61 protein-coding genes, 1 tRNA gene and 2 pseudogenes (1 of these 64 cut by a window edge) are annotated in these 53309 nt (G+C 62.8%); 33 read left to right on the top strand and 31 right to left on the bottom strand.

Annotated elements, in window-relative coordinates; genetic code table 11:
• Positions 1 to 74: 74 nt before the first annotated feature.
• The 6 genes from ACYG9Y_RS24340 (at position 75) to pheT (ending at position 5745) form a co-directional block, all read left to right on the top strand.
• The gene (locus ACYG9Y_RS24340; protein ID WP_023681388.1) at positions 75 to 713 is read left to right on the top strand and encodes a methyltransferase family protein; all 639 of its coding nucleotides are present in this window, start codon (positions 75 to 77) and stop codon (positions 711 to 713) included.
• Positions 714 to 897: 184 nt separating this feature from the next.
• Positions 898 to 1101: a 50S ribosomal protein L35 gene (rpmI, locus tag ACYG9Y_RS24345; RefSeq protein ID WP_006201248.1), complete on the top strand. Its 204-nt coding sequence runs from the start codon at positions 898 to 900 to the stop codon at positions 1099 to 1101.
• Between the two features lie 39 nt (positions 1102 to 1140).
• Positions 1141 to 1542 carry a 50S ribosomal protein L20 gene (rplT, locus tag ACYG9Y_RS24350; RefSeq protein WP_023672281.1) on the top strand — a complete coding sequence of 134 codons (402 nt, stop codon included), beginning with the start codon at positions 1141 to 1143 and terminating at the stop codon, positions 1540 to 1542.
• Positions 1543 to 1838: 296 nt separating this feature from the next.
• Entirely contained in the window at positions 1839 to 2891 is a 1053-nt protein-coding gene (gene pheS / locus ACYG9Y_RS24355; RefSeq protein ID WP_032891898.1) for a phenylalanine--tRNA ligase subunit alpha, read from the top strand.
• Entirely contained in the window at positions 2888 to 3334 is a 447-nt protein-coding gene (locus ACYG9Y_RS24360; protein ID WP_023681387.1) for a GFA family protein, read from the top strand. Before pheS ends, ACYG9Y_RS24360 begins: the two co-directional genes overlap by 4 nt.
• Positions 3335 to 3336: 2 nt before the next feature.
• Entirely contained in the window at positions 3337 to 5745 is a 2409-nt protein-coding gene (gene pheT, locus ACYG9Y_RS24365; RefSeq protein ID WP_023739763.1) for a phenylalanine--tRNA ligase subunit beta, read from the top strand.
• Between the two features lie 105 nt (positions 5746 to 5850).
• Here the strand turns inward: pheT and ACYG9Y_RS24370 are convergent, their stop codons facing one another.
• Complete coding sequence (locus ACYG9Y_RS24370) at positions 5851 to 6228, bottom strand: helix-turn-helix domain-containing protein (protein ID WP_023710419.1); 378 nt, start codon at positions 6226 to 6228, stop codon at positions 5851 to 5853.
• Between the two features lie 153 nt (positions 6229 to 6381).
• Here ACYG9Y_RS24370 and ACYG9Y_RS24375 point away from each other — a divergent pair, with 153 nt between their 5' ends.
• Both ACYG9Y_RS24375 and ACYG9Y_RS24380 read left to right on the top strand, forming a co-directional pair.
• On the top strand, positions 6382 to 6984 hold the full coding sequence (locus ACYG9Y_RS24375; RefSeq protein WP_023739764.1) for a nucleotidyltransferase family protein: 603 nt from the start codon (positions 6382 to 6384) through the stop codon (positions 6982 to 6984).
• Positions 6985 to 7311: 327 nt separating this feature from the next.
• Entirely contained in the window at positions 7312 to 7500 is a 189-nt protein-coding gene (locus tag ACYG9Y_RS24380; protein ID WP_031199013.1) for a hypothetical protein, read from the top strand.
• Positions 7501 to 7561: 61 nt separating this feature from the next.
• On the opposite strand, the gene ACYG9Y_RS24385 is transcribed toward ACYG9Y_RS24380, so the two are convergent.
• Positions 7562 to 8557: an aldo/keto reductase gene (locus ACYG9Y_RS24385; protein WP_023739765.1), complete on the bottom strand. Its 996-nt coding sequence runs from the start codon at positions 8555 to 8557 to the stop codon at positions 7562 to 7564.
• Positions 8558 to 8653: 96 nt separating this feature from the next.
• On the opposite strand from ACYG9Y_RS24385, the gene ACYG9Y_RS24390 reads away from it, so the two are divergent.
• The 4 genes from ACYG9Y_RS24390 (at position 8654) to ACYG9Y_RS24405 (ending at position 11983) form a co-directional block, all read left to right on the top strand.
• Complete coding sequence (locus ACYG9Y_RS24390; protein ID WP_023687444.1) at positions 8654 to 9544, top strand: LysR family transcriptional regulator; 891 nt, start codon at positions 8654 to 8656, stop codon at positions 9542 to 9544.
• A gap of 151 nt (positions 9545 to 9695) precedes the next feature.
• Positions 9696 to 10274: a cytochrome b gene (locus tag ACYG9Y_RS24395; RefSeq protein WP_023687445.1), complete on the top strand. Its 579-nt coding sequence runs from the start codon at positions 9696 to 9698 to the stop codon at positions 10272 to 10274.
• A gap of 68 nt (positions 10275 to 10342) precedes the next feature.
• Positions 10343 to 10918: a YceI family protein gene (locus ACYG9Y_RS24400; protein ID WP_023681381.1), complete on the top strand. Its 576-nt coding sequence runs from the start codon at positions 10343 to 10345 to the stop codon at positions 10916 to 10918.
• A gap of 78 nt (positions 10919 to 10996) precedes the next feature.
• Positions 10997 to 11983: a Gfo/Idh/MocA family protein gene (locus ACYG9Y_RS24405; protein ID WP_023714484.1), complete on the top strand. Its 987-nt coding sequence runs from the start codon at positions 10997 to 10999 to the stop codon at positions 11981 to 11983.
• Positions 11984 to 12068: 85 nt separating this feature from the next.
• Here the strand turns inward: ACYG9Y_RS24405 and ACYG9Y_RS24410 are convergent, their stop codons facing one another.
• Both ACYG9Y_RS24410 and ACYG9Y_RS24415 read right to left on the bottom strand, forming a co-directional pair.
• Positions 12069 to 12926, bottom strand: a complete 858-nt coding sequence (locus ACYG9Y_RS24410) for an alpha/beta hydrolase (protein WP_245260482.1) — start codon at positions 12924 to 12926, stop codon at positions 12069 to 12071.
• Positions 12927 to 12973: 47 nt separating this feature from the next.
• Positions 12974 to 13339: a VOC family protein gene (locus tag ACYG9Y_RS24415; RefSeq protein WP_023672270.1), complete on the bottom strand. Its 366-nt coding sequence runs from the start codon at positions 13337 to 13339 to the stop codon at positions 12974 to 12976.
• A 147-nt stretch (positions 13340 to 13486) separates the two neighbouring features.
• On the opposite strand from ACYG9Y_RS24415, the gene ACYG9Y_RS24420 reads away from it, so the two are divergent.
• Positions 13487 to 13795, top strand: a complete 309-nt coding sequence (locus ACYG9Y_RS24420; RefSeq protein WP_023739767.1) for a hypothetical protein — start codon at positions 13487 to 13489, stop codon at positions 13793 to 13795.
• A gap of 32 nt (positions 13796 to 13827) precedes the next feature.
• A complete protein-coding gene (locus ACYG9Y_RS24425; protein WP_023739768.1) occupies positions 13828 to 14718 on the top strand; it encodes a sigma-70 family RNA polymerase sigma factor in 891 nt (296 codons plus the stop codon).
• Positions 14719 to 14748: 30 nt separating this feature from the next.
• Here the strand turns inward: ACYG9Y_RS24425 and ACYG9Y_RS24430 are convergent, their stop codons facing one another.
• Complete coding sequence (locus ACYG9Y_RS24430; protein WP_031198350.1) at positions 14749 to 15477, bottom strand: GntR family transcriptional regulator; 729 nt, start codon at positions 15475 to 15477, stop codon at positions 14749 to 14751.
• A gap of 146 nt (positions 15478 to 15623) precedes the next feature.
• Here ACYG9Y_RS24430 and ACYG9Y_RS24435 point away from each other — a divergent pair, with 146 nt between their 5' ends.
• Positions 15624 to 16166, top strand: coding sequence for an autotransporter (locus ACYG9Y_RS24435; protein WP_023739769.1), 543 nt, complete (start codon positions 15624 to 15626; stop codon positions 16164 to 16166).
• A gap of 99 nt (positions 16167 to 16265) precedes the next feature.
• On the opposite strand, the pseudogene ACYG9Y_RS24440 reads toward ACYG9Y_RS24435, so the two are convergent.
• The 3 genes and pseudogenes from ACYG9Y_RS24440 to ACYG9Y_RS24450 all read right to left on the bottom strand — a co-directional run.
• Positions 16266 to 16418, bottom strand: a pseudogene (locus ACYG9Y_RS24440) (LysR family transcriptional regulator); the annotation flags it as partial.
• Positions 16419 to 16450: 32 nt separating this feature from the next.
• Positions 16451 to 16527, bottom strand: a tRNA-Arg gene (locus ACYG9Y_RS24445).
• Positions 16528 to 16722: 195 nt separating this feature from the next.
• Positions 16723 to 18255: an ATP-binding protein gene (locus ACYG9Y_RS24450; protein ID WP_023672265.1), complete on the bottom strand. Its 1533-nt coding sequence runs from the start codon at positions 18253 to 18255 to the stop codon at positions 16723 to 16725.
• Positions 18256 to 18556: 301 nt separating this feature from the next.
• Here ACYG9Y_RS24450 and rpmH point away from each other — a divergent pair, with 301 nt between their 5' ends.
• From rpmH to yihA, 6 genes are all read left to right on the top strand, one after another.
• On the top strand, positions 18557 to 18691 hold the full coding sequence (gene rpmH, locus ACYG9Y_RS24455) for a 50S ribosomal protein L34 (RefSeq protein WP_008833937.1): 135 nt from the start codon (positions 18557 to 18559) through the stop codon (positions 18689 to 18691).
• A gap of 16 nt (positions 18692 to 18707) precedes the next feature.
• Positions 18708 to 19061, top strand: a complete 354-nt coding sequence (gene rnpA / locus ACYG9Y_RS24460) for a ribonuclease P protein component (protein ID WP_023672264.1) — start codon at positions 18708 to 18710, stop codon at positions 19059 to 19061.
• Positions 19062 to 19075: 14 nt separating this feature from the next.
• Positions 19076 to 20890, top strand: a complete 1815-nt coding sequence (yidC, locus tag ACYG9Y_RS24465; RefSeq protein WP_023739770.1) for a membrane protein insertase YidC — start codon at positions 19076 to 19078, stop codon at positions 20888 to 20890.
• Positions 20891 to 21234: 344 nt separating this feature from the next.
• Positions 21235 to 21801 (top strand): fasciclin domain-containing protein, encoded by a 567-nt coding sequence (locus tag ACYG9Y_RS24470; protein WP_023739771.1) that lies wholly within the window; start codon positions 21235 to 21237, stop codon positions 21799 to 21801.
• Between the two features lie 319 nt (positions 21802 to 22120).
• On the top strand, positions 22121 to 22759 hold the full coding sequence (locus tag ACYG9Y_RS24475; RefSeq protein ID WP_023739772.1) for a CatB-related O-acetyltransferase: 639 nt from the start codon (positions 22121 to 22123) through the stop codon (positions 22757 to 22759).
• Positions 22756 to 23415, top strand: coding sequence for a ribosome biogenesis GTP-binding protein YihA/YsxC (gene yihA, locus ACYG9Y_RS24480; RefSeq protein ID WP_023739773.1), 660 nt, complete (start codon positions 22756 to 22758; stop codon positions 23413 to 23415). The genes ACYG9Y_RS24475 and yihA overlap by 4 nt, the downstream gene beginning before the upstream one ends.
• Before the next feature lie 63 nt (positions 23416 to 23478).
• On the opposite strand, the gene ACYG9Y_RS24485 is transcribed toward yihA, so the two are convergent.
• Positions 23479 to 24222, bottom strand: a complete 744-nt coding sequence (locus ACYG9Y_RS24485; RefSeq protein ID WP_023739774.1) for a TetR/AcrR family transcriptional regulator — start codon at positions 24220 to 24222, stop codon at positions 23479 to 23481.
• 146 nt (positions 24223 to 24368) lie between these two features.
• On the opposite strand from ACYG9Y_RS24485, the gene ACYG9Y_RS24490 reads away from it, so the two are divergent.
• Positions 24369 to 25550 carry an HlyD family secretion protein gene (locus ACYG9Y_RS24490; RefSeq protein ID WP_023687455.1) on the top strand — a complete coding sequence of 394 codons (1182 nt, stop codon included), beginning with the start codon at positions 24369 to 24371 and terminating at the stop codon, positions 25548 to 25550.
• A gap of 21 nt (positions 25551 to 25571) precedes the next feature.
• The gene (locus ACYG9Y_RS24495; protein WP_023739775.1) at positions 25572 to 27173 is read left to right on the top strand and encodes a DHA2 family efflux MFS transporter permease subunit; all 1602 of its coding nucleotides are present in this window, start codon (positions 25572 to 25574) and stop codon (positions 27171 to 27173) included.
• Between the two features lie 117 nt (positions 27174 to 27290).
• Here ACYG9Y_RS24495 and ACYG9Y_RS24500 read toward each other — a convergent pair whose 3' ends face one another.
• From ACYG9Y_RS24500 to ACYG9Y_RS24520, 5 genes are all read right to left on the bottom strand, one after another.
• Positions 27291 to 28838 carry an FAD-dependent monooxygenase gene (locus ACYG9Y_RS24500; RefSeq protein WP_031253432.1) on the bottom strand — a complete coding sequence of 516 codons (1548 nt, stop codon included), beginning with the start codon at positions 28836 to 28838 and terminating at the stop codon, positions 27291 to 27293.
• 152 nt (positions 28839 to 28990) lie between these two features.
• A complete protein-coding gene (gene msrB / locus ACYG9Y_RS24505) occupies positions 28991 to 29485 on the bottom strand; it encodes a peptide-methionine (R)-S-oxide reductase MsrB (protein ID WP_023739777.1) in 495 nt (164 codons plus the stop codon).
• A 210-nt stretch (positions 29486 to 29695) separates the two neighbouring features.
• The gene (locus ACYG9Y_RS24510; protein ID WP_023739778.1) at positions 29696 to 30253 is read right to left on the bottom strand and encodes a fasciclin domain-containing protein; all 558 of its coding nucleotides are present in this window, start codon (positions 30251 to 30253) and stop codon (positions 29696 to 29698) included.
• A 224-nt stretch (positions 30254 to 30477) separates the two neighbouring features.
• Entirely contained in the window at positions 30478 to 31200 is a 723-nt protein-coding gene (locus ACYG9Y_RS24515; protein ID WP_023739779.1) for an anti-sigma factor, read from the bottom strand.
• Positions 31197 to 31736, bottom strand: a complete 540-nt coding sequence (locus tag ACYG9Y_RS24520; protein ID WP_023673234.1) for a sigma-70 family RNA polymerase sigma factor — start codon at positions 31734 to 31736, stop codon at positions 31197 to 31199. Before ACYG9Y_RS24520 ends, ACYG9Y_RS24515 begins: the two co-directional genes overlap by 4 nt.
• Before the next feature lie 410 nt (positions 31737 to 32146).
• Between ACYG9Y_RS24520 and ACYG9Y_RS24525 the strand changes: the two genes are divergently transcribed.
• Both ACYG9Y_RS24525 and argB read left to right on the top strand, forming a co-directional pair.
• A complete protein-coding gene (locus tag ACYG9Y_RS24525; RefSeq protein WP_023732753.1) occupies positions 32147 to 32305 on the top strand; it encodes a hypothetical protein in 159 nt (52 codons plus the stop codon).
• A 100-nt stretch (positions 32306 to 32405) separates the two neighbouring features.
• The gene (argB, locus tag ACYG9Y_RS24530) at positions 32406 to 33299 is read left to right on the top strand and encodes an acetylglutamate kinase (protein WP_013528489.1); all 894 of its coding nucleotides are present in this window, start codon (positions 32406 to 32408) and stop codon (positions 33297 to 33299) included.
• 42 nt (positions 33300 to 33341) lie between these two features.
• On the opposite strand, the gene ACYG9Y_RS24535 is transcribed toward argB, so the two are convergent.
• The 3 genes and pseudogenes from ACYG9Y_RS24535 to ACYG9Y_RS24545 form a co-directional block, all read right to left on the bottom strand.
• Positions 33342 to 33740, bottom strand: coding sequence for a RidA family protein (locus ACYG9Y_RS24535; protein ID WP_023687463.1), 399 nt, complete (start codon positions 33738 to 33740; stop codon positions 33342 to 33344).
• A 169-nt stretch (positions 33741 to 33909) separates the two neighbouring features.
• Positions 33910 to 35379, bottom strand: a pseudogene (bchE, locus tag ACYG9Y_RS24540) (magnesium-protoporphyrin IX monomethyl ester anaerobic oxidative cyclase); the annotation flags it as partial.
• A gap of 111 nt (positions 35380 to 35490) precedes the next feature.
• Entirely contained in the window at positions 35491 to 35967 is a 477-nt protein-coding gene (locus tag ACYG9Y_RS24545) for an Lrp/AsnC family transcriptional regulator (protein ID WP_023732755.1), read from the bottom strand.
• A 139-nt stretch (positions 35968 to 36106) separates the two neighbouring features.
• Between ACYG9Y_RS24545 and phhA the strand changes: the two genes are divergently transcribed.
• Positions 36107 to 36943 carry a phenylalanine 4-monooxygenase gene (phhA, locus tag ACYG9Y_RS24550; protein ID WP_023739781.1) on the top strand — a complete coding sequence of 279 codons (837 nt, stop codon included), beginning with the start codon at positions 36107 to 36109 and terminating at the stop codon, positions 36941 to 36943.
• A 196-nt stretch (positions 36944 to 37139) separates the two neighbouring features.
• Here the strand turns inward: phhA and ACYG9Y_RS24555 are convergent, their stop codons facing one another.
• The 3 genes from ACYG9Y_RS24555 to ACYG9Y_RS24565 all read right to left on the bottom strand — a co-directional run bounded on the left by ACYG9Y_RS24555 (position 37140) and on the right by ACYG9Y_RS24565 (position 39685).
• A complete protein-coding gene (locus tag ACYG9Y_RS24555) occupies positions 37140 to 38579 on the bottom strand; it encodes a GMC oxidoreductase (RefSeq protein ID WP_023693003.1) in 1440 nt (479 codons plus the stop codon).
• Positions 38576 to 38746, bottom strand: coding sequence for a hypothetical protein (locus ACYG9Y_RS24560; protein WP_023673226.1), 171 nt, complete (start codon positions 38744 to 38746; stop codon positions 38576 to 38578). Before ACYG9Y_RS24560 ends, ACYG9Y_RS24555 begins: the two co-directional genes overlap by 4 nt.
• 177 nt (positions 38747 to 38923) lie before the next feature.
• Positions 38924 to 39685, bottom strand: a complete 762-nt coding sequence (locus ACYG9Y_RS24565) for a GGDEF domain-containing protein (RefSeq protein ID WP_023681345.1) — start codon at positions 39683 to 39685, stop codon at positions 38924 to 38926.
• 176 nt (positions 39686 to 39861) lie between these two features.
• On the opposite strand from ACYG9Y_RS24565, the gene ACYG9Y_RS24570 reads away from it, so the two are divergent.
• On the top strand, positions 39862 to 40581 hold the full coding sequence (locus ACYG9Y_RS24570; RefSeq protein ID WP_023687469.1) for a pyrimidine 5'-nucleotidase: 720 nt from the start codon (positions 39862 to 39864) through the stop codon (positions 40579 to 40581).
• An 80-nt stretch (positions 40582 to 40661) separates the two neighbouring features.
• Here ACYG9Y_RS24570 and ACYG9Y_RS24575 read toward each other — a convergent pair whose 3' ends face one another.
• Positions 40662 to 41507, bottom strand: coding sequence for an LOG family protein (locus ACYG9Y_RS24575; protein ID WP_023681343.1), 846 nt, complete (start codon positions 41505 to 41507; stop codon positions 40662 to 40664).
• A 148-nt stretch (positions 41508 to 41655) separates the two neighbouring features.
• Between ACYG9Y_RS24575 and dapD the strand changes: the two genes are divergently transcribed.
• From dapD to ACYG9Y_RS24590, 3 genes are read left to right on the top strand one after another with little or no spacing between them, the layout of a single operon-like run.
• A complete protein-coding gene (gene dapD, locus ACYG9Y_RS24580) occupies positions 41656 to 42510 on the top strand; it encodes a 2,3,4,5-tetrahydropyridine-2,6-dicarboxylate N-succinyltransferase (RefSeq protein WP_023739782.1) in 855 nt (284 codons plus the stop codon).
• Entirely contained in the window at positions 42507 to 42911 is a 405-nt protein-coding gene (locus ACYG9Y_RS24585; RefSeq protein ID WP_084014378.1) for a DUF805 domain-containing protein, read from the top strand. Before dapD ends, ACYG9Y_RS24585 begins: the two co-directional genes overlap by 4 nt.
• Positions 42912 to 42932: 21 nt before the next feature.
• Entirely contained in the window at positions 42933 to 43703 is a 771-nt protein-coding gene (locus ACYG9Y_RS24590) for a hypothetical protein (protein ID WP_023739784.1), read from the top strand.
• Positions 43704 to 43768: 65 nt separating this feature from the next.
• On the opposite strand, the gene ACYG9Y_RS24595 is transcribed toward ACYG9Y_RS24590, so the two are convergent.
• Positions 43769 to 44782, bottom strand: coding sequence for a 2-dehydropantoate 2-reductase (locus ACYG9Y_RS24595; RefSeq protein ID WP_023739785.1), 1014 nt, complete (start codon positions 44780 to 44782; stop codon positions 43769 to 43771).
• 115 nt (positions 44783 to 44897) lie between these two features.
• Between ACYG9Y_RS24595 and dapE the strand changes: the two genes are divergently transcribed.
• Together dapE and ACYG9Y_RS24605 are read left to right on the top strand one after the other, a co-directional pair.
• Complete coding sequence (gene dapE, locus ACYG9Y_RS24600) at positions 44898 to 46088, top strand: succinyl-diaminopimelate desuccinylase (RefSeq protein WP_023739786.1); 1191 nt, start codon at positions 44898 to 44900, stop codon at positions 46086 to 46088.
• Positions 46089 to 46090: 2 nt separating this feature from the next.
• On the top strand, positions 46091 to 46696 hold the full coding sequence (locus ACYG9Y_RS24605) for a hypothetical protein (RefSeq protein ID WP_023739787.1): 606 nt from the start codon (positions 46091 to 46093) through the stop codon (positions 46694 to 46696).
• Here the strand turns inward: ACYG9Y_RS24605 and truA are convergent.
• The 6 genes from truA to def form a co-directional block, all read right to left on the bottom strand.
• Positions 46693 to 47448 (bottom strand): tRNA pseudouridine(38-40) synthase TruA, encoded by a 756-nt coding sequence (gene truA, locus ACYG9Y_RS24610; protein WP_023739788.1) that lies wholly within the window; start codon positions 47446 to 47448, stop codon positions 46693 to 46695. The genes ACYG9Y_RS24605 and truA overlap by 4 nt on opposite strands.
• An 11-nt stretch (positions 47449 to 47459) precedes the next feature.
• Positions 47460 to 47966 carry a GNAT family N-acetyltransferase gene (locus tag ACYG9Y_RS24615; protein WP_023692998.1) on the bottom strand — a complete coding sequence of 169 codons (507 nt, stop codon included), beginning with the start codon at positions 47964 to 47966 and terminating at the stop codon, positions 47460 to 47462.
• Positions 47963 to 48913, bottom strand: a complete 951-nt coding sequence (gene fmt, locus ACYG9Y_RS24620) for a methionyl-tRNA formyltransferase (RefSeq protein WP_023725313.1) — start codon at positions 48911 to 48913, stop codon at positions 47963 to 47965. Before fmt ends, ACYG9Y_RS24615 begins: the two co-directional genes overlap by 4 nt.
• 38 nt (positions 48914 to 48951) lie before the next feature.
• Entirely contained in the window at positions 48952 to 49377 is a 426-nt protein-coding gene (locus ACYG9Y_RS24625; protein ID WP_023732763.1) for a type II toxin-antitoxin system VapC family toxin, read from the bottom strand.
• Complete coding sequence (locus ACYG9Y_RS24630; protein WP_023739789.1) at positions 49374 to 49661, bottom strand: hypothetical protein; 288 nt, start codon at positions 49659 to 49661, stop codon at positions 49374 to 49376. Before ACYG9Y_RS24630 ends, ACYG9Y_RS24625 begins: the two co-directional genes overlap by 4 nt.
• Before the next feature lie 99 nt (positions 49662 to 49760).
• On the bottom strand, positions 49761 to 50291 hold the full coding sequence (gene def, locus ACYG9Y_RS24635; protein WP_023739790.1) for a peptide deformylase: 531 nt from the start codon (positions 50289 to 50291) through the stop codon (positions 49761 to 49763).
• Between the two features lie 103 nt (positions 50292 to 50394).
• Here def and ACYG9Y_RS24640 point away from each other — a divergent pair, with 103 nt between their 5' ends.
• Entirely contained in the window at positions 50395 to 51648 is a 1254-nt protein-coding gene (locus ACYG9Y_RS24640; protein WP_023692996.1) for a DNA recombination protein RmuC, read from the top strand.
• 99 nt (positions 51649 to 51747) lie between these two features.
• Here the strand turns inward: ACYG9Y_RS24640 and ACYG9Y_RS24645 are convergent, their stop codons facing one another.
• The 3 genes from ACYG9Y_RS24645 to ACYG9Y_RS24655 form a co-directional block, all read right to left on the bottom strand.
• On the bottom strand, positions 51748 to 52554 hold the full coding sequence (locus ACYG9Y_RS24645) for a class I SAM-dependent methyltransferase (RefSeq protein WP_023739791.1): 807 nt from the start codon (positions 52552 to 52554) through the stop codon (positions 51748 to 51750).
• An 81-nt stretch (positions 52555 to 52635) separates the two neighbouring features.
• Positions 52636 to 53040, bottom strand: a complete 405-nt coding sequence (locus ACYG9Y_RS24650; protein WP_023673210.1) for a GFA family protein — start codon at positions 53038 to 53040, stop codon at positions 52636 to 52638.
• Positions 53041 to 53117: 77 nt separating this feature from the next.
• Positions 53118 to 53309, bottom strand: partial view of a cation diffusion facilitator family transporter gene (locus ACYG9Y_RS24655; protein ID WP_023701969.1) — the 3' portion only. It continues 762 nt past the right edge of the window; only the last 192 of its 954 coding nucleotides appear in the window; the start codon falls outside the window, past its right edge; the stop codon is at positions 53118 to 53120.

Here is a 53309-nt window from a genome sequence, read left to right on the forward strand (position 1 = left end):
ATCGGCGGGACGCCGATTCTCCTGTCCAGACGCCGCGATCGCCGGCAAAGCTTCTCGACGATCGGATTCCCGACATGGCCAATGAAATCAACCCTGCGCCCATCAAGGAGCTGGGCGGCTACCAGCACATGCGCCGGATGGTGCTTGCGGTGCTGGTGGTGGTGCTGTTTGCGGCACTGCTGTTCGGCCAGTCGACCTTCCCGCCCGATACCCCGGTGCATGAAACGATCGAGATGGTCGGCGTGCTGCTGATCTTCCTTGGCGTCGTCGGCCGCTTGTGGTCGACACTCTATATCGGGGGGCGCAAATCCTCCGAAGTGGTCACCGGCGGACCCTATTCGATCACCCGCAATCCTCTCTACGTGTTCTCGACCGTTGCCGCCGCCGGCGTCGGGGCGCAGATCGGCTCGTTCTCCGGCATCGTCCTGTTTGCGCTTTTGTGCGCCGGCGCCTTCCACATCGTCATCCTGCGCGAGGAACGGTATCTCAAGGAGGTTCTCGGCGCGCCCTACACAGCCTATCTGGCGCGGGTGCCGCGTTTCTTCCCCCAGCTGTCGCTCTACCAGGAAGGCGACACCGGCAGCTTCAAGCCGCGCCTCTTGCTGACCACCTTGCTCGACGGGTTGGTGTTTCTGGTGGCGTTGCCGGTGTTCGAGACCATCGATGGTGCCCAGCAATCGGGCATTCTGCCGGTGCTGTTTAGGCTGCCCTGATCGCGGAGAGAGCGTCGCAGCCGCTCGGGTGTTGCGCGCCAGCCCGCTTTGACGTATAGGACCGCCGTTCCAAGAAAACCGCCCGGCAGGGCATGCCGTGGCGGTTTCATTTGCTTTTCGGGCTTTTGGTCCGCCCGAAGCGAACAAGAAGCGCGATTGTGCGCCACCAATACGGAGTAGCAAAATGCCCAAGATGAAGACCAAATCGGCCGCCAAGAAGCGGTTCAAGATCACAGGTACGGGTAAAGTCCTGTCGGCTGCGGCCGGCAAGCGTCACGGCATGATCAAGCGTTCCAACAAGTTCATTCGAAATGCCCGCGGCACGATGGTTCTGGCTGAACCGGATGGCAAGAAGGTCATCAAGAATTTTCTGCCGAACGGCCTCTGAGCATTCGGTTTCAGGAACAGCGTTTAAGGAGATCATGACATGGCACGCGTAAAAAGAGGCGTCACCTCGCACGCCAAGCACAAGAAGGTCCTGAAAGCCGCGAAAGGCTTCTACGGCCGCCGCAAGAACACCATTCGCATCGCCAAGCAGGCGGTCGAAAAGTCGATGCAGTATGCGTATCGCGACCGCAAGAACCGCAAGCGCTCGTTCCGCGCGCTGTGGATCCAGCGCATCAACGCCGCGACGCACGAGCATGGCCTGACCTATGGCCGCTTCATCGACGGCCTCAACAAGTCCGGTATCGAGATCGATCGCAAGATCCTGTCCGACATGGCCATCCATGAACCGCAGGCGTTCGCCGCACTCGTGGCCAAGGCCAAGGTCGCGCTCGAATATCTGAAGAACACCACCCCGAATGCTTTTGAAAGCGCTGTCGCCTAGAGCATGATGCCAAAAAGTTGCTGACTTTTTGGACAACATCATGCTCAGGGAAATTTAGCGAGGAGCGCGATCTTTCCGAAAAGTCTGCAACTTTTCGGGATCGGCCTCCGAGCCCAGCGCTTCCCAGCATTCGCAATTCTGATTGGGGAACCCGCGCTGGCACGGCTGGCGCGGGTTTTTCTTATGGCTGAACTTTCAACTTGAAAGTGACTTTCACCTCAAAGTTGACTCCCAACACAGCGAGTTTGACCGTGAACGACATAGCTACCGGCTTGGATACTCTCGAAAACTCCCTGATGGCCGACGTCGCGTCGGCCGCCGATGAGGCTGCTATCGAAGCCGTGCGCGTCGCGGCTCTCGGCAAAAAGGGGTCGATCTCGGAATTGCTGAAGACACTGGGCGCGATGAGCGCCGAGGAGCGCCAGGTCAAGGGCCCCGCGATCAACGGCCTGAAGAACCGCGTCACCGAAGCGCTGACGACACGCAAGGCCGAGCTGAAGGATGTGGCGGTCACGGCGCGCCTTGCCGCCGAGACGGTCGACGTGACGCTGCCGGTGCGGCAATCGCCGGCCGAGCGCGGCCGCATCCATCCGATCAGCCAGGTCATCGACGAGATCGCGGCGATCTTCGGCGATCTCGGCTTTGCCATCGCAGAAGGTCCCGATGTCGAGAGCGACTATTACAATTTCACCGCGCTGAATTTCCCCGAAGGGCATCCGGCGCGCGAGATGCACGATACCTTCTTTTTCCAGCCGGACGAAAAGGGCGAGCGCAAGCTGTTGCGCACGCACACCTCGCCGGTACAGATCCGCACCATGGAGAAGCAGAAGCCGCCGATCCGCATCGTCATTCCCGGCAAGACCTACCGGCAGGATTCCGACGCTACCCACTCGCCGATGTTCCATCAGGTCGAGGGGCTGGTGATCGACAAATCGGCCAATGTCGCCAACATGAAGTGGGTGCTGGAAGAATTCTGCAAGGCTTTCTTCGAGGTGCCGCAGGTCAAGATGCGCTTCCGGCCGTCGTTCTTCCCGTTCACCGAGCCAAGCCTCGAGGTCGACATCCAATGCGACCGCTCGCGGCCCGGCGAAGTGCGCTTCGGCGAAGGCTCCGACTGGATGGAGATCCTCGGCTGCGGCATGGTCCACCCCAATGTGCTGCGCGCCGGCGGGCTCGATCCCGACGAATATCAGGGCTTTGCCTGGGGCATGGGAATCGACCGCATCGCCATGCTGAAATACGGCATGCCGGACCTGCGCGCCTTCTTCGACGCCGATGTCCGCTGGCTGTCGCATTACGGTTTCCGGCCGCTCGACATGCCGACGCTGTTCGGAGGTCTTTCCGCATGACGGCGCCGCACGCCGGTGGCTGCCGCTGCGGCGCGGTACGGTTCGAGGCCTCGGTCGAACCGCACCATGTCAGCTATTGCCATTGCGGCGATTGCCGGCGCGCCAGCGGCGCGCCGGTGTCGGCCTTTGTCGGCTTCCTTACCGAGCAGGTGGCTTTCACCGGCAAGGCACTGAAGATGTACGAGAACGGCCCGGTTACACGCTCGTTCTGCGGCATTTGCGGCTCGCCTATCGCCTATGTCGACGAGCGGCTGGAAGACCACATCTATTTCATGCTGGGCGCCATGGACATGCCGGCTTATTTCCGGCCGACGCACCATGCCTATGTGCGCGAGCAGCTGCCCTTCGTGCATATGCCCGACGACTTGCCGCGCCATTTGAAGACAAGCGTGCCCAGACCCGATGGACAAGGTCCGGGCGGGTACAGACAAAACGGAACATAGTGATGAAACTCACCCTTTCCTGGCTCAAGGATCATCTCGACACCGACGCCACGCTCGACGAGATCGTCGAGAGGCTGACCTCGATCGGCCTCGAAGTCGAGCATGTCGACGACAAGGCCGGCCTGAAGCCGTTCGTCATCGCCAAGGTGCTGACGGCGGTGCAGCATCCCGACGCCGACCGGCTGCGGGTGCTGACCGTCGACACCGGCAATGGCGCAGCCCCTGTCCAGGTGGTGTGCGGTGCGCCGAATGCCCGCGCCGGCCTGATCGGCGCCTTCGCCGCGCCCGGCGCCTATGTGCCCGGTATCGACGTGACGCTGACCGTCGGCAAGATCCGCGGCGTCGAGAGCCATGGCATGATGTGTTCCGAGCGCGAGCTGGAGCTGTCGGATGAGCACAATGGCATTATCGACCTGCCGGCCGATGCGCCTGTCGGCACCAGCTTCGCGGCTTACGCGCATCTCGACGATCCGGTGATCGAGATCAATCTGACGCCGAACCGGCCGGATGCGACCAGCATTTACGGCGTCGCCCGGGACCTGGCGGCAAGCGGGCTTGGCCGGCTCAAGACCGCGCCGGTCGAAGCGGTCCCTGGCAAAGGTGAAACGCCGGTCAAGGTGACCATCGAGGCGCCGGAGCTCTGCCCCGGTTTCGCGCTGCGCCTGGTGAAAGGCGTGAAGAACGGGCCGTCGCCGAAATGGCTGCAGCAAAGGCTGATCGCCATCGGCTTGCGCCCGATCAGCGCGCTGGTCGACATCACCAACTACGTCACCTTCGACCGTGGCCGGCCGCTGCATGTGTTCGATGCCAAGAAGGTCGCCGGCAATCTCGTCGTGCGCCGCGCACGCGACGACGAGAAGGTGCTGGCGCTTGACGGGCGCGAATACACGCTGACGCCGCAGATGTGCGTGATCGCCGACGACAATGGCGTCGAATCGATCGCCGGTGTCATGGGCGGCGAGCATTCCGGCTGCGACGAGAACACCACGGACGTGCTGATCGAATCCGCTCTTTGGGATCCGATCACCACGGCCCGCACTGGCCGTACGCTCGGCATCATCACCGATGCCCGTTACCGTTTCGAGCGTGGCGTCGACCCAGAATTCATGGTGCCCGGCGTCGAGCTGGCGACAAAGCTTGTGCTGGAGTTCTGCGGCGGCGAGCCGACGGAAACCGAGGTCGTTGGCTATGCCGGCTACAAGCCTAAGATCGTTTCCTTCCCGATCTCGGAAGTAAAGCGGCTGACCGGCACCGAAGTGCCAAAGGCGGAAAGCCTCGACATCCTTTCGCGCCTCGGCTTCGAGCCGCAGGGCTCGGACGACATCGTCGATGTGGCGGTGCCGTCCTGGCGGCCCGATGTCGATGGCAAAGCCGACCTGGTCGAGGAAGTCATGCGCATTCACGGCGTCGACAACATCGCGCCGCAGCCGCTCGGCGCTCATGAAGCGGTCAATTCCAAGATCCTGACGACGCTGCAGGTGCGCACCCGCATTGCTAAGCGCTCGCTCGCCGTGCGGGGCATGCTGGAGGTTCTCACCTGGTCGTTCATCCCGGCCAAACACGCCGAACTGTTCGGCGGCGGCCAGACGGCGCTGAAGCTCGCCAATCCGATTGCAGCCGACATGTCCGATATGCGGCCCTCGCTGTTGCCCGGCCTGATCGTCGCCGCGCAGCGCAATGCCGACAAGGGCATCGGCGATGTCGCGCTGTTCGAGGTCTCCGGTACCTATGAGGGCGACGGCCCCGACCAGCAGCGGCGCGTTGCGGCCGGTGTGCGCCGCGGCACCGCCAAGCTCGACGGCTCCGGCCGCAGTTGGGCCGGCAATTCCGGTCCGGTCGGCGTATTCGACGCCAAGGCCGACGCGATTGCAGCGCTGGAAGCCTGCGGCGCCCCGGTCGACAGGCTGCAGATCGAGCCAGGCGGTCCGGCCTGGTACCATCCCGGCCGCTCCGGCACGATCAAGCTCGGCCCGAAGACCGTGCTCGGCACGTTCGGCGAATTCCACCCCAAGACGCTGGAGGGGTTGGACGTTTCCGGACCGATCTGCGGTTTCGAGGTCTATATCGACGCCGTGCCGGAACCGAAGGCCAAGCCGACGAAAACCAAGCCGAAGCTCGAGCTGTCCGCCTTCCATGCGGTGAAGCGCGACTTTGCTTTCGTCGTCGACAAGGCGGTCGAGGCCGGTACGCTGGTGCGCGCGGCGCTCGCTGCCGACAAGAAGCTGGTCACCGGCGTTTCGGTGTTCGACGTGTTCGAGGGGGCATCTCTCGGGGCCGCCAAGAAGTCGATTGCCATCGAAGTGTCTATCCAGCCGGTTGAAAAGACGCTCACCGACGAGGATTTCGAGGCGCTGGCCAAGCGCATCGTCGACAATGTCGGCAAGCAGACGGGCGGCGTGCTGAGGACGTAAAGGGATTGCCGGCAGGGGTGGCGAATCGCCCTCCTACTGGGAGTTGATTTGCTAGGGCAAGGCCGGATTGAAACGGAAGCTCAGGTCGTAAAACCGCGCGGGCTCCTACGCGGTCACGTCCAGCCTCGACAGAATACCTTGATACGTCCTGATGTGTTCCTGGGCGTGCTCAATATCTGTTTGTGTGGTGTCGCGCCATTCGGGATGCTCGATAGTGCTTTCTCTTGTTTTCAAATGCCCTGTTTCAAGCAATTCAACTTGCCGTTCGAGGACCTCGATCCGGGCGTTGATATCCTTTCGGTATGCGATGAGCACCGCAAGCCGAACGACGTTGGTAGGTATCTCGACGGGGCGTTGATCCTCGCGCCTGCTACCGCGCTCGTAATTTTCGATGGAACCACGTGAGACGCCGAGAACTGCGGCTGCAGCTTCTTGCGATAGCCCGAGATCCTTGCGCCAAGCCTTGAACTGTTCCGGTGTCATATTGGAATCTCCATTTTCGTGGCACGGAGTATCAGTTGCGTACTGAGTACGCAAGAGTTTTCTTCATACTCAGTACGAATTCTGACTCCGCAATGAGATAAGATCTCAAGTGTCCGGATTGCGGATCGACAGCGAATCGCCCTCCAAAGGGTGATGGATCATCTGCGCTATTCCGGGTTCTCGTTCGAAGCACAACGCGAAGCGCTTCTCGCCATCGTGGCGGCGGATCCACTGGTTCGCGACGCGCTGGCGCAGGCACGCTCGCTTGACCTGCCGGATTGGCTGGTGGTTTCAGGCGCGCTCTATAATTCCGTCTGGAACCATCTGACCGGCAAGCCATCGGGCTACGGCATCAAGGATGTTGATCTTTTCTACTTCGATGACAGCGACCTGTCCTACGAGGCCGAGGACGGTGTGATTGCCCGCACCGCTACGGTCTTCGCCGGCCTGCCGCTACCGGTCGAGGTGCGCAACCAGGCGCGGGTGCATCTGTGGTATCCGCAGAAATTCGGCCGGCCCTGCCCGCGCTATACCAGCTCCAGCCACGCGCTCCGCTTTTTCGCCTCGAGGACTCACGCGGTTGGCGTTCGCTACGACGCGGATGGGCAGCTTGAACTGGTGGCGCCGTTTGGGCTCGACGATATCTTCTCGTTTCGCATCACGCCGAACCGGGTGATGGACAACCAGCAGACGCATGAGGCCAAGGGCAGGCGTGCCAAGGATACCTGGCCAGAGATATCGGTTGTACCTTGGTGATTTTTCACAAAGGTCGAAGGTGTCGATTCGCTGCAATTTTCAAGCGGTCATCGACCAAATCCACAAGATAATGTGTCCATCAGTGTGGAGGCCACAAAATATCGTTGCGCCAGATGGACTCAAATGCAGAATCGTGTTTCTTTTTGAGGGCTGGCTAAAAGAATGGGTCGACCACAGATTGCAGTCTGCGGCCGACCTTTGGTCAGACCCAGCAATTAACCCGTCGAGGGAGCTGGGCCGGTCTCGATTAAAGACGTGATCACTGAATCACGGCTGATTCGCCGCGTCAACCCTCGGCTTTGTTGTCCACAATGGAAGGACAAAGTAATGAGCGTTTATGGCCTGACCAAGGTGCCGCTTGGCACCAAGAAGCGTACCGGAGAAACCTGCCCCGAGAGCGGCGTCTGGAAGGTGGACGATCCTCGCGACTCCACCACTGGACCCTTTGCGAAGGGCAATACTTTCCCTCCGTACAAGGGAAAGGCAGTTACCTGGGTTCTCATTCAGTACGCCTAGCTGAAGACAAGGGGCTGAGCCGCATGGTTCAGCCCCTTTTGATCTGGCTATTGCTGCAAACTCACCCATTCACCAGCGCCAGCAATTCCTCGGTGTACCGCTTACCCACCACCTTGTCCGGCGACAGAGCATCGCCGATCGCCGCCACTTCGGCCGCACTCAGCTCGATCCCGGCCGCCGCCGTGTTCTGCTCGAGATGGCGGATTTTCCGCGCGCCGGGGATCGGCACGATGAAGTCGCCCTGGTGCAGCACCCAGGCCAGCGCCAGTTGCGCCGAGGTGACGCCTTTTTCCGTCGCCAGCTTTTCCAGCGTGGCGATCACCTTGGCATTGGCCGCCATGGCGTCGGCCTGGAAGCGGGGCAAGGTGCGGCGCCAGTCGTCGTCGCTCAGGGCCTCGGGCTTGGCGATGGTGCCGGTAAGCAGGCCGCGGCCGAGCGGGCTGTAGGGGACAAAGCCGATGCCGAGTTCGCGGCAGAGATCTAACACCTCGTCTTCGGGGTCGCGGCTCCACAGCGAGTATTCGCTCTGCACGGCAGCAATCGGATGCACGGCGTGCGCCCGGCGGATGGTGGCGGCACTGACCTCCGACAGGCCCAGCGCCCGTACCTTGCCGTCGCGCACCAGTTCGGCCATGGCGCCGACCGTGTCCTCGATCGGCACGTTGGGATCGACACGATGCTGGTAGTAGAGGTCGATGACATCGGCATCGAGCCGCTTCAGCGAGGCTTCCGCCACCGCTTTGACGTGCTCGGGACGGCTGTCGACGCCGACCATGCGCCCGAGGCCCGAGCCTTCCTCGGAAATCTTGAAGCCGAATTTGGTCGCGATCGTCACCTTGTCGCGCACCGGCTTCAACGCCTTGCCGAGAAGTATCTCGTTCTCAAAGGGGCCGTAAACTTCGGCCGTGTCGAAAAACGTCACGCCGATCTCGACAGCGCGGCGCAAAGTGGCGATTGCGTCGGCCTCTGCCTGACCGCCATAGGCGAAGCTCATGCCCATGCAGCCGAGGCCGACGGGGAAGACTTCGAGTTCAGTACCAAGTTTGCGGGTTTTCATGGCGCGTCTCCTTGTTGCGATGAAGGAGAGATAGTGCCTGGTCTTACGTTCGATAATTGGCTGTCATTCGCACGGGCTGTTCTATAAAATAGATCAATGAATCGAGCGCATCTTTCTCAACTGGCTGTGCTGGCGACAGTCGCCCAATGCGGCAGTTTTCGTGGCGCGGCGCGCGAACTGGCCATTGCGCCTTCAGCGGTGAGCCATGCCGTGTCCAGCCTGGAGGCGCGGCTCGGCGTGCGGCTTTTGGCGCGCAGCACCCGCAGCGTGGCACCAACGGAGGAGGGCGCGCAGCTGCTCGAACGGCTGCGGCCGGCGCTGTCCGAGATCGATCTGGCGCTGGAAACGGCGATCGAGGCGCGCGACCGGCCGGCCGGGAACCTGCGGCTGACCGTGCCGCGCACCGCGGCCCACCTGGCATTGACGCCCAGGCTCGGCGGCTTTGCCGCGGCCTATCCTGACATCGTGCTGGAAATCGTCATCGAGGATCGCTTCACCGACGTCGTCGAAGGCGGCTTCGATGCCGGCGTGCGGCTCGGTGAAAGCCTGCAGCGCGACATGATCGCGGTGCGCATCGGACCGGACCTTCGCGGCGCCGTGGTCGGCGCGCCATCCTATTTCGCGACCATGCCAAGACCCCGCCATCCGCGCGATCTTGCCGACCACCGCTGCATCCGCTTCCGTTTTTCCAGCGGCATTCTTTACCGCTGGGAATTCGAGAAGGATGGCGAAGAGATCGAGATCGCAGCGCAAGGGCCGCTGATCCTCGACGAAGACCATCTGATCGCCCAGGCGGCGGTCGACGGCGCTGGGCTCGCCTTCGTCTTCGACGATTATGTGCGCGCGCCGCTCGCCGACGGTCGCTTGATCCGCGTGCTGGAAGACTGGTGTCCGCCCTTCGACGGTTTCTTCGTCTACTACCCCAGCCGCCGCCAGATGCGCCCGGCGCTGCGGGCGTTTGTGGATTTCTTCAAGGTCGGTGCTTAGCCACCTCCCCCTTGTGGGGAGGGTCGATCCGCGTAGCGGATCGGGGTGGGAGTCTTCGTAGGGCGCTACCCCCCCACCCCGTCGCTTCGCGCCGACCCTCCCCACAAGGGGGAGGGTGGAAGAAAGCCCAGCTGCCATTCGTTCACCAGCCATGCCGGCATTCATCACCAACAACTCAACCCGCTACGGCTGGGCGGCGATCGTCCTCCACTGGCTGATCGGCATCCTGTTCATCGGCCAGTTCATGCTCGGCTTCATCATGGTGCGGTTGACCAGCCAGCGCACCGCCTTCGAGCTGATCCAGCTGCACAAATCCTTCGGCTTCCTGCTGCTCGGCCTCCTCATCCTGCGCATTGCCTGGCGGCTCGGCAACGCGGCCCCGGCCTTGCCGGCCTCGGTCGGAGGCCTGGAGCGTCGGACGGCGCCGCTGGCGCATCTGGCACTTTATGGCTTCCAGCTCGCGGTGCCGCTGTCCGGCTGGGCACTGGTTTCGGTGTCGATGCTGGAGATCCCCAGCATGCCGTTCAACCTTTTCGTGATGCCGAACCTGCCGCTCGGCGTGTCCGATGCGGCGGAAAACTTCTGGGCGGTAGCACACTGGTATCTCGCCTATGCCGGCATTGCCTTGGTTGCGCTGCATGCGCTGGCGGCGCTGCGGCATCATTTCTGGCTGCGCGACAGCGTGCTCACGCGCATGATCACGCCTTCGTCAGATCAGGACATGGAATAGCGCGCGCCGCGCATTCGTTCATTGGAGTGAGGGCGCAACACTTCGCCTGCCCCAGAAGGACAAAACCCATGTATGCGCGCATCTTCGGATTGGCGGCTGTTGCCGCTTGCCTTGCCATGCCTGTCTCCGCCGCTGTGGACCTCGGCGACGCCGCCGGCAGCTACACGGTCAACCCGGCCAGCTCCAGCATTCGCTTCTCCATCGGCAAGGTCGGTGGCGGCGGCCTCGACGGCGCCTTTGGCCGCTTCAAGGGCTCCATCCGCATCGACAACAGCGATGTCGGCCGTTCCGCGGTCAACTTCACCATCTATCCCGAAAGCGTCGGCACCGGCCAGGGCCGCATCGACGCCTTCCTGCGCTCCGATGCGGTGTTCGACGTGGCCAACAGCCCCGAAATCCAGTTCCGCTCGACCAGCGTAACCCGAACCAGCGACACCACGGCGCTGGTCAGCGGCCGGCTGACGGCGCGCGGCAAGACGTTTGCGGAAAAGTTCACTGCCGAGCTCGGCGGGCTGAAGGGCGGCGTCATTAAATTCCACGTCACCGGCAAGGTGCTGCGCTCCCGGTACGGCATGGATGTCGGCACGCCGATCTATTCGAATATCGTCAATTTCGACATGACGCTGACGGGCAAGCGAGGCTAGCAGGACCAGCGATCCGCATTGGCTTTTCCCGCAATTTCGGGCAAACCTCCTCGCCTGTAAATCGATAGGAGAAGCCTGATGTTCCGATGGGGTGTTTTGTCGACGGCCAAGATCGGCCGCGAGCAATTGTTGCCGGCAATCGTCGAGGCCGAGAATGGCGTTTTGTCCGCGATCGCCAGCCGCGACCTGTCGAAGGCCGAGGCCCTGGGCGAGCGGTTCGGCGCCAGGCATGCCTTTGGTTCGTATGAGGAGCTTCTCGCTTCGAAAGACGTCGACGGCGTCTACATCCCGCTGCCGACCTCGCAGCATGTCGAATGGACGGCCAAGGCCATCGAAGCGGGAAAACATGTGCTGGTGGAGAAGCCGCTGGCGCTCGACGCCAAGGACATCGCGCCGCTGATCAAGCTGCGCGACCAGAAGAAGGTGCTGGTCTGCGAGGCCTTCATGGTCATCTACCACCCGCAATGGATCAAGGTGCGCGATCTCATCGCCGATGGCGCCATCGGCCGGCTGCGCCATGTGCAGGGCGCCTTCTCCTATTACAATGTCGATCCCACCAACATGCGCAACCAGCTCGATCTCGGCGGCGGCGCGCTGCCTGATATCGGCGTCTATCCGACGGTGTCGACGCGGTTTTCGAGCGGCAAGGAGCCGCTGCGCGTGCAGGCGACGATCGAGCGCGACAAGAAATTCGGCACCGACATCTATTCCTCGATCCGCGCCGATTTCGGCGATTTCGAACTGTCCTTCTATCTGTCGACGCAGATGGCGGCGCGGCAGGTGATGGTGTTCCACGGCGAGAAGGGTTTCATCGAGGTGTTCTCGCCATTCAATGCCGGGCTCTACGACCATCACCGCATCGAATTGCACAACCAGAACCATACGGAGGCGCAGGTGTTCCGCTTTCCCGGCACGCAACAGTACCGGCGCGAGGTCGAGACGTTTGCCAGGGCGGCACAGGGCGGCAAGGAGCGTGTCTTCACGCTGGAGGAGTCCGTACTCAACCAGAAGGTCATTGACGCCATCTTCCGCGCCGGTGGCAAGGAAGGCTGGGAGGCCGTCTGATACAGCAATCTTAGCCGGTAATTTCATGGGAGAAGGGCGTCCGCATTGTGCATGCGGACGCTCCTTTCCTATTGGACTGACGATCTCACGCGCCTCTGAGCGTCAGGTGCAAGGTCTCGGCGAAGCGGTCGGGATAGGGCGCAAAGCCCATATGGTCGCCGGGGAAGGCGGCGCGCTTGCTGCCGAGCCTGTCGGCCAGCGCCTTGCCCATGCCGTCGATCGGCTGGCCGATGGACTCTTCGCCTATGCCGACCACGACCGGGCGGCCGCGCAGCGCCTCGATATCAGGACGGTAGAGCGACAGCGGCATGACGCCATGCGCCAGCCAGTATTCGAAATTGCCGCTGACCCTGGCAAAGGTCTCGGCCTCCTCGGGCGACGGTTCGAACGAAGGCGGTCCGTCTTGCGGCTCGTGCGGTCCGGCTTCATCCTGGCCCGGCCCTTCCGACAGGCTGTTCTCGCTGAAGAATTTCTGCATCGCCGCCTCGACGCCCTGGCTGCGATAGGTGTCGTGCAGGTCGCGCATGCCGGCCAGTGACGGCGACGGGTCGTCGAGCAGCATCATGCTGGGCGGCTCATGCGCCACCAGCGCACGAACCCGGCCGGGATGGCGGGCGGCGAGGTTGAGCCCGATCTGGGCGCCGCCGCTGGTGCCGAACACATAGGCCGGTCCGGCGCCAAGCGCCTCGATCAATCGCGCGGCATCGTCGCCATGGACATTGAGGTCCTGCTCTTGCGGCTCTCCGTCGAAGGTGCTGCGCGAATTGCCGCGCGGATCATAGGCGACCACCGTGTAGCGGTCGGCGACGTAGCCCGCGACATCGGCGAAGACGCCGGCGTCCTGCGGTCCGCCGGGGATGATCAACAGCACGGGGCCGGAACCGCGCATCTCATAATAGAGGCTCGCGCCCGGTACTTTCAGCGTCGACGATTGAGGGGTCATGTCCATTTCTCCTGTTGGTTCTGGGAATTCGGTCTGGTGCGTGTCGCTCATTTGCTGGCGACAACCATGCGGTTGCCCTCGCTGTCGCGGAATTCGGCGACCGTGCGGCCCGGCTGCCAAGGCGCTTCCTGCGGCTCGGTGATGATTTCGACGCCGCGCGCCTTCAGGCCCGCGACCGTTGCCTCGACATCGCCATCAACGAGCACCAGCACGGGCTCAGTGCCCGGCGTGTCATCGGGGCGTTTGACGAAATGCAAATTGGTGACGGCGCCGGGAAATGTCAGCTCGATCCAGCGCCAGCCGCTGTCGCCCATCAGCTGGTCCTCCGCCACCTGGCAAGCAAGATGTCCGGTGTAGAAGGCCTTGGCGCGGTCCTGGTCGAACACCGGCAATTCGGCAAACTGGATGTGCATGATGGGTCTCTCCTGCTCCTGGACGGCTGCCGCGCAGCCGTCGACGGGAAAGACGATCCGGACGATCGAAAAGATTCGCCGGGCGACGAATCTTTTCGAGGCCGCGAAACGTCTTCTCTGTGCAGAGTTGAAAAACAGGAGACGACAATGGGCTACAATCTCATCCGCTACGGCGTGAGGGACGAAAGCATCGCCGAGAACCGTATGCTGGTTGCACAGGTGTTCGAGGCGCTCGACGACACGAAACCGCAATCCGTGCGCTACCTCGTCCTGGAACTGGAGAATGGCGAGTTCATCCATCTTGTCAGCCAGGATGGCGACGGCCTGACCGGGCTCGCAGCCTTCAAGGCCTTCAGCGCCGATCATGCCGGGCGCCGCTCGACGCCGCTTGCCAGATCGCCGGCAAAGATCGTCGGCAATTATCGTATGCTGGCCGGCGAGGTCGTGCCGGCTTGAATGCAAAGACCGGCATCTTGGGAACGGACAGGATGAACACAGCAAAACTCGACCGCGTGGCCCTGGAGGCGATGCTCGGCTCCTTGCGACCGAAGCTGCACCGCTACTGCGCCCGCATGGCCGGCTCGGTGATCGATGGCGAGGACATCGTCCAGGAGACACTGATCAAGGCACTGCAGGCCATCGACGGCGACGCCGCCGTCGAGCGTCCGGAGCAATGGCTGTTCCGCATAGCCCACAATGCCGCGCAGGATCATCTGCGCCGGCGCCAGCGGGAGCAGGCGCGCATGAGCGAGACCGACATGACGACGATCGAAGACCCCTCCGCAAGCGCCGATGCGAGGCTCGCCACCGCCGCCAGCCTGCGAAGCTTCATGCAGCTGGCAACAGTGCAGCGCAGCGCCGTGATCCTTGTCGACGTGCTTGGCCTCAGCCTGCACGAAACCTGCGAAGTGTCCGGCGCGACACTGGCCGCGACCCAGGCGGCGCTGCATCGCGGGCGGTCGCAGCTGCGCCTGCTGGCCTCACAGGAGGAGCAGGCGCCTGCCCCAAAACTCGACATCAACGACGAGCGGCGCCTGCGCCGCTATGTCGACCTGTTCAACGCGCGCGACTTCGACGCCGTGCGCGCGTTGATCGCCGAGGATATCCAGCTTGAAGTCGTCAACCGCACCCGCATGCGCGGCAAAGCGCAGGTTTCCAACTATTTCGGCAATTACGACCGTGTCCAGGATTGGGCGCTGTCGCTCGGCTTCGTCGACGGCAGGCCGGCCATCCTGATCCGCAACCCGCAAGCGGGAGATGACGCCGTGCGCGGCTTCATGCTGGTCGACTGGCAGGATGGAAAGGTCAGCCATATCCGCGATTTCCGCTACGCGCCCTATTGCCTTGCCGATGCGGACATCCGCTTCATCGACGGGTAAGCATCGGCCAGAGAGCGCAGGCTTCGCGCCTCAGGCGAAGCTTTGCAAATTGGCGTCCTGCAGCTTGGAGCCGGCGAGCAAGGTCTCGAGCACCTGCTTCTTGAGCGACAGGCACTGCGAGCGGGCAAGCTTTGCGATGGCCGAGACCTCGGCCAGCTCGCAGGCAAGCACCAACTCCTTCTGCTGGCCGATGATCGCTTGCGTGAAGTCGCGCGATTTGAAGCCGAGATGGAGGACACGCTCCGACTGGTCGAGCGTTTGGTCGAGCAGGCGAACCAGCCGCAGATTGCCGGAGAGTTCGGCCAGGGCCAGGCGAAAGGCGCGGTCGGCCGCCAGAAAGGCGACATGGCTGCGCAGCGTCTCCGGCTTCAGCACCTTCTGCGCCGCCAGCCTGATGTCGTCGAGCCCGCGTTCGGTGAGGTTTGCCGCGGCCACCCGGAACACTTCCGGTTCGATTAGGCTGCGGACGTCGAAGATCTCGTTGACGTCGCGCAGGCTAAGCGGTGCGATGACATAGCCGCGGCGCGGCTCGCTCTTGATCAGCCCTTCCTGCGTCAGGCGGGCCAAAGCCGAGCGGATCGTCGCCTTTCTGATCTGGTAGCGGTCGCCGATCTGCTTTTCGGTCAGGCTTTCGCCGGGTTGCAGGACGCAGGCGACGATGTCGCTCTTCAGCTGCTCATAAGCTTCCTCGCTGCGCAATATGTCGGCGGTCGACGGCGCCTTGACGGCGGACGGTGACACTGATTTCGGAGGAGCCATATCTGCCTGCCCGTGTGGTCTGCCCGCGTGGTCTGCCCGCGTAGTCTGCTTGCCCGTTCGACCATCCGGTTGACGGGTCTGCCGGCATTCGCTAACCTGAGCATCTCAGTTGTATTGGTTGAGCTTCCCAATGGAGATGACGACAAATGTCTCTTGCCGCCAACTCGCCTCTCTACGCCGTAACCTCCGATATCGTCAACGCAGCCAAAGGTGCTCATGCCTTCGAACGGGTCAAGGCGGTGCTGCGCGAACACACCGATCGCTTCCATGCATCAGGCGTGCTCGCGCATGAGGAAGACGACGATGAGGTGCTGCTGCATGCCAGCCCTGACTTGACCATCTACCACATCACGCTGTCGCCCGGCCTGCAGTACCCGCCGCACAACCATCTGATGGATGCGCTGATCGGCATCTACAAGGGCAGCGAGACCAACTTCATCTATCCCGTCGACGGCAGCGAGATCGATGCGCCGGAACGCCACGACATCGCGGCGCCCGCGGTGGTGCATATTAACCCGGATACGGTGCATGCGGTCGCCAACACCGGCAGCGCCCGCTCGGGCGCACTGCATGTCTATCTCGGCAATCTGACGGAGACCCACCGCCACATGTGGAGCCCGGACAGCACCCACGCCGAGCCGTTCGACAATGAGCGGTATCTGGCTGGGGCGAGGCCGATTGGGCCCTGATCCGGGAAAGCGGAAGAAAAGTGAGCCTGCTGCGCGGCGGCGCGAGCGAGCGTTCCGCGTCGCCGCGCCCAGATAACAGTCGCCGCGTACCGGACCATTTCAAGAACATCGCAGCGCGTTTATAGCGCAGTCAGGCTGACGACTGGGGTAATAAATGAAGAAGCCCGGAATAGGCGGCGTCCAGTTCTCCAGTACTCGAATGAGGCGGTGCTCAGCAACATGCTCTTCATATGCGAGCCCAAGACCGGCTAGCGGATCGCAGGAAATCACAGTTTCGGCGGGAATGGCGCGCCCGAAGAGATTCGAACTCCTGACCCCCAGATTCGTAGTCTGGTGCTCTATCCAGCTGAGCTACGGGCGCGCAACAGGCCATGCTTTACATAGCCCCGCTAACCGATCCTGACGACCGGCCGCGACAAGACGTGTTCCCTAGCGACTGAATTTCCGAAAAGCAAGCCAATCCGGCAAAAGTTTTGTCGCAGCTGCTTTCGACGGTGCCGATCAAGGGGTGCTGAGATTCAGCTCAGTCCGGCTTCGGCTGAATATTAAATACAGCTCAGGCAGGGCGGCGCAGGCCGTTGCGGGCCTGGTCGAGGCGGACCGGCTGGTCGGGGATGGTGACGGCGAAGGTGGTGCGGCCGCCGATCGATTCGACCAGCTCCACCGTGCCGCCATGGGCGCGGATCAGTTCGTGCGCGATGGCCAGGCCAAGGCCGGTGCCGCCGCTGCGGGCCGAGCCGCGAAACGCCGCGAACAGGTTTTCTCGCGCCTTCGCCGGCAGGCCGGGACCGGTGTCGGTGACAATGATGCGGCTTACGCTGCCTATGCGCTCGGCCGATACGGCGAGCCGGCGCACCAGCGCGCTCTCGGCGTCGGCCGCCATCGCCTGCACCGCATTGCGGCACAGATTGGTGAGCACGCGAAACAGCTGGTCGGAATCGGCATCGACCTCGAAAGCGAGCTCGACGGCATTGACGAACTCGATGCCGTCCTCGATGTCGAGCAGGCCGTGGACGTCGTCGACCAGCTGGCGCAGCCGCAAGCGGCGGCGTGAGGGCGCCGGCTCCTGCGTGCGACCATAGTGGAGCACGCCTTCGGAATAGGAAACGGCTCGGTCGAGCGCGCGCAACAGCTTTGGCGCGAAGGCCTGCACCGTCGGGTCCTTGACCAGGCGCAAGCGGTCCGACATCAGCTGCGCCGAGGCCAGGATGTTGCGCATGTCGTGGTTGATCTTGGAGACGGCGAGGCCAAGGTCGGCAAGGTGCTTCTGCTCCGACAGCATCTTTTGCAGCCGTTCCTGCATCTGCGACAGTTCGCGCTCGGCAACGCCGATCTCGTCGGCACGGGCGGCCGGGTGGATGATGCGCCCTGGATCGTCGGGCGCCTCGGAAAAGGACAGCATCGAGCGCGTCATGGTGCGGATCGGGCCGATCATGATCAGGTCGATCGCGGCATAGACCAGCATTGCGGTGAACAGCGAGATCAGCAGCGAGACGAAGGCGACGTTGCGCGAATAGCGCAGCATGGCGTTGCGCAGGGAATAGTCGGGCATGATCAGCTCGAATTCCTTGTCGCTGTCGCCGACCGGGCCGAACACCCTGAGCATGCGCTTGCCGCCGAAGAACAGCGTATCCAGCGCCCCGGTCATGCCCTTGATCATGCCGACATTGGCGATATCGATATGCTCGTCGACCTGCGGCGGCATCTCGGCCACCACCAGCAGGCGCGACACGCCGCCGTCGCGCACCGCGATCGCCTTGGCGCCGATTGCCATCAGCACGTCGTTCTGGGCGGCGCGGGAGAGCGAATTGGGCTCGCCCTGCACCAGCACGATCGACACCGCGGCGGCGGTGCTTAGCCGCTCCTTCAGCCAGGCCAGGCGGTAGCTGGCGATCCAGGGCAGGAAAATGAGGACTTCGGCCAGGAGCACGAAGACAATGGTGAGCAAGAGCAGCTTGGTCGACAGGCCGCGCGCCAAGGGCACTGAACGATTGGGCACCGAACGGCTCGCAACCGGGCGAACGGTCGCCGGGCTGGCATCGGCTGTCGCCGGGCCGCTCCCTTCATCCGCTGATGCAACTTCGCTCATTAAGGCCTGTCTTCACAAACGCTTGATCGGTTGAGATTAGGCGATTGCGGCTTTTTTGCCAATTTCATCCTTCGTTGGACGATGGTGCCAGCAATAAAAGACCGCCTCGAACTGGGTGTTCGCGCTGCGACGAACTCATAGTTCGCGCTGGATTGACTCCCAAAACCCTTCTTTCTATAAGCCGCTCACGCTCGGGCCATTCGTCCCGGCGCGGTTTCGATCGCGCCAATGCCGGCCCGGCAAAGCTCCTGTTACACAGTGACAGAATCAAGAAGGGCCGCACCCCGCGGTATTAAAACAAATGAAGCGTACCTACCAACCGTCCAAACTCGTCCGCAAACGCCGGCACGGTTTCCGTGCTCGCATGGCCACCAAGGGTGGTCGCGGCGTCGTCGCAGCTCGCCGCAACCGCGGCCGCAAGCGGCTCAGCGCCTGAACGGAAGACGAGATCGTTGCCCGCAACCGGCAAGCCAGTGGGACCAAACCCCAAGCGGCTTCTGAAACGTGCGGAATTCCTGGCCGTCCGCCGCGGTGAAAAGCGGCGCGGGCGGCTTTTTCTCGTCGAAGTTCTCGACCGCAATGACGGCCTGCCGCCGCGCGTCGGCTTCACCGTCACCAAGAAGGTCGGCAATGCGGTTGTCCGCAACCGCGTCAGGCGGCGGCTGAAAGAAGCCGTGCGCACCCATGCCGCAAGTGACATGGCGCCCGGCAATGACTATGTCATCGTCGGGCGTGAAGACGTGCTCACCATTCCGTTCGGCCAGTTGAAGGCCGAACTCTCCCGCCGTCTCAGCGGAACACGATAGGCCAAGGGCTTTCGATGGAAAACAACCGGAACTTCTACATCACCATCGTCTTGTCGGTGCTGATCCTCGGGCTGTGGCAATATTTCTATGTGCTGCCGCGCAGCGAACAGCAGCGCGAGGCGGCCCGCATCGAAGAGCAGCGGGCGGCGGAGCAGAAGAAGGCGGCCGAGGCCGCCAACCCCGGCGGCACGCCGGCGCCCGCAGCGCCCGGCGCCATTCCAAACGCGCCCGGCACCTATGTCACGACGCCGGAAGGCCGCGCGCAGGAAGTGGCCAAGACGGCCCGCGTCAACATCGACACGCCGAGCCTGTCGGGCTCGATCAACCTGGCCGGCGCGCGTCTCGACGACCTAAAGCTCAAGCACTATACCGAGACGGTCGACAAGACATCGCCGCAGATCCAGCTGCTCAATCCGCAGGCGCTGCCCACCGGCTATTATGCCGAGATCGGCTTTGTCGGCAGCGACACGACCGGCACGGTGCCGGGCCCGGAAACGGTCTGGAGCGTCGACGGCAATGCGACTCTGACGCCGGCGACGCCAGTGACGCTGACCTTCACCAACGACAAGGGCCTGACCTTCAAGCGCACGATCTCCGTCGACGGCGACTACATGTTTACCGTTTCCGATGCGGTGCAGAATTCAGGCTCGGCCCCGGTCACGCTGTCCAATTACGGCCGCGTCATCCGTTTCGACAAGCCAGCCATTGCCAGCTCCTATGTGCTGCATGAAGGCCTGATCGGCGTCACCGGCACGGAAGGCCTGCAGGAGCACAAATACGCCGACATCGAGAAGAATAAGCTGTATACGCCGAGCAAATCGACCGATGGCTGGCTTGGCATCACCGACAAATACTGGGCGGTCACCCTGGTGCCGACCGAGAAGCAGCCCTTCCAGCCGCACTATGCCTATTACGACAATGGCCGCCCGCGCTACCAGTCGGACTTCCTCACCGACCCGATCACCATTGCCGCCGGCCAGTCGGCGACGGTGGAGACCGAGATCTTCGCCGGCGCCAAGGAAGTCAACAAGATCAACGCCTACGCCCAGGACCGGCAGATCAGGCTGTTCGACCGGCTGATCGATTGGGGGTGGTTCATCTGGATCACCAAGCCGATGTTCTACCTGATCGACACGCTGTACAAATTCTTCGGCAATTTCGGCCTGGCCATCCTTGCCACCACGGTCGTCGTCAAAACCCTCTTCTTCCCGCTCGCCAACAAATCCTATGCGTCGATGGCGAACATGAAGAAGGTGCAGCCCAAGATGCTCGAGATCCGCGAGAAATACGCGGACGACAAGATGAAGCAGCAACAGGCGATGATGGAGCTGTACAAGACCGAGAAGATCAATCCGCTCGCCGGCTGCTGGCCGGTGGCGCTGCAGATCCCGGTGTTCTTCTCGCTCTACAAGGTGCTCTACATCACCATCGAGATGCGGCACGCGCCGTTCTTCGGCTGGATCCAGGATTTGGCCGCGCCCGATCCGACCTCGGTCTTCAACCTGTTCGGCCTGCTGCCCTTCGCGCCACCGGCATTCCTGCCGCATATGGGCGCCTGGGCGGTGGTTATGGGCATCACCATGTTCCTGCAGATGCGCATGAACCCGACGCCGCCGGATCCGACGCAGGCGCAGATCTTCACCTGGATGCCGGTGATCTTCACCTTCATGATGGGCAGCTTCCCGGCCGGCCTCGTCATCTACTGGGCCTGGAACAACACGCTGTCGATCCTGCAGCAGGGCGTGATCATGAAGCGCCAGGGCGCCAAGATCGAATTGTGGGACAATCTGACGGCATTGTTCCGAAAGAAACCCTCGCCGGCTGAATAGAAGGCGCTATTCCGGCAATCAAAGCCCCGGCTCGTCCGGGGTTTTTTTGGACGAGGCGCGCATCACGTTCCCGTGAGGCGCGAAACTTGCGGCGTGCAACCGGCGTGGCTGCTGCTTGTACCGCCAAGGCCGATCAACACCGATCAGCTCTAATCCGAAGACCGCTGTTTTTGATCCGTGACCCCGTCATGTCCATCGCGGGGATGCGGCGCGTGGAATGGGCATTCGCCTTTAAGTATTTGTTATCATTATCGTTTTTTACTCTGCACCGAAACTTTCCCGCAATCGCCGCGTAACTCTTCCCGACAATCGAATCAACAATTGTCGCACCAGAAGGTTCTCCAATGGCAAAGTCCATCCTCAAGGCATTCTGCTTTTCCGCCGGCCTGGCTCTATCGGGCCTCGCAGCTACGACGGCCTATACGCTCGCCAATCCCGCCGTTGGCGGCGCTGCGATGCTGACCTCCAAGAACATCGTCGAGAACGCCCTCAACTCGCCGATCCACAAGACGCTTGTTGCCGCCGTCAAGGCCGCCGGCCTGGTCGACACGCTGGAAAGCGCGGGACCCTTCACGGTGTTTGCGCCGACCGATTCCGCCTTCAAGAAACTGCCGCCCGGCACCGTCGCCACGCTGGTGAAGCCCGAAAACAAGGACAAGCTGACCAAGATCCTGACCGCCCATGTCGTGGCCGGCAAGATCTCGGCCAAGGAGATGATGACCAAGGCCAAGGCGATGGGCGGCAAGTATGAGATGAAGACCGTTAGCGGCGACACGCTGATCGCCGAGGTCAAGGGCGGCTCGCTCTACATCGTCGACGAGTCCGGCGGCGCCGCCAAGGTGACGGTCGCCGACGTCAACCAGTCGAACGGCGTCATCCACGTCGTCAACAAGGTGCTGTTGCCGAAGTAACGGCTTTACGCAACGGGGAATGACGGCGGGCTGCGACGGGCTTTCTCGGTCTGCCTTCCCCACCTCACGAGGAGGTGCCATTCTTTTGAAGCCGTCTTCGACACCACCGGGGTCCTGCTTGTCCTTCGCAGGGCCCCGTTTTTTTGGGTTTCAGGGCGCCTTAGCCGACGGCGGCGGTCGACCTGATCGTGATCTGCCGCGGCACGAACTGAACATCGAAGCCCAGCAGGGCTCGCTCATCGGGCGATTGGTGCTATAGGGCGGATCACGCCATCTAGAATGGCGGCTTTAATTTGCGCCACTCTCGACGGATCTCGCCATGGACGGACCCAACCCAGACATCAAACACCCCATCCCGATGCACACCCGCGTCGGCTTCCTCAAGCCCCTGGTCACCGCGCCGAATATCGAGATCGGCGAGTTCACCTACTATGACGATCCTGACGGACCGGACAAATTCGCCGAGCGATGCGTGCTGCATCATTATCCCTTCATCGGCGACAAGCTGATCATCGGCAAGTTCTGCGCCATCGCCGAGGGCGCGCGCTTCATCATGAACGGCGCCAACCATGCCATGTCCGGCTTTTCCACCTATCCGTTCAACATTTTCGGCCATGGCTGGGAGCAAGGCTTCGACCCGAAGACGTGGTCGCAGGAAGTGCGCGGCGACACGGTGGTCGGCAATGATGTATGGATCGGCATGGATGCGGTGATCATGCCCGGCGTGTCGGTCGGCAATGGCGCCATCGTGGCGGCGAAATCGGTGGTGACGCATGACGTGCCGGCCTATGCGATCGTCGCCGGCAATGCGGCAAAGGTGGTGAAGATGCGTTTCGACGACAGGACGGTCAGGCGACTGCTTTCCGCGGCGTGGTGGAATTGGCCCGTGGACAAGATCGGCCGCAACCTCAACGCCATCCGGGGCGCCGATATTTCCAGGCTGGAGGCAGCAATTTGAACGCGTTGGGCAACGCCGTCATCGGAACCGACCTGTTCACCAAGGGGTGGATCTTCATCCGCGGCGTGCCGGCGATGAAGTTCCTGCCGCCGGAGGGGCCGCCGGAGATCGCCTTTGCCGGCCGCTCCAATGTCGGCAAGTCGTCGCTGATCAATGCGCTCCTCGGCCATAACGGGCTGGCGCGCACCTCCAACACGCCGGGCCGCACGCAGGAGCTCAACTATTTCGTGCCGGGCGGGTTTTCCGGCGAAGGCACCGACTTGCCGCCAATGGCGCTGGTCGACATGCCGGGCTACGGCTATGCCAGCGCGCCGAAGGAAAAGGTCGACGACTGGACCAAGCTGGTCTTCGATTATCTCAAGGGCCGCGTGACGCTGAAGCGGGTCTATGTGCTGATCGATTCCCGCCATGGCATCAAAGCCAAGGACGACGAAGTGCTGTCGCTGCTCGACAAGGCGGCGGTGTCCTACCAGATCGTGCTGACCAAGACCGACAAGATCAAGGCCGCCGGCGTGCCGCGGCTGATCGAAGAGACATTACTGAAGATCAAGAAGCGGCCGGCGGCGTTTCCGTTCGTGCTCGCCACGTCGTCGGAAAAGGGCGAGGGTCTGGACGAACTGCGCGCGGCGATCGTGCTGGCGGCCAATGGCGGTTAAAAGCAACTCCAGGAAGTGTGAAGCGGTTTTCCGTCCGGAGTTGCGAAAAAAGACCTTGGCTAACTAGGCCTTTGCCTTTGGCTTCGCCTCCACAGCGATCATCTGGTGGCTTTCTTCCTCGGCAAGCTTTTCGGTGCCGTAGGACTTCAGGAACAGGCTGACGCCCGACCGCACGATGTGGTCGATTTCATCCTGGCTCGGCGCCTTGGTGCGGTAGGCGAAGATGCACTGGCGAAACAGGCCGGCGAGGCACAGTTCGGTGAATTGATAGGCGGCAAGATCGACATCATCGATCTTGAGCAGGCCGCGTTCGATGGCTGCATTGAGGAACTTGACCACCTTGTCGTGGCCGCGTTTGGGGCCACGTTCGTAAAACCGCGCGCCCATGTCCGGTATCCTGTCGGAGGCGCCGATCACGGTGCGTTGCGCCTGGATGACCTTGGCCGAGGTGATCTTCATCGACAGCACCTTGCCGAATTTCACCAGCGTCTGGCGCAGATCGTCGGCGCGGTCGAGCATGTCGTACATGTTCTTGAAGATGGTGCCGCGCTCTTCCTCGATCAGCGCCTCGAACAGCTCTTCCTTGTTGGCGAAGTAGACATAGATCGTGCCCTTGGAGACGCCGGCCTCGCGGGTAATGTCGTTCATCGACGCCGCTTCGAAGCCCTTGTCGATGAACACGCGCCGCGCGCCCTCAATGATCTGGCTGCGCTTGACCGGATCCTGGCCCGCCGCCGGGCGGCCGCGACGCGCACTATCCAGCACATCGCACCGATCATTTTCGAGGTCGGGTAACGTGTCGGCCATTAAAGTCACACCTCGCGAAATAATTCGAACCGGGCGGTTCGATTGCTCTTGATATGGGCCTGCTTTAGCGCTATGTCAACGTTCGCATCGAACCGAACGGTTCAGTATAACACATTTTCCTTATGTAGCTACGGTAGCGAGATATCATGTCCTCGAACACGCCAACCACCGCCGAAGTCCGCCCCTTCCCCAACGCCAAGGTCTCGCCGGTTATCGAAGCGCCGGAAGCGCCCATCAAGCCTGCCGCCGAAGTTTTGGCCGAGGTGCCGGCCAAGAAGAAGCGGTCGGCTCGCTCGTTCATGCTGCCGATCATCGGCCTCGCTCTGCTCAGCGCCGGCGCCTGGTATGGCTATAATTACTGGACCGACGGCCGGTTCCTGATCTCGACCGACGATGCCTATGTCCAGGCCGACATGTCGTTCGTCTCGCCGAAGATTTCCGGCTATGTCGATCAAGTCAAGGTCTCGGAGAACCAGCAGGTCAAGGCCGGCGATCCGCTGCTGACGATCGACGACGGCGACTACAGAATAGCCGTTGCCCAGGCGGAGGCGCAGATCGCCACGCTGGCCAAGACGCTCGACCGTATCGACGCGCAGACCAAGGCGGCGCAAGCTTCGCTGCAACAGGCGCAGGCGCAGAAGGTCGCCGACCAGGCGGCAGCCGACAACGCCGCTCGCGCCCAGCAGCGCGCCGCGCAACTGGTCAAGACGCATGTCGGCACACAGGCGCAATTGGACGATGCCCAGACCGCTCTCGACCAGGCCAATGCAGCCCTCGTCGGCGCCGACGCGCAGATTGCAGCCGCACAGGCCAATATCGGCGTGTTCGAAGCGCAGCGCGCCGAATCGGCCAGCACGCTGGCTTCGCTGCGGCTGAACCGCGACAAGGCCGCGCGCGATCTGTCCTTCACCGTGCTCAAGGCGCCTTATGACGGCGTCGTCGGCAACCGCTCGGTCGAGCAGGGCGACCTCGTCAGCCCCGGCCAGAAGCTCGCCGTCGTGGTGCCGCTGGACAAGCTCTACATCGTTGCCAACTTCAAGGAGACGCAGCTGGCCAAGCTGGTGCCCGGCGAGAAGGTGCGGGTCTCGGTCGACGCCACGGACGGCCATGATTTCGAAGGCACGGTGTCGTCGCTGGCGCCGGCTTCGGGTGCGGTGTTCTCGCTGCTGCCGCCGGAAAATGCCACCGGCAACTTCACCAAGGTGGTGCAGCGCATCCCGGTTCGCATCGACGTGCCGGCCGATGTGCTGAAGGCCGGCAGGCTGCGCGCCGGCCTGAGCGTCGTCGTCGCCGTCGACAGCCGCACGGCTCCGGCCGCGGCGAACTGAGCGAACGCCGGGAGCAATGCCATGGCAACCGCAACCATAACAGCAGGAGCGGCGCCGGCGCCTGCCATGCCGGCGGTACCGACGACCATCTCGACGCGCCGCCTCATCGCCTTCCTGGCGATGGTGTTCGGCATGTTCATGGCGATCCTCGACATCCAGATCGTCTCAGCCTCGCTGGCCGAGATCCAGGCCGGCCTCAGCGCCAGTTCCGACGAAATCCCATGGGTGCAGACCGCCTATCTGATCGCCGAAGTGGTGATGATCCCGCTGTCGGGCTTCCTCAGCCGGATGCTGTCGACGCGCGTGCTGTTTGCAGGCGCCGCGGCCGGCTTCACGGCGGCCAGCGCGCTGGCCGCGACCGCCACCAACATCGACCAGATGATCGTCTACCGAGCCATCCAGGGCTTTATCGGCGGCGGCATGATCCCGAGCGTTTTCGCCGCCGCCTTCACCATCTTCCCGCCGTCGCGCCGCGCCATGGTGTCGCCGATGATCGGCCTGGTGGCGACGCTGGCGCCGACCATCGGCCCGACCGTCGGCGGCTATATCAGCCATGCCATGTCGTGGCACTGGCTGTTCCTCATCAATGTCATTCCAGGCATTCTGGTGACGGTCACGACTTGGACCCTGATCGATTTCGACAAGCCCAATCTCGGCCTGTTCAGCAAGTTCGACTGGTGGGGCCTTGCCGGCATGGCGGCGTTCCTCGGCTGCATGGAATATGTGCTCGAGGAAGGTCCGAACCATGACTGGCTGCAGGAACAGGCCGTGTTCATCTGCGCCATCATCATGGTTGTCGGTGCGGCGCTGTTCTTCTGGCGCGCCTTTACCGCCGAGGAGCCGATCGTCGATCTCAGGGCCTTCACCAACGTCAATTTCGCCTTCGGTTCGCTGTTCTCCTTCGTCATCGGCATCGGCCTGTACGGTCTGACCTATCTCTACCCAGTGTTCCTCGGACGCATCCGCGGCTACGATTCCTTGATGATCGGCGAAGCCCTGTTCGTCAGCGGCCTGGCGATGTTCGTCACCGCGCCGATTTCCGGCATCCTGTCGAGCAAGATGGATTTGCGCATCATGATGATGATCGGGCTGTTCGGTTTCGCTGCCGGCACATGGTGGATGACGCATCTGACCGCCGACTGGGATTTCTGGGAATTGCTGATCCCGCAGATCCTGCGCGGCAGCTCGATGATGCTGTGCATGGTGCCGATCAACAACATTGCGCTCGGCACCTTGCCGCCGGACCGGCTGAAGAACGCGTCGGGCCTGTTCAACCTGACCCGCAACCTCGGCGGTGCGGTCGGCCTTGCCGTCATCAACACCGTGCTGATCGATCGCAGCGCCTTCCACTACGCCAGGCTGGCCGAGCATGTGGAATGGGGCAGTGCAGCGGCGCAGGCCAAGCTGCAGAACATGACGCTCGACTTCCAGCAGACTCCCGGCCTCGACGCCACCAAGGCGGCGATCTCCAAACTGTCGGGCATGGTCCAGCAGCAGGCGTCGCTGCTGTCGTTCATGGATGTGTTCACCATGCTGACCGTGCTGTTCGCGACCATGGCGGTCTTCACCCTGGTCATCGCCAAGCCGGCGCCGCCCGCGGGCAGCGGTAGCGGAGGCCATTGAGCGCGCCGGATCCCCCGCCTGGCGCCCTCATGTGTGACCCCGGAAATCACCCCCGATTTCCGGGGTCACGCTTAAGCATCGATCGTTGTCAAGCTCCTTGGTCGAACACCCGGCGCGCTATGCTGCGGCAGGCGGCCCAAACCATTTGGTCAGCGAGTCGGTTAGCCCGGCTGCTTCAGGGCCGCCGACCCAGGCCACATAACCGTCAGGCCGGACCAGCACTGCGCGTGGGGCTTCGACTGCCCCCAGCACCGGAAGCTCCCATGCGCCATCGTAGCTGGCGTCGACCAGCTGAATCCGCTCCACCCACTGGCCGATACCAAAAGCGCCGGGCTCACCAAGATTAAGCAGCAGCGGCCGAGCGTCATGCAGCAGGGCGAAAACCGGCAGCGGACCGGCAGAGGTGACGAGGTCGAGATCCGGCATGCGACGCCCCAGCAGCGGATGCCCCTCGCCAAGATCGTAGTGGATGTCCAGGCCGGACAACATGCCGGCAAAACGCTTGCGCGGTTCTTCCATGCCGAGAAGTTCCGACACTGTATCGCGCAGCGCCTTGGTGCGCTCGTCTTCGCGACGGAGCACGACCGACGCCATGGTGTTTTTCATCACACGCGCGGCAATCGGGTGGCGCTCTGCCTGGTAGCTGTCGAGCAGGCTTTCGGGCGCAGTTTTCCTGACCACTTGGGCGAGCTTCCAGCCCAGATTGACCGCGTCCTGCACGCCGGTCTGCAGCCCCTGTCCACCGTCCGGTGGATGCACGTGCGCGGCGTCGCCTGCCAGCAGCACCCGCCCCTTGCGGTATGAGGCTGCCCGCCGGGTCATGTCGGTGAAGCGGGCCAGCGATGTTGGATTGTGGACGCCGTAATCGGTGCCGTAGACGGCAATGAGCGCCTCGCTGAGCTCATGCAATGTGGGCACGCCGCCGGCCCCGACCTCGCGTTCGGTCACCAGCACCCGCACCGTACCGTCTTCCAGTCTGCTGAGGCCGTGAATTCCGATGCCATCGCGGTGGATACCCCATTGCGGCTCTTCCGTTACCTCGATCTCGGCGATCAAATTGCTGGTTGTCGGCTCGGAACCGGGGAACTCGATGCCCGCCGCCTTGCGCACGAGGCTTCTGCCGCCGTCGCAGCCGACGAGATAATCGGCACGAAGCGACCCGCCATCGCTCAGCGCGACATCGACGCCGCCGCCATCCTGCACCAAGCCTGTCACCTCGCGGCCACGGTAGAACGTGACGCCAAGCTCCTCGACCCAGTCAGCAAGGATGCGCTCTATGTGCTTTTGCCACAGCGCCAGCCCGTAATTGTGGCGGGTGGGGAAGTCGCTGATATCAAGCGAAACGCCGGCGAAGCCTGCGACCTGTGCGGTCTGGCCTTGCGACAGGAACCGATCGGCAATGCCGCGCTGGTCGAAGATCTCGATGGTGCGCGAATGCAGGCCGCCCGAGCGCGCGCCCGCGAGGTCCTGGTTCTCGCGCCGCTCGACGATGGCGACATCGATGCCGGCCAGGGAAAGCTCGCCGGCCAGCATCAACCCGGTCGGGCCGCCGCCGGCGATCACCACGGAATGGGATATTCGCGGCCGGTCCGCATCAACACCGTCGGTCGATTTGGAGGTCGATTTGGGCTCGCCGTCGCGAGCCCGTGCTTCAGTTCGTTGCATAGGTTCTGGCCCTCTCGTTAAGGGCTGCGGAATCTACGCATAAAAAGCCGTCTGCCAATTCTTGAAGTTGACTGTTTTCGCCCCATTTCAATAGATAGGGGGCGGTCGTCACACCGGCGCCAATCTCCACCCCGCTAAAAGACGCCGAACGGTCAGGCAGTGGCCGGCTTGAAGCTGAGCGCAACGCCGTTGATGCAATGGCGCAGGCCGGTCGGCGCCGGGCCATCGTCGAAGACATGGCCGAGATGCCCGCCACAGCGGCGGCAGTGGACCTCGGTACGGGTCATGCCGAGCGAACGGTCCTCGGTCTTGCCGACGGCGTTGGCAATCTCTTGCCAGAAGCTCGGCCAGCCGGTGCCGGAATCGAACTTGGTCTCCGAGGAATAGACCGGCAGGTCGCAGCCGGCGCAGGCGAAAATGCCCTTGCGGTGCTCGTTGAGCAGCGGGCTGGTGCCGGGATACTCGGTGCCTTCCTTGCGCAGCACGTTGAAGGCTTCGTCGGACAGGATGGCGTGCCACTCGGCGTCGGTCTTGGTGACCTCGAAGGTTTCGGCAGCCTTAGCGGGCCCGCCCATGCGCAACGTTGCCGCCGCGCCGGCCACGGCAGCGATGGCGGCGCCGCTCAAAAGCAAATCTCGACGGTTCATGACAGAAATCCTCCTGCGGGTTGTTTTGCCAAATTTGGCCGCCACTGGAAAATCAAAAGCCGGTGACGGTTGTCCTGCAAACGAACGCTCCACACCGGCTCGCGCTTGTTGCGGACGGGATGGAGCGCTCGGTCGTTTGCTCGGCCCACGGGGGCGGGGCCGCGCAATCTGCAGGAGCTTACCGCCTGTTCGTCGGCGGCAGGGGCTTTGTTACATCTTCGGCAGCAGGACCTTGTCGATGACGTGGATGACGCCGTTCGACTGCTCGACATCGGCGATCGTGACATTGGCGACATTGCCGTTCTCGTCGGCTACGGTGACCTTGCCGCCATCGGCCTTGAGCGACAGCTCGCAGCCGCCGACCGTCTTGACCTTATGGGTTCCGCCATCGGCCTTGGCCATCGAGGCGACATCGGCGCCCATCGCCTTGGCGCCGATGACATGGCAGGTCAGGATCTTGGTGAGCTTGTCCTTGTTCTCGGGCTTGAGCAGCGTCTCGACCGTGCCAGCCGGAAGCGCGGCGAAGGCCTCATTGGTCGGCGCGAAGACGGTGAACGGGCCGGCGCCCTGCAGCGTCTCGACCAGGCCGGCAGCCTTGACGGCGGCGACCAGTGTCGTGTGATCCTTCGAATTGACGGCGTTCTCAACGATGTTCTTGTTGGCGTACATGGCGGCGCCGCCAACCATCGGATTCTCGGCATAGGCGATTGTGGCGAGGGCGGAGACGGCAATGGTACCGGCGAGCAAAAGGGTGGCGATTCTACGCATAGTGTTCGAACTCCTCAGGGTTATTGTTTCCTCTTTCGGGAACATGAGGAGATACGTAATAGAACTGCCTGAGTTTCCGCGCGCCGGGAAAAATTTATCCTTTATCTTGTCGGCGAATTATCTCCGGAGATCGAATCTCTAATCTCCAGCAGCGTATCCAAAACGAAAACAACGGAAGATGTACTTCCGCTGTCTTCATTGTGACGTCATGGTTTTACGATCTATCAGATGCCCTTCAGGTCGCCCGCGGCAACGACCGGTCCGGTCGGCTGTCCGGTCGTCGAACCGCCCGTCGGCTCGACGCTGACGGCAAGCACGGCGCCTTGCGCCAGCTTCTGCTGCACTGCCGGGGTAACCGGAATGTGCGTGACCTGGCCGGCGGGAATGACACCCATCGAGACCGGCGCATTCTTGCCTTCGATCATCCACAGTTCGAAGTCCTTGCCGGCGGCGCGTTCGCCCGAAACCAGCGACAGGCCGACATCGCGGCGGGAAGCGTCGTAGACGACAAGGTATTTGACATCGCTGCCTTCGGCAGCCAGCGAGGCGACGAGGCGCTCCTGCGGCACGACGACTGGCGACCTGACGTAAGGCACGGCGACATAGAGCACCAGGGCCGCGAGAGCCGCTGCGGTGAGGCCGCGCCAGAAGCTAAGGCTGGACCACAGGCTGCCGCTCGGGGCCGTCCCCGACGCCGCGGTGGAGGAGAACAGCCGGCGATCGATAGCCGGCTTGATCGTGGCCGGCGGCTCTACCTCAGCATAAGCGGCAGCGATCGGCGAGAGGTTCACTTCCCAGGAATCGACGAGACTGGCAAAGCCGGTCTCCGCGTCGATGCGTCCGGAGGCTATCTGGCGCTCATCCGCCGGCAGCACGCCGAGAACGTATTCGGCTGCGAGCAGGTCGTCGCCTCCACGTTCCGGTCCATTTTCTTCTGCCAGGGTCATCTTTCCAGACATTCTCTAAGTTTCAACAGGCTGCGGCGCAGCCATGTCCGCATCGTGTTGAGCGGAACCTTGTGGCGTTCCGCGAGCTCGGCGTAACTTTCGCCGTTCAAATAAGCACCTCGAACGGCTTGCGCCCGGTCTTGTTCCAACTCTTCAAGGCACTGATAGATGCGCTCGGATTCACCGCCCGCAACAACCATAGCCTCTGGCCCGGGACCGGGGTCAGCCACGTCGAGCGCGGCATCGATATCGGCAGCAGGCTTGCGTCGCGACCGGATGCGATCAATCGCATGATTGCGTGCTATGGCCACCAGCCAGGAGATTGGGCTGAGATCGGAAACAGCGAAACGATCCGCCTTCGTCCACACTTTGACGAAGACTTCTTGCAGCGCTTCTTCCGCATCTCCGCGATCCTTCAATACACGAAGGCACACGCCGAAAAGTTTCGCACTGGTTTGCCGGTAAAGCAGATCGAACGCAGTCCGATCCTTCATCGAGGTCCGGACAATCAGGGTGGAGATATCCTGCGGCGTCATACGGACAAGCTAAGTGATCACGATTTATTTGCAAAGGCAGAAATCTTGTTGTCCACGCAAACGATGTCCGCGCCCGATCGCCAGTAATCGCCGGTCGGTGCCAAGGAAATCGGCTGTCGTTAGCCTCCCGCAGAAAGGGGAACAGCAATGTCGGCCGAACAGATGCTGTGGGAGAACGATGCGACCGGCTTGGCGGAGCTGGTGCATAGAGGCGAGATCTCGCCGCCGGACCTTGTCGATGCTGCGATCGCGCGCGCCGAGGCAACCCGATCATTGCGCATCCGCCGCTTGCCTGCGCGCCATGGACCCGAAGGGGGCCGACGAGCTCATCGAAACCTGCTCGAAAAATTGCATCTGACCCGTGCCTTGGAGATCAGATCCCTGTTTGGGCGATTGATGGACAAGAGCCTGTGGTTCACCACTGGCCGGCGATCCAGAATGGCCTGCCGCTCGACATCCAGGGCGTCGGCCGCCCCGGCGACGAGCAGACGGTTTTGTCGCTCGCCGCGCAGATGGAGAAGATTTCCGGCTGGCTGACGCGGCGGGCGCCGCTCAAGGTGCCGGCCTGATCCGGCAGATTTCATCATCGTGATAGCAAAGCTGTTTGCGGCCTGGGCCAATTCCCGCTAAGACGCCGCCGTCCTTACCCGCATCCAGGGAACCATGCCGATGACGGAGATCACCGCCACCGCCGAAATGCAGGCCGCCCTGCTCTCGCGGGCCCTGCCCTATATGCAGCGCTACGAGCACAAGACGGTGGTGGTGAAATATGGCGGCCATGCCATGGGCGATATCGAGCTCGGCAAGGCTTTCGCCCGTGACATCGCGCTGCTGAAGCAGTCCGGCGTCAACCCGATCGTCGTCCATGGCGGCGGGCCGCAGATCGGCGCCATGCTGGCCAAGATGGGCATCGAATCCAAGTTCGAAGGCGGACTGCGCGTCACGGACCAGAAGACGGTCGAAATCGTCGAGATGGTGCTGGCTGGTTCGATCAACAAGGAGATCGTCGCGCTGATCAACGCCGAGGGCGAATGGGCGATCGGCCTGTGCGGCAAGGACGGCAACATGGTGTTCGCCGAAAAGGCTCGCAAGACCATGATCGACCCGGATTCCAACATCGAGCGTGTGCTCGATCTCGGTTTTGTGGGCGAACCGGTCGAAGTCGACCGCACCCTGCTCGACCTGCTGGCGCGCTCCGAAATGATCCCGGTGCTGGCGCCGGTGGCGCCCGGCCGCGATGGCCATACCTACAACATCAATGCCGACACCTTCGCCGGCGCCATCGCCGGCGCCTGCCAGGCGACGCGCCTTTTGTTCCTAACCGACGTGCCCGGCGTGCTCGACAAGAACAAGAAGCTGATCGACGAGCTGACGGTGGCCGAAGCCAAGGCGCTGATCAAGGACGGCACGGTGTCGGGCGGCATGATCCCCAAAGTCGAGACCTGCATCGAGGCGATCGAGCGCGGCGTCGAAGGCGTCGTCATCCTCAACGGCAAGACGCCGCATGCGGTGCTGCTGGAATTGTTCACCGAACACGGCGCCGGCACGCTAATCGTGCCCTGATCGGCAACTGGCTTGGCGGCCAGTTGGTCGGCTGGCCAGCCCTTAGGCAGGCTGGGGCAGGCGCGCGATGACCTTTATCTCGAAGTCGAAGCCGGCTAACCAGTTGACGCCGACCGCCGTCCAATTGGTGTAGGGCGGTTCACCGAACACCTTCAGCCGAACGGCATCGATCACGGGCCATTGCGTTGCCGGATCGGTGTGGAAGGTGGTCACGTCGACTATATCGTCGAACGTGGCGCCCGCTGCTTTCAGCACTGCCGCGAGATTATCGAAGGCAAGCTGGACCTGCTTTTCGAAGACAGGTTCGGGCGACCCGTCCTCGCGGCTGCCGACCTGGCCCGAGACAAACAAAAGATCGCCTGATCGGATTGCAGCAGAATAGCGATTTATCTCGTAGAGAGCCTGCCGGCCGGCAGGAAAGATCGCGTCACGTTTGGTCATTTTCACTCCATTGTCCGGGGCACTCACATACGTCCCGTATGCATGAGGTGGGTACATACGCTGCGTATGTCAATACGCATACGGTAGGTATGAAGGGCAGCGAGCCCGTCAGGCGCCGGCCGAGATCGCGACAGCCGCTTCGGCCGGCTTGAGCGGGCGGGCGCATGACGACCATGGATTCCTCATCGGCATCCTGCGGCGCGCCCCAGAACTCAGCCAGCGTCGGACCATCCTTGAGGCGGCGGTCGCGGGCCAGGAAACCCCAGACCTCGCGGAACCAGACGCGGCGGCCCATTTGCGTGTACCAGCGCATCGAATGGCGCTGTTCGGGATCGGGGTGGAAGAGAATGCGCGCCAGCGCCTTCGGCCGCGACTGCACCGCGACCTCGATCAGCTTGATCGAGAAGAACAGCATCCACGGTTTCAGCCGGGTCATCTGCAGCACCTGGTGCTTGTAGTCCCACAGCCGGGCATCGGTCTGGATCACCTTGCGGTCCTTGGCGATGCGGAAGAACGGCGTCCAGCGGTGCGGCGTGACATAAAGCGCCTGGATCTGGTCGGGGTCATAGGCAAGCAGCTGGCGAAAGCCGCGCCACAGATCGCGAAAGGTCTCATCCTCGAACCCCGCCACCCAGGTCGCCATGGACAGTATGCCATGCTGGCGGAGCAGCCGGATCGCCTCGCGGTCGGATGAGGTGCTGCCGCCCTTGCGGATCAGTTGAAGCGTCTGCTCGTCGGTGTTTTCCATGCCGAGCAGCCAGCGGATGACGCCGGCCTTGCGATAGAGGTGCAGGATGTCGTCGGCCCGGGTCGAGCCGACGATCAGCACCGGCACGTTCTCGGCGATCAGCGCATCGAGAAAGGCGCGCCAAACCTTCTTCGATACGGTCGGGTTTTCGTCGGCGAGGTTGATCAGTTCGACGCCGTGCTGGCGGTGCAGCCAGGCAATCTCCTGCGCAAATTTCTTGGGGTCGCGGTGCCGCCAGCGGGTCCAGAAACCGCGCTGGCCGCAATAGTTGCACAGATGCGGGCAGCCCCGCGAAAACTGCATGACCACGGCGCGCTTGCCGCCCCAATAGCTGTAGCGGCGGTGATCGATCAGCTCCCAGCTGACGCGGTACTCGTCCAGATTGGCAGTGGTCCCGGCCGGCCGCGTCGCGAAGGGGCGGCCGAGATCGTCGCGATAGGCGATACCCGCGACATCGCCCAGCGGCCGGCGATTGTCCAGTGCCACGACCAGGGCAAGGATGGTTTCCTCGCCCTCGCCGCGCACGATGAAGTCGAAGACATCGCTCGCCGCCAATATGTCGCGCCAGTGATAGGTCGGGAACACGCCGCCATAGATCACCAGCGTCGCCGGCTCGAGCGCCTTGACCATGCGGGCGATCGCGAGCGCGGTGGGATGCGCCGAGGTCGAGCCGGAGTGGCCGATCAGGATGCAATCGGGCTGGCCGCTGAGCGCATCGCGCACCAGCGTTTCCAACGGCATCGGCCCGAATTCGGCATCGACCAGCCGGACTTTATGGCCGGCGTCGATAAGCGGGCCGCCCAGTGCCAGCAGGCCGAGCGGTGGCAGATGGTCATCGGGCACGCGGCTGCCGATGGCGGTGTGCGGCGGATTGATCAGCACGATGTTCATGACGGACCTTTGAGCGACGGTCCGCATGGCGTAGCCGGCGTTTCAGTTTCGCATTTGGGCTCCGTTCAGCAGTTTGCGTGCAGCTTTTCCGCAGAAATGGCGATGCGTGTCCTACCGCCTGAGATGGGCGAGCGGCACGTGGCCCGGGCCCTTGATGTTCTGCAGCACCAGCTGGGTGTGAACGTCGCGCACGCCGGCAAGGCGCATCAGGCGGTGCATGACGAAGGCGTTGAGTTCGTCGACCGACGGCACCATGACGTGCAGCAGGAAATCGTGGTCGCCGGTCATCGTCCAGCATGACGACACTTCGTCCATGCGTTGCACGGCGGCGATGAAGCTTTCGGGCGAACCGTCGCTGTGGCTGGTGAGGCGCACCTGGATGAACACCTCGACCATCAGGCCGACGGCGCGGCGGTTGAGCACGGCGGCAAAGCCCTTGATGATGCCGGCCTCCTGCAGCGCCTCGAAGCGGCGGGCGCAAGGCGTCGTCGACAGGCCGATCTCCTGCGCCAGTTCGGACACGGGCTTGCGTCCATCGCGCTGAAGCACATCCAGCATCTTGATCTCGAAATCGTCGAACTGAGGCATTTTCACTCTCTTTCAGCTTCTGTTTGGTGATTTTTACCTCAAATCATGGACCCAAGCCATCATCAAAGCTGAATTGCCTCGCCGGCCGCCGCTAGACTCTGCGGACAGATTAAAGTGTCACGATCAGGGGAGAAGAACCATGACGACGATGAGCGTTGCCGAATATGCCCGTGATTGCGCGGCGCAAGGCCTGCGTGGCGACTATTCGGTCTGCCGTTCCGATTTCACCGTGGCGCAGGGCTACAACTACACCGCTGACGAACAGGCGGTGTGGCGCACGCTGTGCGACCGGCAGACCAAGCTGACGCAGAAGCTGGCGCACCACTCCTATCTCGATGGGGTCGCCGCACTCGGCCTGCTCGACAAGATCCCGGATTTCGGCGCGGTCTCAGACAAGCTGCGCAAGCTGACCGGCTGGGAAATCGTCGCCGTGCCTGGCCTCATCCCGGCCGCGCCCTTCTTCGACCATCTCGCCAACCGCCGCTTCCCCGTTACCAACTGGCTTCGCACCAAGGACGAGCTCGACTACATCGTCGAACCCGACATGTTCCACGACTTCTTCGGCCATGTGCCCATCCTGACGCAGCCGGTGTTTGCCGACTTCATGCAGATGTATGGCGAAAAGGCCGAGAGCGTGATTGCGCTGGGCGGTGACGAGATGATCACCCGTCTCTACTGGTACACCGCCGAATACGGCCTGATACAGGAGGAGGGCCAGAAGCTGAAAGCTTTCGGCGCCGGGCTGATGTCGTCGTTCACCGAATTGCAGTTCGCCGTCGCGAGCGCGGACGCGCACCACGTGCCCTTCGACCTCGAAACGGTGATGCGCACCGGTTACGAGATCGACAAGTTCCAGCGCGCCTATTTCGTGCTGCCGTCTTTCGACGTGTTGCGCGATGCGTTCCGGACCGCCGATTTCAAGGCGATCGTCGCCCGCCGCAAGGGGCAGCCGGCGCTGGACCCAGCGACGGTTTAGCAAATCCTGAAGGGTTTGCGCGGCACCTACCCCCACCCTTAATCCCTCCCCACAAAGGAGGACGGAGATCTCGTTGGCGCTGATTTCCGAGGGTTTCGACACCAAGGCATGGGTAGCGCCGGCAGCAATCCTGTCGCGCCGTTCGCTTTTTTGACAATCAGACGGTAATGACTTCGTCACACCGTGGATGACTTCGTCACACCGTGATTACTTTGGTCAGATGGTCGCCTAGCCGGCAGGCAAGCGCTGTGATCGTCGTCGTTGGATTGCATTCGCCAGAGGTGCAGAATACCGAGGAACCACCGACATAGAGATTATCCATGCCGTGCACCTTGCAGTTGGCGTCGACCACGCTCTTGACGACATCGGTGCCCATGCGCGTGCCGCCCATGTGGTGGTGGCCGGCCAGTTCCTCATCCGTCGGGTAGTCCTCGCCATTGGTCAGCCAGTCCATGATGCGGACGCGGCCGAGGTCCTTCTCGATCAGCGTCGTTCCGAACAACTTGAGCCCCTCGAGGATGGTGCGGCGCTCCAACGGCGACTTCTTCCAGTGCAGCTCGATGCGCGGCACGCCGGCACGGTCGACATCGGTCTTCGACAATTCGATATGGTTCGAGGCCAGCGGCGCCTGTTCCCAGGCGACGTAGAGCTGGGCGGCGCAGCGCAGGTTCTGGCTGAGCTGGTAGGCGACCCATTCGGCGGCCTCGGGCGCGGTGCAGGCAAGGTCGGCAATCAGGCTCTTGACGCCGGCATAGGGCGTCTCGATCAGGCGTATGCCGAAATTCATGATCTGCAGCCGCTCCATGGCGGCGAGCGTCGGCGAGAAGAACGCCTCGTTGACGGCATCGACCTCGAACTCGCTGTAATCGGCTAGGATGGCATTGCCGCCCTCGAAGGTCGGGTGCTCCATCCAGTAGCGGCCAAGTGCCGTGGCGTTCGGCACCACGCCGCCATTCGAGCGCTGGTTCGACCATAGAAGCAGCCGCGAATTCTCCAGCCCGCCGGCGCAGACGATGAAATAATCGGCGCTGAAAGCGCCGGCATCCTTGCCGTTCGACCACAGCCTGGCGCCGGTCACTCGCTTGCCGTCGCCGGCAAGTTCGGTGGCATAGGTGTTGAGGACGAGCGCTATGTTCTTGCTCTTGTCGAGCTCGTCGGAGAATTTCTCGCCAAAGCGCACGGCCGGGCTCTTGATCAGCTGCACCCAGCGTATGTCGTCTGAAATCGGCACATCGGGCTTGAAGTCGGGAAGCTCGAGTATGTCGTGCACCTCGGACAGATAGGGCTCGATGTCGGTCCGGGCGATTGGCCAGCCGGTGTCCGGCGCCCATGCCTTGGGCTCAAAGTCCTGCTTGTCGAGCACGCGGCACCAGCCGGCCCAGTGGTTCGACGACCCGCCCATGAAGCGCAGCCGGGTGATGTCGAGATCGAAATATTGATCGCCGACCGTGGAGCCGCGGTAGAAATCCTGCGACTCGTCGCTGAATTCGCGTGCGCCGGCCTCCAGCACCACGACCGGAATGCCGGCGGCGCCGAGCTTTCTGGCAATTGTGGTGCCGGCCGGCCCGGAGCCGAGAATGCAGACCTTGGGCTTGAAATCCGAGGCTCGAAACGCCTCATAGCTGTCGAAGATCATGCCAGGTCGCTCCGCTTCAGGATCCAGCCATTGACCACGACGATCTCGTCGGGATCGGCCGGGGGGCGGTCGCTGTCAGGCAGCTTGCGAAAAAGCTGTAGCGCCGGCATCGCAATCAGCGCCTGCACGATGGTGCGGCGCGACATTTTCCTGATGAAGAAACTCATGACACGTCTCTGGATGGGGGCTTCGATCCACGCATGGCGTTCCCTGAACGGCACAGGTACCGGCCAGACATGCCATTCCCGTGCCAAGCCTTGCCTGTAAACGAGTTACAACCCGGTAAACGGCGCAGTTGCGTGGAAACAATGTTGGCGAACCGTTAACAGCCCCACCACCAACACCTAGGCAGCTTCGGAAATGTCCCGGTCGAGGATCGACAAATTGCGGCCGCGGTGCTTGGCCTCGTAGAGCCGGCGGTCGGCGGCGCGCATCAGGTCCGAGACATCGGCATCTTGCGCACAGGTGATGCCGCCGATCGAGACGGTCAGCGGCACCGTGCGCTCGTCGACCGGACGAAAGCGGACCAGCTCGACTTCACGGCGGATGCGCTCGGCCACGCGCCGGGCTTCGGCTTCCGTAGCGCCGACCAGGAAGGCGCCGAACTCCTCACCGCCAATGCGGCCGAGCACGTCGCCGCTGCGGACGCCGCGCTCGATGGCGCTGGCGATCAACACCAGTGCGTCATCGCCGGTCAGATGGCCGAAACTGTCGTTGATCGCCTTGAAATGGTCGGCGTCGATGATCAGCAGCGCGCCGCGATCGGATTTGCGCCGCGAGCCGTCCAACGCGGCAAAGAAGCTCTCGCGGTTGAGCATGCCGGTCATGTCGTCGCGGCTCGCCTTCGCCGACAGGCGCCGATGCGCGGCGGCGAGCTGGGCATGCGCGCGGGCGAGATCGCGATGCGCGTTTTTCAGTCGGTCGCTCTGCCAGAAGGTGCTGGCGCAGGCGATCCAGGCGAGCGCCAGCGGGCACACCGTCGATGTCAGCCAGACAGTGCGGTCGACCGGAAAACCCATGGCGGGAACGATGATCAGCGTCAGCAAAAGCGAGATGGCTACCGAGCCGAATGCGACCGCGGCGGACTTTAAGACTATGCGACTCATCGCTGGCTCCCACTGAACCGTCTCTGTGCCAGCAAGCCCTGAAGGCCACCTTTCCGTGATGGCTAAAATTTGAATGGTGAGCCCATTTTTTACAACTCTAGATGCACATAGGTTGTGGATAAGCTCTACATCAGAAAGGGGTTCGAACGGCAGATATTTCATGCCATAAGGACGCCATGACCACGCTGCCCGATCCCGCCCGCTTCGCCCATGTCACCGACTGGGTGTTCGACCTCGACAACACGCTTTATCCGCACCATTCGAATCTGTTTTCGCAGATCGACGTCAAGATGACGGCCTATGTCGGAGAACTGCTCACGCTACCGCGCGAGGAAGCGCGCAAGCTGCAGAAGGAACTCTATCTCGAATATGGCACGACGCTGAACGGGCTGATGACGCGCCACGGCATCGACCCCGACGATTTTCTCGAAAAGGTGCACGACATCGACTATTCGTGGCTGGTGCCGGATCCGGTGCTGGGCACCGCCATCCGCCAGCTGCCCGGCCGCAAGTTCATCTTCACCAATGGCGACCGCAGGCACGCCGAGCGCACCGCGCGCCAGCTCGGCATACTCGACCATTTCGACGACATTTTCGATATCGTCGCCGCCGGGCTGACGCCGAAGCCGTCGCGGCAGACCTATGAGAAGTTTGCCGAACTGCACGCCGTCACCGGACACAATGCGGTGATGTTCGAGGATCTCGCCCGCAACCTGGAGGTGCCGAAATCACTGGGCATGACCACGGTGCTGGTGGTGCCGCGCAATTTCGAGCCGACCTTTGCCGAGATCTGGGAACGCGATCCGGCCAATGAGGACGACGTCGATTTCGTCACCGACGATCTCGCGACGTTTCTGACGGGGATAGTGGAGGGGGTAGAGGAATTGAGGAGCTGAAGAATTGAAGAACTGGTGAAAGGGAGACCGATCCGGACCTCCTTTTCCTCAATTCTTCAGTTCTTCAATTCCCGGTTCCCCTACTCCCCCAACTTGTAGAAGCGGCTGATGATCCCCCAGGCCTCGTCGGCGGTGTCGACAAAGTCGATGATATCCTGGTCGCCGGGCGTGATGGTGCCTTGTTCGGCCAGGAAATCGAGGTCGATCGCGCGCTGCCAGAACGCCTTGCCGAACAGGATCACCGGCACGCGTTCCATGCGGCCGGTCTGGATCAGCGTCAGCGTCTCGAAGAACTCGTCCATGGTGCCGAAGCCGCCCGGAAACACCGCGACGGCCTTGGCGCGCATCACGAAATGCATCTTGCGGATGGCGAAATAGTGGAAGTTGAAGCACAGCTCCGGGGTCACATAGGCGTTCGGCGCCTGCTCGTGCGGCAGGACGATGTTGAGGCCGATCGACGGCGCGCCGACATCGTCGGCGCCGCGATTTCCCGCCTCCATCACGCCTGGGCCGCCACCGGTGACGACGACGAATTCGCGGTAGTAGGACGTGGCCGATTGCTGTGAGCAGAGGCGGGCGAATTTGCGCGCCTCCTCGTAATATTTGCTGTTTTCCTCGAGGTTTTTCTTCTGCGTCTCGTTCTTGGCGGCCCAGGCCTCGCCGCCGGGCTCGGGAATACGCGCGCCGCCGAACAGGATGACCGTCGAGCGGATGCCGCGCTCGGCCAGGATCATTTCGGGCTTCAAGAGCTCAAGCTGCAAGCGCACAGCGCGCAATTCCCGGCGCGTCATGAAGTCGGGATCGTTCCAGGCCAGCCGGTAGGTTTCGGCGCGCGTCTGCGGCGTGTCGGGAACGCTTTTCGAGCGCTCCAGATCCTCGTCCGAATGCGGCAGCGGCGTCCATCCCGCCTTTTCCATAGGAGTCATATGCTTTCTACCCGTCCCAACAGTTCACTTGCGCCGTCCCATGGCGCACGCGCGATTGACCCCCAATACGCCTTAACATAGGGTCCGCGCGACTTTCAAAACAAGGTTAAGGCCGACGGCCTTAACAGCGTGGTAACGGAGCGAATTCATGTCGAAGCCTGATCTGGCCAGCCTCGAAAAGACGATCGAGAAGGCCTTCGAGGAGCGCGACACGATTTCGACCGCGACCCGGGGCGAAACGCGCGACGCCATCCAGTCCTCACTCGACCTGCTCGACCGTGGCACCGTGCGCGTCGCCGAGCGCAAGGCCGACGGGAAATGGCATGTCAACCAATGGCTGAAGAAGGCGGTGCTGCTCTCGTTCCGGCTCTATCCGATGGAGATCATCAAGGGCGGCCCCGGCCAGGCGGTCTGGTGGGACAAGGTGGCGTCGAAGTTCGACGGCTGGAGCGCGGTCGATTTCGAGAAGGCAGGCTTCCGCGCCGTGCCGTCTTCGATCGTGCGCCGCTCGGCCTATGTCGCGCCGGGCGCGGTGCTGATGCCGTCCTTCGTTAATGTCGGCGCCTATGTCGATAGCGGCACCATGGTCGACACCTGGGCCTCGGTCGGCTCCTGCGCCCAGATCGGCAAGAATGTGCACCTCTCGGGCGGCGTAGGCATCGGCGGGGTGCTGGAGCCGATGCAGGCCGGCCCGACCATCATCGAGGACAATTGCTTCATCGGCGCGCGCTCCGAAGTGGTCGAGGGCTGCATCGTGCGCGAAGGCTCGGTGCTCGGAATGGGTGTGTTCATCGGCCAGTCGACCAAGATCGTCGACCGCGCCACCGGCGAAGTGTTTTATGGCGAGGTGCCGCCGAATTCGGTCGTCGTCGCCGGCTCGATGCCGGGCAAGGCCTTTCCGAACAACGAGCCGGGCCCTGGCCTCTACTGCGCCGTCATCGTCAAGCGCGTCGATGCCAAGACCCGGTCGAAAACCTCGATCAACGAACTGCTGCGTGATTGATCCTGTCCGAGCAACCAGAGCGCTCCAGATTGCCCAACACACCACCACTTCCCTGGCTTTTCTTCAGCCTCTCAGGGCGCGTCAGCCCAAGTGCCTACGTGTTCGCCGGGCTGCTGCTGGTGCTTGCACAGTTTTTCCCGCTCTACCAGTTGTCGAGACTGGAACCCGGCACCGCAACCAGCCAGAACTGGGCACTTGTGTTCTGGGTCGTTTTGCTCATCTCGACATGGTCGAGCTTTGCGGTAACCGCAAAGCGGTTTCATGATTTCGGCAAGCCGACTTATTACGCGTTGATCTCTCTTGTCATCGGCCCCATTCTTCTCATCGTTCTAGCGTGTTTCCGGGGTGACCCCGGTCCGAACCGCTACGGCAAACGCAGCAACGCGCCGGCTGAACCATGAGCGCCGACCGGATATCTCGCCATGCGCTACCGCACGCTTGATCCGAAACTGATCATCGACACCGCCGAGCGGCTGGAAGAGCGCGTCGCCGAGCGTTTTCCCGATGCCGGCCTGCGCGGCGTCGCCGCCGAACTGGTGTCGCTGTCGCGCGACCTGGCCAAGGCGGCGCAGGCGCTGGAAGCGCCGATCTGGTGGCTGCGCGGCGCCATCGTCGCCGCAGTTGCCGCCGGCGCGCTGATCTTCCTGTTCGTCGGCACCATCCTGCCGCTCATCCATATCTCGCAGGCCGACGATGCGGTGCAGTCGGTGCAAGGCATCGAAGCCACGATCAACATGATGATCCTTGCCGTGCTCGGCCTGCTGGCGCTGATCCGCACCGAGGAGCGCATCAAGCGCAAGCGGGTGTTTCGCCATCTGCATGGGTTGAGATCGCTGATCCATGTCATCGACATGCACCAGCTGACCAAGGATCCGGCAGCATTGTCCGCCAATTTCAGGCCGACCGCGCATTCGCCGGCGCGCATCACCAATGCCGCCGACCTGGCGCGCTACCTCGACTATTGCTCGGAGATGCTGTCGATCACCGGCAAGATCGCGGCGCTGTTTGCGCAGTCGGTCAATGACGATGTGGTCATCGACGGCGTCAACGACGTCGAGAACCTGGCGTCCAACCTGTCGCGCAAGATCTGGCAGAAGATCACGCTGATCGAGAACCACCCGGCGGCGCAGCCCCTGCCGGCGCCAGGCCCGGCGAGCAAAGCGCCGGCTCCGAGGCGCGCACCAAAGCTGTGACGCGGCGGGCGCACGCGCCTGTTTTCGGGCTATGCGGGCTTGGCCCGACGCTCGCGGCGAGTAGACTATCCAGTGACGGCTTCCGGCGTCAGCCCGGGTGAGCCGCGCTTTTCCCGCTCGGCCTGCCGCACCAGGGCGGTGACCCGCTTCAGCACAGGCGCCGGCGTGCCGGCCTTTTCGGCGAGGCTCAGGACGGCCCCCTGCAGGTCACCGATCTCGGTCGGCCGACCACGCTGGAGGTCGTCCCACATCGACGAACGCGCCTGCGGGTCGATGGCGAGCATGCGGCGGGCGACCAGCCGGAACAGCCAGTCCGGCAGCCGGAGCAGTTTCGGCAGCAGGACGGGATGCAAGCCGCCGATCCGCGCCGGCGCGATATGTAACGCCTTCATCGCCGCCAGGGCCTCGTCGATCTGACCGGCCAGGATCCGCCGCCAGCGGCGGTCGGCAAGTTCGCTCGCCAGCGGCAGGCCGGACAAGGCGACCAGCGCGTTGTTGAGGTTGATCAGCAGCTTGCCCCACTGAACGGCTTTCATGTCGGGATGGGTTTCCACGCCAAGCCCTTCGACATCGAGAAGGCCGGCAAGGCCGGTCACGCCATCTTCGATCATGACCTTGCCGTCGCTGGCGCGATGCACGTGAAGCGGCAAATTGCCTATGGCCGACTGGACGACATTGAACGGCACCATGCCGGCGAGCACAGTCCGTCCACCGAGCCCGGCGCGTAACCGGTCGGCATTGCCGACGCCGTTCTGCAGGCTGACCACCACGACATCGCCGCGCGCATGTCCGGCAACAAGCGACGCCATCTCCTCGGTAGCGCCGTTCTTGACCGCCACCAGCACCACGTCGGCACTGGCGAGGGCAGCGGCGGGATCGGTGGTGACGGACTCCGGCCGCATGGATCGGTCGCGACCATCAAGATCGGTGATGCGCAGGCCACCGTCCAGCAAGGCCGTCGCGATGCCTGGCCGCGCCAAAAACACCACCTTGCGTCCGGCCAGCGCCAGGCAACCGCCGACATAGCAGCCGATGCTGCCGGCGCCGGCAATGACGATGGTCTTTTCGGCGTTGGCCATGCGATTATCTCGTGTTGGCCTGCACTATACGACATGAAAACCATAATGTCGGCGGCAGGACCGGTCATCATCTCTGGCCGTGACAGGCCTTTCGCTTTCGACTATCGCTTTGCCCATGAAACTGCCGACCGATCCCGCCGCCAACCTCGCGACCCTCATACGCTGCGCCTCCGTAACGCCCGCCGAGGGCGGCGCGCTGGCTGCCCTGGAAGGCATGCTGAAGCCGCTCGGCTTTTCCGTCGAACGCCCGGTGTTTTCCGAAGACGGCACCCCCGACATCGAGAACCTCTACGCGCGTCGCTCCGGCAATGGGCCGCATCTGATGTTTGCCGGCCATACCGACGTGGTGCCGGCGGGCGACGAGGCGTCGTGGACGCATCCGCCCTTTGCCGCCGAGATCGCCAAGGGCGAAATGTATGGCCGCGGCGCCGTCGACATGAAGGGCGGCATTGCCTGTTTCATCGCTGCCGTGGCGCGCCATGTCGAGAAAAAGGGTGGTCCGAAAGGCTCGATTTCGCTGCTGATCACCGGCGACGAGGAGGGGCCGGCCATCAACGGCACGACAAAACTGCTCGACTGGGCGGCGGCCAAGGGCGAGAAATGGGACGCCGCGATCGTCGGCGAGCCGACCAATCCGGACACGCTCGGCGACATGATCAAGATCGGCCGGCGTGGCTCGATGTCGGGCAGTGTCACGGTCATCGGCCGCCAGGGCCATGTCGCCTATCCATTGCTCGCCGACAATCCGGTGCGCGGCCTGATCAGCCTGGTCGACGCCTTGCTGTCGCCCGTCTTCGACAAGGGCACGAAGGATTTTCAGCCGACCAATCTGGAAGTGACCTCGATCGATGTCGGCAACCCGGCGACCAATGTCATTCCGGCCAAGGCGACAGCCACCTTCAACATCCGCTTCAACGACACATGGACTGCCGAGACGGTGCAGGCCGAGATCCATAACCGCCTCGACCAGGCGGCGAAGCGCAAGAAATACCGGACCGGCAAGACGCCGGTCGACTACGAGCTGATCTGGCGCGACCGGCCAAGCCATGTCTTCCTGACGCGCGACGACAAGCTGATCGAGACGCTGCGCGGGTCGATCAAGGCGACAGTCGGCAAGGAGCCGGCGCTGTCCACCTCGGGCGGAACCTCGGATGCGCGTTTCATCAAGGACTATTGCGCGGTGGTCGAGTTCGGCCTGGTCGGCAAGACCATGCACATGGTCGACGAGCGCGTCGCACTGGCCGACCTCGAGACGCTGACCCAAATCTACCAGCGCTTCATCGATGACTGGTTCGAGCAGGGCTGATCATGCTTTCGGTTGACGAGACCTCTTCATCGCTTAACGGCGCCTGGCGGCTGATGCTCGGGAAGGCCGACGGCTTGCGGCTGCTCGACCTGTCGGCGGACGGCTTCTGGAATTCCTTCTTCGCCATCGTCGTCGCCGCGCCGGCGATGATCGTCGGCTGGGTCGGCACGGCCAACGAGATCGGCGACCCCAATGCGTTCGCCGGCCGGCTGGGCATGTTGGTTCGCCTGGCGACCGTCGACCTCGGCTCGTGGCTGCTGCCCCTCGTTGTGCTTGCCCTGGTCGCATCGCGCGCCGGCATCGGCGACCGCTTCGTCCACTATGTCGTCGCCAGCAACTGGGCATCGGCGATCACCGCCTGGATGCTGCTGCCATCAGCGTTGATCAGGCTTTTCCTGCCGTCCGGCAACCCGGTTGCCGAATTGGTGTGGCTGGTTCTGGTGGTGCTGTCGCTGGTACTCTCCTGGCGGATGACCAACGCCGCGATCGGCAAGGGCGCGGCTGTCGGCAGCGCCGTGTTCGCAGGCATGTTGGTGGTGTCTCTGGCCGTCTTGTTCGGCCTGGTGGCACTGCTCGGCATCACGGTGCCGACCGCCGCTCCGGCTTAGAACTTTTCCGCATAGTCTACACCGACGAGAAAAAGCCCGTCGGGCGGCGCCACCTGGCCGCAGGCGGCGCGGTCTTGCGCCGCGAGCGCTGCCTTGAGGTCGGCGGCGGTCCAGCCGCCGTCGCCGACGCGTTTCAGCGAACCGACCATGGAGCGCACTTGGTTGTGCAGGAAAGAGCGCGCCGAGGCCCTGACTTCGATCAGGTCGCCCTGGCGGCTTACATCGAGCCGCTCCAGCGTCCGCACCGGACTGTTGGCCTGGCATTGCGTCGAGCGGAAGGTGGTAAAGTCATGTCGGCCGAGCAGGACTTTCGCCGCTTCGTGCATGGCGTCCGCATCGAGCCGCTTCGGCACCCACCAGACCTTGCCCTTTTCCATCGCTGCAGGCGCGCGCCGGTTGAGGATGCGATAGAGATAGTGGCGTCCGGTGGCCGAGAAACGGGCGTCGAACTCATTGGGGACAACCGTCGCCTGCAGGATGGCGATGCGCGCGCCTGCCGCCTGCAGGTGCGCGTTGACGGCGTCGCGCACCTTGTCGTTTGGCCATGCCTTGGCGAGGTCGACATGCGCCACCTGGGCGGTCGCATGCACCCCGGCGTCGGTGCGGCCGGCGGCGCGTATCCGCACCGCCTCACCGCAGAATTTCTCGATCGCCTGCTCTATCGCCTGCTGCACCGAAGGCTGATCCGCCTGGTGTTGCCAGCCGGCGAAAAGGCTGCCGTCATATTCGATATCGAGACGAAAACGCGGCATACACCCTTCGTTCAGGCGGCGAGTGCGGTAAAGGCCTGGGCGTAGACCAGTTTGCCTTTTTCGGGTGCGTCACCCCAGGCCAGCGCCTGCAGCGCTTCGCCCTGATATTCGCTCTCGAACTTTTCGGCGCGCGCATGGCTGTAGCCGAAGCGGCCGTAATAGGCCGGATCGCCCAACACAACGGCGAGCGTCTCGGCGCCATCCCTGAGGCGGATATGCGCCTCGCGGATCAGCGCACCGCCAATGCCCGAGCCGTGGAACGAAGGTTCCACCGCCAACGGCGCCAGCGCCACGGCTGCGAACTGCTTGCCGCCGTTCTGGACGAACAGCCTGGAAAACAGGATGTGGCCGACCACCTGGCCGTCTTCTTCCGCCACCAGTTCGACAACGGCGTCGCCGCCGGTGACCAGAGCGTCGACCAGCCCGGCCTCCGCCTGCTGGCCGAATGCGTGTTCCTCGACCAGGCGTATGGCCTCGCGGTCCCGCGGCGTCGCGCCGCGTATCGACATCATGCTCATGAGAACTTCATTCCTTTTTCGATCTTGGCCCCGCGCAGAAACTCCTGCGCGGCAGCGGGCTTTCCGCCTGCCCGTTGAACTTCGACCAGCCTGACCGCGCCCGACCCGCAGGCGACCGTCAGCCGGTCATCGAGAATTCCTCCCGACTCGCCCATGCTTTCAGAAAGCGTGCCTTCCAAAAGCGTCGAGCGAAGCAGTTTCAGCCGTTCCGTGCGGCCGCCGATGTCGGCCTCGCACCAGGCGCCGGGAAATGGCGACAGGCCGCGAATGTGATTGTGGACCTCCGCAGCCGGGCGCGTCCAGTCCACACGTGTCTCCGACTTATCGATTTTCCTGGCGTAGGTCACCCCGTCAGCCGCCTGCAAAGTCGATGCCAGGGTATTTGTCTCCAATCGGGACAGCGCTTCCACCATCAGCGTGGCAGCAATGTTCATCAAGCGGTCGTGCAGATCGCCGGCCGTCATGTCGGGCTCTATGGCGCATTTTTCAACCAGTGCCACCGGACCGGTGTCCAGGCCCTCTTCCATGCGCATCACCATCATGCCGGTTTCGACGTCGCCGGCCATAATGGCTCGCTGGATGGGAGCTGCACCACGCCAACGCGGCAAAAGCGAGGCGTGGCCATTGAGGCAGCCGAGGCGCGGAGCCTCCAGAATAGCCTTCGGCAACAGCAAACCATACGCGACGACGACTGCGACATCGGCACGCAACGCATGGAAAGCAGCTTGCTCGCCCTCGCCCTTCAGCGACAGCGGCGTGCGCACTTCGATGCCCAGCCGCTCAGCCTCGCGCTGCACCGGCGACGGTGTCAGCTCCAGCCCGCGGCGGCCCGCGGCGCGCGGCGGCTGCGTGTAGACGGCTGCTATCTCGTGCCCGGCCTCGGCAATCGCGCGCAGCACCGGCACCGAAAACTCCGGCGTGCCCATGAAGATGACGCGAAGCGGCATTTTTCGTCCAGTATCCTGTTCTGCGCGCGGCAGTCCGCTCAAGCGTCTGCTTCAAACGGGTTTACGATCTTGAGGTCAAGCTCTTCGAAGTCCTTAATATTGCGCGTCGCCAGCATAGCGTCGTGCGACAGGCAGATGGCAGCGATCATGGCATCGGAAAGGCTGATCGGCCGGCCGATAGTTTCCCGCATTGCCCGGAGCTTGCCCGCCAGACGGGGAATGGGACCGGCAAATTCGACGACACGTCCCGAAAACTGCTTCGAAACCAGGTGGTCAAGTGCACGGACGTGGCGGTCCGAGCCGGTCTTGTTCAGAAACCTTTCGGCTCCAAAGGACTGCTCCATGACAACAGGACCGCAGAGATAGAGGTCGAGCAGGTCCTGTCTGCGAAACCACTTAGCGACGTTTGGATCGGGCGCGGGCCGGCTCGCTTCCGAGACGACATTGGTATCGAGGATTATCACTCGAAATTCTCAATGGTGCGGCCAAAGTCGCGTTTCCGTTCCGCTTCGATCTCATCCATCATCTGCGCAAATTCGTCGCTGATTGCATTTTCCGAGGCGAAGGCAGCGCGAATCGCATCCCAAGCCGTGAGTCCAGGCTCGGCCTTGCCTTCTTTTTCCGCAACCATGCCTTTTCGCAATAAATCGATCGCCTTGAGCGAGAGGCTTTGGCCGCCCTTGCGTGCCGCATGCTCGATTTCACGCTTCAACGGCTCGGGAATATCTCTGATCAACATATCGCCCATCTGAGTCTCCAGTCTGATATCAATGATATCACGCAAGGAAGCGTCTCTCAATAGGGGCGGGTCGAGACGGGATTTTGTGCGAGTCGCCGAAAGCAGGGCCTATCCCACCAGCTTGCCCGGCCCCTTGTCCTTGGCGAGCTTCTTGAACTTCTTGACCACCATGTCGCGCTTCAGCTTCGAGATGTGGTCGATGAACAGCACACCGTTGAGATGGTCGATCTCGTGCTGCAGGCAAGTCGCCATCAGGCCTTCGGCCTCGATCTCCTGCAGCTTGCCGTCGCGGTCGAGATATTTCACGCGCACCGAGGCGGGACGCTCGACCTCGGCGTAATAGTCCGGGATCGACAGGCAGCCTTCCTCGTAGACCGAGCGGGCGTCGGCGCTTTCGAGGATTTCGGGATTGATGAAGACATGCGGCGCCGGCGGCTCGTCTTCTTTGGCGAGGTCGATGACCAGCATGCGCAGCGGCTCGCCGATCTGGATTGCGGCCAAGCCGATGCCCGGCGCATCATACATCGTCGCCAGCATGTCATCGGCCAGTTTGCGCAAAGGCGCGTCGACGCGTTCGACTGGTTTGGAAACCTGGCGCAGGATGGGATCGGGAAGGATGATGAGCGGCTTGATCGACATGGCGCCTCACCTAAAACGTCGCAGGAGAAGCGTCAACCGGTGCGAATCGGTCTCGTTCACGTTTTGATCTGTGCCAGGTCTGCGAATCGGCTATGCTGGCGGGATGAACGACCTGAGCACCATCCTTTCCGAACCCGTTGCCCGGCTTGGCGCCACGACGATCACGCTCGGCCATGCACTGGCCCTCGGCGCGCTGGTGTTTCTCGGCCTGTTCCTGGCGCTTGTCGTGGCGCTGTGGCGATCGGCCAAGGCGCGCACCATCGCCGCGGCGGAAGCCGCCGACCACGCCCGCGACGCCGAGGCGCGGATGGCCGGCATTTTGCAAAGCCAGGCCGAGATGCAGGGCCGCATGGGCGCCATCGCCGACGTGTTCGGCGCAAGGCAGGCCGAACTCAACCAGTCGATCGGCCAGCGCCTCGACGCCATGACCGGCAGGCTCGGTCAAACCATGACCGAACAGACCAAATCGACGCATGAGAGCCTCGCCAAACTGCAGGAACGGCTGGCGGTCATCGACACCGCGCAAGGCAACATTCAGTCGCTGGCCGGCCAGGTCGTGCAATTGCAGGCGATCCTGTCCAACAAGCAGACGCGCGGCGCCTTCGGCCAGTCGCGCATGGAGGCGATCGTCGCCGACGGCCTTCCGATGGGCGCCTACGAGTTCCAGGCAACACTGTCAAACGGCAGCCGTCCCGACTGCCTGGTCAGGATGCCGAACGGTGCGCCGCAGCTTGCCATCGACGCCAAGTTTCCGCTGGAAGCCTGGAACGCCATCCGCGCCGCCGATGGCGCCGAACAACAGAAGATCGCGGCCCAGGCTTTCCGCCGCGACATCGAAATTCACGTCCGCGATATCTCGGAAAAATACCTGATCCAGGGCGAGACGCAGGACACCGCCTTCATGTTCGTGCCGTCCGAATCGGTGTTCGCCGAAATCCACGAGAATTTCGACGCCGTGGTCCAGAAGGCGCACCGGGCGCGTGTCATCATCGTCTCGCCGTCGCTTTTGATGCTGTCGATCCAGGTCATCCAGGCCATCCTCAAGGACGCCCGCATGCGCGAACAGGCGCATCTGATCCAAGGCGAGGTGATCCGGCTGATGGAAGACGTCGCGCGCGTCGACGAACGCGTGCGCCGGTTGCAGACGCATTTTGGCCAGTCGGCCAAGGATATCGACGAGATACTGGTGTCGACGTCGAAGGTGACCAAGCGCGGCCAAAAGATCGAAGCGCTGGAGTTTGGCGAAAGCGAAGCCGAAGTGCGCGGTGGCGGACCCGCCAAGGCCGAAGCCGGGGTGCGGGTGGCGGATTCCAAGACGGGGCAGCTCAGGCTACGTGTCGTCGAAGGCGACGATTAAAGCGCGTCGCGCTGAAACGGATTCATACGACGCGCTTAAGTCTTTGTTTTGATGCATGTCGTTGTCCCGGAACCGCGGCACACTTCTGGGCGACATGCATTAGACCGTAGCCACGATCACGTGCGCCTGGATCTTGGCCGCAACCTCGCCGCTGCCGTGCCTGGCTGCAATCACGGACGCGGCGTGATCGGTTGCGGCTTCCAGTTTTCCTCTGGCCTCGATTTCGTTGCGAAGCGGAGTTCCCTGGCAATAGGCAACCGCCGGAAGGCGCGGCGAGGAGGCACGGCTTTGTTCGGCCCTCGTCTCGATCACCACACGGGAGAAACCTGCGGCTTCCAACTCGCCGCGGATCAATGCAGTGTCATTGTAGCCGTGCGGCGTGCGGGCGAGAAAGCGGGGCGGATCGTTCGGAAAAATCTCCGCAAGAGCATTCGTCACATCATTGGCGAATACATTCTCTTCGATGCGATCCCACACGTTGAACAGGAAATGGCCGCCGGTCTTCAGGACCCGCTTTGCTTCGCGATAGCCGGCGGCTCGGTCGGGAAAGAACATCGCGCCGAACTGACAGCAAACGAGATCGAAAGCCGCATCTTCGAACGGCAGCGCCAGAGCATCCGCCTGACGCCATTGTATGCGACTGTCGGGAGCTTGTCGCGAGGCCGCGTAGTCGAGCACAGGCTGGTTGAGGTCGGTCACGACATAGCTTGCGCCGGGAGACAGTTTTGGAGCCAATGCGCGGGTGACAACGCCGGTACCGGCGGCGACTTCCAGGACGGCGCCGGGCGACAAGGACGCTGCCCGTCGTGCCAAATCCGCGGCGAACGGCTCGAAGATCAGCGGCACCATGTAATGGTCGTAGTTTTCCGGAATCGAGCCGGCAAACACTTTGTCCGTTTCCGACATTGCTATCCCCCGCCATCCGTTTGATGGCTAGCCTAGCACATTATTGGCTGGTTTGGGCCGCGTTTAACCGGGAGGCAGGTGCTACTGCGCCTCTACGATGCTTACGCCCTCGAATTCCGGAAGCCAGTGCAGGGCCGATCGGTGCCATTTCTGTTGGGTCGGAACGAGATCCTCGCGTTGCCGCGCGGTCCCCGCCCTGATCCCATAGACCTTCGGCCCGTCGCCAACCGACGTTGCGTAAAGATGGGAACCGCAGTCGCCGCAGAACGCCTGGGCACGCTTGGCGCCGCTCGATCCCGTCTTGATATAAACCTTCGGTGTGCCCTTTGTGATCCTATAATGATCCTCAGGCGCGGGAACAGTGACACGAAAGGCGGTACCGGTCAGTTGCTGGCAGTCGGTGCAATGACAGATAGAGGTCTTTTCCGGGTCGACGTCTGCTTCATAAGTTATGGCGCCGCAATGGCACCCACCATCGATTTTCATCGTTGATTCTCCGAAATCCGTCGGGTGATCTTAGCGGGACCAGGCGATGGCGCCAACGGTGGACTGCTGGTCCAGAACTAGTCCGACGCCGCCTCGACCTGCTTGCGCCGGTGCTCCCAGGTTCCGGTCGTCTGCGGCTTGACGAACAGTCTGGTGATCTCCGGCATTTCTTTTTTCAAGAGCGCCTCGATGCGCTCGACACAGGCTTCGATCTCAGGCGCCGTCAGATGGTCCTCGAATTCGATGCTCAGCCCAGCGACGATCTGTTG

The sequence above is a fragment of the Mesorhizobium sp. W050 genome, from assembly GCF_054719535.1.

Coding starts and splice junctions, on each gene's coding strand:
- ACYG9Y_RS24360 (WP_023681387.1), top strand. CDS start 2,888: ATGACGGCGCCGCACGCCGGTGGCTGCCGCTGCGGCGCGGTACGGTTC.
- ACYG9Y_RS24490 (WP_023687455.1), top strand. CDS start 24,369: ATGTCCTCGAACACGCCAACCACCGCCGAAGTCCGCCCCTTCCCCAAC.
- ACYG9Y_RS24575 (WP_023681343.1), bottom strand. CDS start 41,507: ATGACTCCTATGGAAAAGGCGGGATGGACGCCGCTGCCGCATTCGGAC.
- rpmI (WP_006201248.1), top strand. CDS start 898: ATGCCCAAGATGAAGACCAAATCGGCCGCCAAGAAGCGGTTCAAGATC.
- ACYG9Y_RS24430 (WP_031198350.1), bottom strand. CDS start 15,477: ATGGCTCCTCCGAAATCAGTGTCACCGTCCGCCGTCAAGGCGCCGTCG.
- ACYG9Y_RS24390 (WP_023687444.1), top strand. CDS start 8,654: ATGAATCGAGCGCATCTTTCTCAACTGGCTGTGCTGGCGACAGTCGCC.
- ACYG9Y_RS24650 (WP_023673210.1), bottom strand. CDS start 53,040: ATGAAAATCGATGGTGGGTGCCATTGCGGCGCCATAACTTATGAAGCA.
- ACYG9Y_RS24615 (WP_023692998.1), bottom strand. CDS start 47,966: ATGAGCATGATGTCGATACGCGGCGCGACGCCGCGGGACCGCGAGGCC.
- dapD (WP_023739782.1), top strand. CDS start 41,656: ATGTCGAAGCCTGATCTGGCCAGCCTCGAAAAGACGATCGAGAAGGCC.
- ACYG9Y_RS24495 (WP_023739775.1), top strand. CDS start 25,572: ATGGCAACCGCAACCATAACAGCAGGAGCGGCGCCGGCGCCTGCCATG.
- ACYG9Y_RS24545 (WP_023732755.1), bottom strand. CDS start 35,967: ATGCCTCAGTTCGACGATTTCGAGATCAAGATGCTGGATGTGCTTCAG.
- ACYG9Y_RS24595 (WP_023739785.1), bottom strand. CDS start 44,782: ATGGCCAACGCCGAAAAGACCATCGTCATTGCCGGCGCCGGCAGCATC.
- ACYG9Y_RS24520 (WP_023673234.1), bottom strand. CDS start 31,736: ATGACGCCGCAGGATATCTCCACCCTGATTGTCCGGACCTCGATGAAG.
- ACYG9Y_RS24400 (WP_023681381.1), top strand. CDS start 10,343: ATGTATGCGCGCATCTTCGGATTGGCGGCTGTTGCCGCTTGCCTTGCC.
- ACYG9Y_RS24605 (WP_023739787.1), top strand. CDS start 46,091: ATGCTTTCGGTTGACGAGACCTCTTCATCGCTTAACGGCGCCTGGCGG.
- ACYG9Y_RS24410 (WP_245260482.1), bottom strand. CDS start 12,926: ATGACCCCTCAATCGTCGACGCTGAAAGTACCGGGCGCGAGCCTCTAT.
- ACYG9Y_RS24645 (WP_023739791.1), bottom strand. CDS start 52,554: ATGTCGGAAACGGACAAAGTGTTTGCCGGCTCGATTCCGGAAAACTAC.
- ACYG9Y_RS24450 (WP_023672265.1), bottom strand. CDS start 18,255: ATGAGCGAAGTTGCATCAGCGGATGAAGGGAGCGGCCCGGCGACAGCC.
- ACYG9Y_RS24475 (WP_023739772.1), top strand. CDS start 22,121: ATGGACGGACCCAACCCAGACATCAAACACCCCATCCCGATGCACACC.
- argB (WP_013528489.1), top strand. CDS start 32,406: ATGACGGAGATCACCGCCACCGCCGAAATGCAGGCCGCCCTGCTCTCG.
- ACYG9Y_RS24500 (WP_031253432.1), bottom strand. CDS start 28,838: ATGCAACGAACTGAAGCACGGGCTCGCGACGGCGAGCCCAAATCGACC.
- ACYG9Y_RS24560 (WP_023673226.1), bottom strand. CDS start 38,746: ATGAGTTTCTTCATCAGGAAAATGTCGCGCCGCACCATCGTGCAGGCG.
- ACYG9Y_RS24515 (WP_023739779.1), bottom strand. CDS start 31,200: ATGACCCTGGCAGAAGAAAATGGACCGGAACGTGGAGGCGACGACCTG.
- ACYG9Y_RS24405 (WP_023714484.1), top strand. CDS start 10,997: ATGTTCCGATGGGGTGTTTTGTCGACGGCCAAGATCGGCCGCGAGCAA.
- ACYG9Y_RS24640 (WP_023692996.1), top strand. CDS start 50,395: ATGAACGACCTGAGCACCATCCTTTCCGAACCCGTTGCCCGGCTTGGC.
- ACYG9Y_RS24380 (WP_031199013.1), top strand. CDS start 7,312: ATGAGCGTTTATGGCCTGACCAAGGTGCCGCTTGGCACCAAGAAGCGT.
- rpmH (WP_008833937.1), top strand. CDS start 18,557: ATGAAGCGTACCTACCAACCGTCCAAACTCGTCCGCAAACGCCGGCAC.
- ACYG9Y_RS24420 (WP_023739767.1), top strand. CDS start 13,487: ATGGGCTACAATCTCATCCGCTACGGCGTGAGGGACGAAAGCATCGCC.
- dapE (WP_023739786.1), top strand. CDS start 44,898: ATGAAACTGCCGACCGATCCCGCCGCCAACCTCGCGACCCTCATACGC.
- ACYG9Y_RS24340 (WP_023681388.1), top strand. CDS start 75: ATGGCCAATGAAATCAACCCTGCGCCCATCAAGGAGCTGGGCGGCTAC.
- ACYG9Y_RS24395 (WP_023687445.1), top strand. CDS start 9,696: ATGCCGGCATTCATCACCAACAACTCAACCCGCTACGGCTGGGCGGCG.
- fmt (WP_023725313.1), bottom strand. CDS start 48,913: ATGCCGCTTCGCGTCATCTTCATGGGCACGCCGGAGTTTTCGGTGCCG.
- pheT (WP_023739763.1), top strand. CDS start 3,337: ATGAAACTCACCCTTTCCTGGCTCAAGGATCATCTCGACACCGACGCC.
- pheS (WP_032891898.1), top strand. CDS start 1,839: ATGGCCGACGTCGCGTCGGCCGCCGATGAGGCTGCTATCGAAGCCGTG.
- ACYG9Y_RS24555 (WP_023693003.1), bottom strand. CDS start 38,579: ATGATCTTCGACAGCTATGAGGCGTTTCGAGCCTCGGATTTCAAGCCC.
- ACYG9Y_RS24630 (WP_023739789.1), bottom strand. CDS start 49,661: ATGGGCGATATGTTGATCAGAGATATTCCCGAGCCGTTGAAGCGTGAA.
- msrB (WP_023739777.1), bottom strand. CDS start 29,485: ATGAACCGTCGAGATTTGCTTTTGAGCGGCGCCGCCATCGCTGCCGTG.
- truA (WP_023739788.1), bottom strand. CDS start 47,448: ATGCCGCGTTTTCGTCTCGATATCGAATATGACGGCAGCCTTTTCGCC.
- ACYG9Y_RS24425 (WP_023739768.1), top strand. CDS start 13,828: ATGAACACAGCAAAACTCGACCGCGTGGCCCTGGAGGCGATGCTCGGC.
- ACYG9Y_RS24570 (WP_023687469.1), top strand. CDS start 39,862: ATGACCACGCTGCCCGATCCCGCCCGCTTCGCCCATGTCACCGACTGG.
- ACYG9Y_RS24370 (WP_023710419.1), bottom strand. CDS start 6,228: ATGACACCGGAACAGTTCAAGGCTTGGCGCAAGGATCTCGGGCTATCG.
- ACYG9Y_RS24435 (WP_023739769.1), top strand. CDS start 15,624: ATGTCTCTTGCCGCCAACTCGCCTCTCTACGCCGTAACCTCCGATATC.
- yidC (WP_023739770.1), top strand. CDS start 19,076: ATGGAAAACAACCGGAACTTCTACATCACCATCGTCTTGTCGGTGCTG.
- ACYG9Y_RS24535 (WP_023687463.1), bottom strand. CDS start 33,740: ATGACCAAACGTGACGCGATCTTTCCTGCCGGCCGGCAGGCTCTCTAC.
- ACYG9Y_RS24375 (WP_023739764.1), top strand. CDS start 6,382: ATGGATCATCTGCGCTATTCCGGGTTCTCGTTCGAAGCACAACGCGAA.
- rplT (WP_023672281.1), top strand. CDS start 1,141: ATGGCACGCGTAAAAAGAGGCGTCACCTCGCACGCCAAGCACAAGAAG.
- ACYG9Y_RS24590 (WP_023739784.1), top strand. CDS start 42,933: ATGCGCTACCGCACGCTTGATCCGAAACTGATCATCGACACCGCCGAG.
- ACYG9Y_RS24485 (WP_023739774.1), bottom strand. CDS start 24,222: ATGGCCGACACGTTACCCGACCTCGAAAATGATCGGTGCGATGTGCTG.
- phhA (WP_023739781.1), top strand. CDS start 36,107: ATGACGACGATGAGCGTTGCCGAATATGCCCGTGATTGCGCGGCGCAA.
- def (WP_023739790.1), bottom strand. CDS start 50,291: ATGTCGATCAAGCCGCTCATCATCCTTCCCGATCCCATCCTGCGCCAG.
- ACYG9Y_RS24415 (WP_023672270.1), bottom strand. CDS start 13,339: ATGCACATCCAGTTTGCCGAATTGCCGGTGTTCGACCAGGACCGCGCC.
- ACYG9Y_RS24510 (WP_023739778.1), bottom strand. CDS start 30,253: ATGCGTAGAATCGCCACCCTTTTGCTCGCCGGTACCATTGCCGTCTCC.
- ACYG9Y_RS24470 (WP_023739771.1), top strand. CDS start 21,235: ATGGCAAAGTCCATCCTCAAGGCATTCTGCTTTTCCGCCGGCCTGGCT.
- ACYG9Y_RS24565 (WP_023681345.1), bottom strand. CDS start 39,685: ATGAGTCGCATAGTCTTAAAGTCCGCCGCGGTCGCATTCGGCTCGGTA.
- ACYG9Y_RS24385 (WP_023739765.1), bottom strand. CDS start 8,557: ATGAAAACCCGCAAACTTGGTACTGAACTCGAAGTCTTCCCCGTCGGC.